This window comes from Amycolatopsis sp. cmx-4-54 (assembly GCF_046548895.1).
Lineage (GTDB): Bacteria > Actinomycetota > Actinomycetes > Mycobacteriales > Pseudonocardiaceae > Amycolatopsis.
Map to the genome: position 1 here is coordinate 56712 of NZ_JAEBEJ010000014.1, position 56196 is coordinate 112907.

General features: G+C 69.6%; 50 protein-coding genes, 1 pseudogene and 1 riboswitch. Of the genes and pseudogenes, 25 read left to right on the forward strand and 26 right to left on the reverse strand.

Annotated elements, in window-relative coordinates; genetic code table 11:
- Positions 1–290: 290 nt before the first annotated feature.
- Both ACLJQ7_RS35470 and ACLJQ7_RS35475 read right to left on the reverse strand, forming a co-directional pair.
- Positions 291–1073: an alpha/beta fold hydrolase gene (locus ACLJQ7_RS35470; RefSeq protein WP_410652686.1), complete on the reverse strand. Its 783-nt coding sequence runs from the start codon at positions 1071–1073 to the stop codon at positions 291–293.
- Between the two features lie 186 nt (positions 1074–1259).
- A pseudogene (locus ACLJQ7_RS35475) lies at positions 1260–1454 on the reverse strand (LysR substrate-binding domain-containing protein); the annotation flags it as partial.
- Positions 1455–1662: 208 nt separating this feature from the next.
- On the opposite strand from ACLJQ7_RS35475, the gene ACLJQ7_RS35480 reads away from it, so the two are divergent.
- Entirely contained in the window at positions 1663–2616 is a 954-nt protein-coding gene (locus ACLJQ7_RS35480) for a helix-turn-helix transcriptional regulator (protein ID WP_410652537.1), read from the forward strand.
- Positions 2617–2728: 112 nt separating this feature from the next.
- Here ACLJQ7_RS35480 and ACLJQ7_RS35485 read toward each other — a convergent pair whose 3' ends face one another.
- The gene (locus tag ACLJQ7_RS35485; protein ID WP_410652538.1) at positions 2729–3391 is read right to left on the reverse strand and encodes a TetR/AcrR family transcriptional regulator; all 663 of its coding nucleotides are present in this window, start codon (positions 3389–3391) and stop codon (positions 2729–2731) included.
- Between the two features lie 48 nt (positions 3392–3439).
- Here ACLJQ7_RS35485 and ACLJQ7_RS35490 point away from each other — a divergent pair, with 48 nt between their 5' ends.
- From ACLJQ7_RS35490 to ACLJQ7_RS35500, 3 genes are read left to right on the forward strand one after another with little or no spacing between them, the layout of a single operon-like run.
- Positions 3440–4375, forward strand: a complete 936-nt coding sequence (locus tag ACLJQ7_RS35490; RefSeq protein WP_410652539.1) for a patatin-like phospholipase family protein — start codon at positions 3440–3442, stop codon at positions 4373–4375.
- Positions 4372–5220 (forward strand): SDR family oxidoreductase, encoded by an 849-nt coding sequence (locus ACLJQ7_RS35495; RefSeq protein WP_410652540.1) that lies wholly within the window; start codon positions 4372–4374, stop codon positions 5218–5220. Before ACLJQ7_RS35490 ends, ACLJQ7_RS35495 begins: the two co-directional genes overlap by 4 nt.
- Entirely contained in the window at positions 5217–6698 is a 1482-nt protein-coding gene (locus tag ACLJQ7_RS35500) for a flavin-containing monooxygenase (protein WP_410652541.1), read from the forward strand. The genes ACLJQ7_RS35495 and ACLJQ7_RS35500 overlap by 4 nt, the downstream gene beginning before the upstream one ends.
- Before the next feature lie 46 nt (positions 6699–6744).
- On the opposite strand, the gene ACLJQ7_RS35505 is transcribed toward ACLJQ7_RS35500, so the two are convergent.
- Positions 6745–7497 (reverse strand): hypothetical protein, encoded by a 753-nt coding sequence (locus ACLJQ7_RS35505; protein WP_410652542.1) that lies wholly within the window; start codon positions 7495–7497, stop codon positions 6745–6747.
- A gap of 4 nt (positions 7498–7501) precedes the next feature.
- Positions 7502–8092: a papain-like cysteine protease family protein gene (locus ACLJQ7_RS35510; RefSeq protein ID WP_034316771.1), complete on the reverse strand. Its 591-nt coding sequence runs from the start codon at positions 8090–8092 to the stop codon at positions 7502–7504.
- A 384-nt stretch (positions 8093–8476) separates the two neighbouring features.
- Between ACLJQ7_RS35510 and ACLJQ7_RS35515 the strand changes: the two genes are divergently transcribed.
- Positions 8477–11311, forward strand: coding sequence for an ATP-binding protein (locus ACLJQ7_RS35515; protein ID WP_410652543.1), 2835 nt, complete (start codon positions 8477–8479; stop codon positions 11309–11311).
- A 228-nt stretch (positions 11312–11539) separates the two neighbouring features.
- Here the strand turns inward: ACLJQ7_RS35515 and ACLJQ7_RS35520 are convergent, their stop codons facing one another.
- Positions 11540–12466 (reverse strand): hypothetical protein, encoded by a 927-nt coding sequence (locus ACLJQ7_RS35520; RefSeq protein WP_410652544.1) that lies wholly within the window; start codon positions 12464–12466, stop codon positions 11540–11542.
- A gap of 238 nt (positions 12467–12704) precedes the next feature.
- Here ACLJQ7_RS35520 and ACLJQ7_RS35525 point away from each other — a divergent pair, with 238 nt between their 5' ends.
- The gene (locus tag ACLJQ7_RS35525) at positions 12705–17162 is read left to right on the forward strand and encodes an Ig-like domain-containing protein (RefSeq protein WP_410652545.1); all 4458 of its coding nucleotides are present in this window, start codon (positions 12705–12707) and stop codon (positions 17160–17162) included.
- A 123-nt stretch (positions 17163–17285) separates the two neighbouring features.
- Here the strand turns inward: ACLJQ7_RS35525 and ACLJQ7_RS35530 are convergent, their stop codons facing one another.
- Complete coding sequence (locus ACLJQ7_RS35530; RefSeq protein ID WP_410652546.1) at positions 17286–17699, reverse strand: RidA family protein; 414 nt, start codon at positions 17697–17699, stop codon at positions 17286–17288.
- A 105-nt stretch (positions 17700–17804) separates the two neighbouring features.
- On the opposite strand from ACLJQ7_RS35530, the gene ACLJQ7_RS35535 reads away from it, so the two are divergent.
- The 4 genes from ACLJQ7_RS35535 (at position 17805) to ACLJQ7_RS35550 (ending at position 22471) form a co-directional block, all read left to right on the forward strand.
- Entirely contained in the window at positions 17805–18452 is a 648-nt protein-coding gene (locus tag ACLJQ7_RS35535) for a maleylpyruvate isomerase family mycothiol-dependent enzyme (RefSeq protein WP_410652547.1), read from the forward strand.
- Positions 18453–18482: 30 nt separating this feature from the next.
- Positions 18483–18860 carry a hypothetical protein gene (locus ACLJQ7_RS35540; protein ID WP_410652548.1) on the forward strand — a complete coding sequence of 126 codons (378 nt, stop codon included), beginning with the start codon at positions 18483–18485 and terminating at the stop codon, positions 18858–18860.
- Between the two features lie 58 nt (positions 18861–18918).
- Positions 18919–21192, forward strand: a complete 2274-nt coding sequence (secD, locus tag ACLJQ7_RS35545) for a protein translocase subunit SecD (protein WP_410652549.1) — start codon at positions 18919–18921, stop codon at positions 21190–21192.
- Between the two features lie 91 nt (positions 21193–21283).
- On the forward strand, positions 21284–22471 hold the full coding sequence (locus ACLJQ7_RS35550; RefSeq protein WP_410652550.1) for a cation:proton antiporter: 1188 nt from the start codon (positions 21284–21286) through the stop codon (positions 22469–22471).
- A 9-nt stretch (positions 22472–22480) separates the two neighbouring features.
- Here the strand turns inward: ACLJQ7_RS35550 and ACLJQ7_RS35555 are convergent, their stop codons facing one another.
- Positions 22481–22795, reverse strand: a complete 315-nt coding sequence (locus ACLJQ7_RS35555; RefSeq protein ID WP_410652551.1) for a hypothetical protein — start codon at positions 22793–22795, stop codon at positions 22481–22483.
- A gap of 82 nt (positions 22796–22877) precedes the next feature.
- Entirely contained in the window at positions 22878–23396 is a 519-nt protein-coding gene (locus tag ACLJQ7_RS35560) for a hypothetical protein (RefSeq protein WP_410652552.1), read from the reverse strand.
- 198 nt (positions 23397–23594) lie between these two features.
- Between ACLJQ7_RS35560 and ACLJQ7_RS35565 the strand changes: the two genes are divergently transcribed.
- A complete protein-coding gene (locus ACLJQ7_RS35565) occupies positions 23595–24578 on the forward strand; it encodes a LysR family transcriptional regulator (protein ID WP_034316722.1) in 984 nt (327 codons plus the stop codon).
- A 134-nt stretch (positions 24579–24712) separates the two neighbouring features.
- On the forward strand, positions 24713–26038 hold the full coding sequence (locus ACLJQ7_RS35570) for an alpha-lytic protease prodomain-containing protein (RefSeq protein ID WP_410652553.1): 1326 nt from the start codon (positions 24713–24715) through the stop codon (positions 26036–26038).
- A gap of 153 nt (positions 26039–26191) precedes the next feature.
- On the opposite strand, the gene ACLJQ7_RS35575 is transcribed toward ACLJQ7_RS35570, so the two are convergent.
- Positions 26192–26506 carry a DMT family transporter gene (locus ACLJQ7_RS35575; protein ID WP_410652554.1) on the reverse strand — a complete coding sequence of 105 codons (315 nt, stop codon included), beginning with the start codon at positions 26504–26506 and terminating at the stop codon, positions 26192–26194.
- Between the two features lie 11 nt (positions 26507–26517).
- Positions 26518–26586, reverse strand: a riboswitch (guanidine-III (ykkC-III) riboswitch).
- Positions 26587–26651: 65 nt separating this feature from the next.
- Positions 26652–27863, reverse strand: a complete 1212-nt coding sequence (locus ACLJQ7_RS35580) for an MFS transporter (RefSeq protein WP_410652555.1) — start codon at positions 27861–27863, stop codon at positions 26652–26654.
- A gap of 82 nt (positions 27864–27945) precedes the next feature.
- Between ACLJQ7_RS35580 and ACLJQ7_RS35585 the strand changes: the two genes are divergently transcribed.
- Entirely contained in the window at positions 27946–28848 is a 903-nt protein-coding gene (locus tag ACLJQ7_RS35585; RefSeq protein WP_410652556.1) for a LysR family transcriptional regulator, read from the forward strand.
- A gap of 2 nt (positions 28849–28850) precedes the next feature.
- Here ACLJQ7_RS35585 and ACLJQ7_RS35590 read toward each other — a convergent pair whose 3' ends face one another.
- Positions 28851–29432 carry a TetR/AcrR family transcriptional regulator gene (locus ACLJQ7_RS35590; RefSeq protein WP_410652557.1) on the reverse strand — a complete coding sequence of 194 codons (582 nt, stop codon included), beginning with the start codon at positions 29430–29432 and terminating at the stop codon, positions 28851–28853.
- Between the two features lie 59 nt (positions 29433–29491).
- Here ACLJQ7_RS35590 and ACLJQ7_RS35595 point away from each other — a divergent pair, with 59 nt between their 5' ends.
- The gene (locus ACLJQ7_RS35595; protein ID WP_410652558.1) at positions 29492–30037 is read left to right on the forward strand and encodes an SRPBCC family protein; all 546 of its coding nucleotides are present in this window, start codon (positions 29492–29494) and stop codon (positions 30035–30037) included.
- Here the strand turns inward: ACLJQ7_RS35595 and mptB are convergent.
- Complete coding sequence (mptB, locus tag ACLJQ7_RS35600; protein ID WP_410652559.1) at positions 29941–31380, reverse strand: polyprenol phosphomannose-dependent alpha 1,6 mannosyltransferase MptB; 1440 nt, start codon at positions 31378–31380, stop codon at positions 29941–29943. The genes ACLJQ7_RS35595 and mptB overlap by 97 nt on opposite strands.
- A 111-nt stretch (positions 31381–31491) precedes the next feature.
- Here mptB and ACLJQ7_RS35605 point away from each other — a divergent pair, with 111 nt between their 5' ends.
- Together ACLJQ7_RS35605 and ACLJQ7_RS35610 are read left to right on the forward strand one after the other, a co-directional pair.
- A complete protein-coding gene (locus ACLJQ7_RS35605; RefSeq protein ID WP_410652687.1) occupies positions 31492–32124 on the forward strand; it encodes a DUF4230 domain-containing protein in 633 nt (210 codons plus the stop codon).
- Positions 32125–32220: 96 nt separating this feature from the next.
- On the forward strand, positions 32221–32739 hold the full coding sequence (locus ACLJQ7_RS35610) for an SRPBCC family protein (RefSeq protein WP_410652560.1): 519 nt from the start codon (positions 32221–32223) through the stop codon (positions 32737–32739).
- Positions 32740–32923: 184 nt separating this feature from the next.
- Here ACLJQ7_RS35610 and ACLJQ7_RS35615 read toward each other — a convergent pair whose 3' ends face one another.
- The 3 genes from ACLJQ7_RS35615 to ACLJQ7_RS35625 all read right to left on the reverse strand — a co-directional run bounded on the left by ACLJQ7_RS35615 (position 32924) and on the right by ACLJQ7_RS35625 (position 35766).
- The gene (locus tag ACLJQ7_RS35615; RefSeq protein ID WP_410652561.1) at positions 32924–34177 is read right to left on the reverse strand and encodes a cation:proton antiporter; all 1254 of its coding nucleotides are present in this window, start codon (positions 34175–34177) and stop codon (positions 32924–32926) included.
- A 43-nt stretch (positions 34178–34220) separates the two neighbouring features.
- Positions 34221–34715, reverse strand: coding sequence for a hypothetical protein (locus ACLJQ7_RS35620; protein WP_410652562.1), 495 nt, complete (start codon positions 34713–34715; stop codon positions 34221–34223).
- A 97-nt stretch (positions 34716–34812) separates the two neighbouring features.
- Entirely contained in the window at positions 34813–35766 is a 954-nt protein-coding gene (locus tag ACLJQ7_RS35625) for a helix-turn-helix transcriptional regulator (RefSeq protein ID WP_410652563.1), read from the reverse strand.
- Between the two features lie 92 nt (positions 35767–35858).
- On the opposite strand from ACLJQ7_RS35625, the gene ACLJQ7_RS35630 reads away from it, so the two are divergent.
- From ACLJQ7_RS35630 to ACLJQ7_RS35645, 4 genes are all read left to right on the forward strand, one after another.
- Entirely contained in the window at positions 35859–36422 is a 564-nt protein-coding gene (locus tag ACLJQ7_RS35630) for a DinB family protein (protein ID WP_410652564.1), read from the forward strand.
- A gap of 240 nt (positions 36423–36662) precedes the next feature.
- Entirely contained in the window at positions 36663–38699 is a 2037-nt protein-coding gene (locus tag ACLJQ7_RS35635; RefSeq protein WP_410652565.1) for an acyltransferase family protein, read from the forward strand.
- A 118-nt stretch (positions 38700–38817) separates the two neighbouring features.
- Positions 38818–39573, forward strand: coding sequence for a carbon-nitrogen hydrolase family protein (locus ACLJQ7_RS35640; protein WP_410652566.1), 756 nt, complete (start codon positions 38818–38820; stop codon positions 39571–39573).
- Positions 39570–41261 carry a flavin monoamine oxidase family protein gene (locus ACLJQ7_RS35645; protein ID WP_410652567.1) on the forward strand — a complete coding sequence of 564 codons (1692 nt, stop codon included), beginning with the start codon at positions 39570–39572 and terminating at the stop codon, positions 41259–41261. The genes ACLJQ7_RS35640 and ACLJQ7_RS35645 overlap by 4 nt, the downstream gene beginning before the upstream one ends.
- Here the strand turns inward: ACLJQ7_RS35645 and ACLJQ7_RS35650 are convergent.
- The 4 genes from ACLJQ7_RS35650 to ACLJQ7_RS35665 form a co-directional block, all read right to left on the reverse strand.
- Entirely contained in the window at positions 41225–41725 is a 501-nt protein-coding gene (locus ACLJQ7_RS35650) for a VanZ family protein (protein ID WP_410652568.1), read from the reverse strand. The genes ACLJQ7_RS35645 and ACLJQ7_RS35650 overlap by 37 nt on opposite strands.
- Before the next feature lie 12 nt (positions 41726–41737).
- Entirely contained in the window at positions 41738–42286 is a 549-nt protein-coding gene (locus tag ACLJQ7_RS35655) for an isochorismatase family cysteine hydrolase (protein WP_410652569.1), read from the reverse strand.
- 10 nt (positions 42287–42296) lie between these two features.
- The gene (locus ACLJQ7_RS35660; protein ID WP_410652570.1) at positions 42297–43286 is read right to left on the reverse strand and encodes a TolB family protein; all 990 of its coding nucleotides are present in this window, start codon (positions 43284–43286) and stop codon (positions 42297–42299) included.
- An 84-nt stretch (positions 43287–43370) separates the two neighbouring features.
- The gene (locus ACLJQ7_RS35665; RefSeq protein ID WP_410652571.1) at positions 43371–44234 is read right to left on the reverse strand and encodes an alkaline phosphatase family protein; all 864 of its coding nucleotides are present in this window, start codon (positions 44232–44234) and stop codon (positions 43371–43373) included.
- A 345-nt stretch (positions 44235–44579) separates the two neighbouring features.
- Here ACLJQ7_RS35665 and ACLJQ7_RS35670 point away from each other — a divergent pair, with 345 nt between their 5' ends.
- On the forward strand, positions 44580–45215 hold the full coding sequence (locus tag ACLJQ7_RS35670; RefSeq protein ID WP_410652572.1) for a MerR family transcriptional regulator: 636 nt from the start codon (positions 44580–44582) through the stop codon (positions 45213–45215).
- On the opposite strand, the gene ACLJQ7_RS35675 is transcribed toward ACLJQ7_RS35670, so the two are convergent.
- The 4 genes from ACLJQ7_RS35675 to ACLJQ7_RS35690 form a co-directional block, all read right to left on the reverse strand.
- Entirely contained in the window at positions 45172–45978 is an 807-nt protein-coding gene (locus ACLJQ7_RS35675; protein WP_410652573.1) for a serine hydrolase, read from the reverse strand. The genes ACLJQ7_RS35670 and ACLJQ7_RS35675 overlap by 44 nt on opposite strands.
- A gap of 107 nt (positions 45979–46085) precedes the next feature.
- Entirely contained in the window at positions 46086–46355 is a 270-nt protein-coding gene (locus ACLJQ7_RS35680; RefSeq protein ID WP_410652574.1) for a hypothetical protein, read from the reverse strand.
- 175 nt (positions 46356–46530) lie between these two features.
- Entirely contained in the window at positions 46531–48483 is a 1953-nt protein-coding gene (glpK, locus tag ACLJQ7_RS35685; protein WP_410652575.1) for a glycerol kinase GlpK, read from the reverse strand.
- A gap of 13 nt (positions 48484–48496) precedes the next feature.
- Entirely contained in the window at positions 48497–49264 is a 768-nt protein-coding gene (locus ACLJQ7_RS35690) for an IclR family transcriptional regulator (RefSeq protein ID WP_007033228.1), read from the reverse strand.
- 151 nt (positions 49265–49415) lie between these two features.
- On the opposite strand from ACLJQ7_RS35690, the gene ACLJQ7_RS35695 reads away from it, so the two are divergent.
- Genes ACLJQ7_RS35695 through glpD form a run of 3 tightly spaced genes read left to right on the forward strand, consistent with a single transcriptional unit; the run spans position 49416 to position 53487 of the window.
- Positions 49416–50237, forward strand: a complete 822-nt coding sequence (locus ACLJQ7_RS35695) for an MIP/aquaporin family protein (protein ID WP_034316663.1) — start codon at positions 49416–49418, stop codon at positions 50235–50237.
- Between the two features lie 14 nt (positions 50238–50251).
- Positions 50252–51769 (forward strand): glycerol kinase GlpK, encoded by a 1518-nt coding sequence (glpK, locus tag ACLJQ7_RS35700; RefSeq protein WP_410652576.1) that lies wholly within the window; start codon positions 50252–50254, stop codon positions 51767–51769.
- Positions 51770–51774: 5 nt separating this feature from the next.
- On the forward strand, positions 51775–53487 hold the full coding sequence (glpD, locus tag ACLJQ7_RS35705; RefSeq protein WP_410652577.1) for a glycerol-3-phosphate dehydrogenase: 1713 nt from the start codon (positions 51775–51777) through the stop codon (positions 53485–53487).
- A 94-nt stretch (positions 53488–53581) separates the two neighbouring features.
- Here glpD and ACLJQ7_RS35710 read toward each other — a convergent pair whose 3' ends face one another.
- On the reverse strand, positions 53582–54313 hold the full coding sequence (locus tag ACLJQ7_RS35710; RefSeq protein WP_410652578.1) for an SDR family oxidoreductase: 732 nt from the start codon (positions 54311–54313) through the stop codon (positions 53582–53584).
- Positions 54314–54421: 108 nt separating this feature from the next.
- On the opposite strand from ACLJQ7_RS35710, the gene ACLJQ7_RS35715 reads away from it, so the two are divergent.
- Positions 54422–54904 carry an RrF2 family transcriptional regulator gene (locus ACLJQ7_RS35715; RefSeq protein ID WP_410652579.1) on the forward strand — a complete coding sequence of 161 codons (483 nt, stop codon included), beginning with the start codon at positions 54422–54424 and terminating at the stop codon, positions 54902–54904.
- Here the strand turns inward: ACLJQ7_RS35715 and ACLJQ7_RS35720 are convergent.
- Positions 54885–56180 carry an MFS transporter gene (locus tag ACLJQ7_RS35720; RefSeq protein ID WP_410652580.1) on the reverse strand — a complete coding sequence of 432 codons (1296 nt, stop codon included), beginning with the start codon at positions 56178–56180 and terminating at the stop codon, positions 54885–54887. The two genes, ACLJQ7_RS35715 and ACLJQ7_RS35720, sit on opposite strands and share 20 nt — an antisense overlap.
- Positions 56181–56196 lie beyond the last annotated feature (16 nt).

Genomic DNA, 56196 nt, shown 5'->3' on the forward strand with positions numbered 1-56196 from the left:
GAGAGACCTCGCGCGAGCCTGGCGACCACGAGGATCACGGGCGCGAGGGTGCCGATCGAGGAATAACCGGGGTGAGGGCGATGGCCAGTGAGCCGAAGTCCCAGCAGCCAGCTCCCAACGGACGCATCAGGAAGCCCAGAAACAACTGGGCCGTCAGATTTCCTTCGGGGAAGAAGTCGGCCGCGAAGTAGATGCTGAACGAGGCGTAGACGAATCAGTCCTACCACTCGACCAGGTTGCCGAGGCAGCCGCGGACCACATTCGCGACGACGCGGCAAGGGAAGCTCCTTCTACCCGAGGAAGTCGCTCACCAACTCGCTCGATTCGGGACGGCACTCGTCGAAGTAGGCATGGCGCGCCCCGGCGAAGAGATGCATCCGCGCGTCGGGAATCCGGTCCGTCAACAACGGCGCGTTCGCCACGGGTGCGAGCAGATCGTCGTCACCGTGCAGGACCAGGGTGGACGCGGTGATCTCCGGAAGCACGTCCCAGGCGTCGTGCGTGTTGCTCGCGACCAGATGTCCGCGCACCGCGTGCGGCGGCATGCCGTGCGCGCCCAGCACCCGGTACGGACCGGGATTGGCCGCGCGCCAGGCGGGTGTGTACATCAGGTTTTCGAGCGTCTCCCGAGCTTCCACGGAGGACCGCCGTGCCAGGGCCAGCCGCACGTCGTTCGACCGCTCGACCCCGTGCGCGCCACCCGGCGACGTGCAGCCGAGCACGAGCCGCCGCACCCGATCGGGATACCGCGCGGCGACCCATTGGGCGACGCGCCCGCCCATCGAAGTGCCGTAGACGTCGGCCTCGGTGACGCCGAGTTCGTCGAGGACGGCGATCACGTCGTCCGCGAAACCTGGTGTGGAATAAGCGGAATCGGGTACGTCGCTGTCACCCGTACCGCGGTAGTCCATGGTGATCGTGCTCGGGAAATCCCCGCGCGTGCGATCCCACCACGTATGGTCGTTCGCCTGCCCGGCGAGCAGTACGAGCGGCTTGCCCGTGCCGTGCCACTGGTAGGCCAGCCTGGTGCCGTCGGCGGCGACGGCGTGGCCGGCGCGGGGGAGCGTGCTCATTCTTCTCCTGTTCGGTCTTCCCAGAACCGTGCCGAGGTCCATTCGCCCTCCCGCACGGTCCGGTGGATCTGCCGGACCAGCGCCCGCGCGACGGCGTCGACGGCGGGCGTGACGCGCCCGTCCTGAGCGTACGACGGTGCGCCAGACCTCCGGTTCGCACACCGGAGCCGCGCTCAGGACGCCGTCCGCGACGTCCGCCGCGAGGCCGATACCGGGCAGGACCGTCCAGCCGTGCCCGCCGAGCACGAGGCGTTTCTGCAGGGTCATGGCGTTGGTCTGCACGGCGACCTCCGCCTCGGCGCCCGCCTCGCGGGCCGCGCCGTCGATGAGGGTGCGCAGCGCGTGCCCCTCGGAGGGCATGACCAGCGGATGTGCGGCCACTTCGGCGAACGGGACGGGCCCGTGGCGGACGGCCGGATGATCGACAAGCCGGTCGAAGCACGGGCCAGGGCGATCCTCGATCGCGCGGATGGTCCGTTCCGGCCAGCCGGATGACGCCGATATGCCCCTGGTAGGGCCCGCCGAGTGACGGTAGCGTTCCGGCCGGCGGACTTTTCGTTACGGGCGAACGGAAAGAAGGCGTGGTCTGATGCACGAACCGGTACTGACGGAGTTCGCGACCACCGATCCGGGGCAGGCGTGTGCCCTGATCGCCGAGGCGTACCGCGACAACCGGTTGCGCGTCCGGGGCAGCGTCGAAAACTACCGATTCGAGCACAATCGCTGTGATCTCGGCGATGTGCATCTCGATTTCCTGTACAACACGCTGACCACGGAGGTCGCCGTCCAGCCACTCGGCAGGATGGTGCTGCTGCGGGTACTGGGCGGGGAAATCGAGATCGACGACGGCATCAACGATCGCAGGCTCGGCCCCGGGGACGTGTTCGCCGGTCCGCATCCCGGTCACGGCTATCGGACGTGTATGCACGGTACGCGACTGCAGGTCACCGGCATCGACCTGGCGTTGTTCACCGGGGCCGATCCGTCGCAGGACGGCGCCGCGGTCGAGCGGTTGTGGTACGAGCCGGTGAGCCCGGAGAAGGCGCGACGATGGTGCCGGACGGTCGAATACGTGACCGGGCTGTTCTCCGAACCGGGCGCCGAGAGCGGTCCGCTGGTGCTCGACGCGGTGGGGCGGTTGATGGCGGCCATGGCCTTGGACACCTTCACCACGGGCGCGGGCGATGGCCGCCCGTGCGACCGGCGGGACACCGCCCCGGGCACCGTGCGGCGCGGGATCGCTTTCCTGGAGACGAATCCGGATCTCGACCTCGACGTCGCCGACATCGCCCGCGCGTGCCGGGTTTCGGTGCGTGCCCTGCAGCTGGCGTTCCGGCGGCATCTGGACACCACCCCCATGGCGTACCTGCGCCGGGTCCGGCTGGACCAGGTGCGAGCGGAACTCCGCGCGGCCGGACCCGGCGACGGCACGACGGTCACCGGCGTCGCGGCGAAGTGGGGTTTCCTGGACGGCAGCCGGTTCAGCGCGCAGTACCGCGCCGCCTTCGGTGAATCGCCGAGCAGCACCCTGCGGAGACCCTGAGGTTCGTTTTCGTCGGTGCGAGTGTGCGTTTTGACCGGTAGCCCCGCGTGCCCGGACCCCTGTTCCATTAATCCTGGCCACCGGTGACGTCGAGCCCCCGCTCACCGGTGCGTCATGACCGGACCGGCCGGCCGGTCGCCTCAGCGGGCACCGCCGCGATCCCGTCGTACATGACCCGGCGGACCGCCCGGCTCATCGCGGCCTGCCGCTCCGGTGACGGGTCCCGCAGTTCGGACAGGATCGACGCGAGGATCATCCCGTTGATCGCGCGGGCGGTGGAGTCGATGTCCAGGTCCTCGTGCAGATAGCCGAGGCGGACGCCGTGACGCAGGTAGCCGGCGGTCAGTTCGGCGGCGGTCTCGTAGAAGTCCAGCACCCGCTCCCGCATCTCGGCGTCGATGCCCGCCGCTTCGAGCAGGAGGAACCGGGCCATCCGCGGGTCGCTGCCGAAGATCCGGGCGAGCGCGTCGCCGATCCGCGCGCTCTGCTTGCGGTACTCGGCGAGGCTGTTGACCGCGTCCGGCGCGTTGTCAGCGGCCAGTGCGCCGACCACCTTCTCGACCAGGTCCGTGATGACGTGGTCGACGATGTCGCGTTTGTTCTGGAAGTACCGGTAGAACGTGCCGTGCCCGATGCCCAGCCGGGCGGCGATGTCGGCGATCCCCGTCGCGTGGTAGCCGCGTTCGGCGAAGCAGTCGAACGCGGTCTCCACGATCTCGCGCCGTAGTTCCTGCTTCTTCCGTGCGGCCCTGCTGACCGGGGTCTCCGTCGTCATCCCGCCAGCTTATTGCCCGGCGCGTTCAAATGACATACCGTTCCGGAAATGACACGTCATTCCGCGAGGGCGCTGGTGGTCGGCTGCGGCGGGACCCTGGGGTTCGCCTGGACCGCCGCGGTCCTCGACGCGCTCGGCTGGGATCCCCGCGAGGCGGACGTCTTGGTCGGGACGTCGGCAGGAGCCGAGGCGGTGGCCATGCTCGGGGCGGGCATCCCGGCGAAGGCGATCCTCGACGCGGTCGCCGGTGCGCCCGGTGGAGACGCCGTGGTCGCCGCGCATGTCGCGCGAGTGCCGGACAGGTTTCCCCCGGTGCCGTATCCGCGCTGGCCGGCGGCGGGACTGGTCCGGGCAGCGCTGCGCCGGGACGTCGACCTCCTCGCCGGTCTCGCGGGTCTTCTCCCACGCGGCAGGGGAGACGCCGGTTGGCTGCGCGAACTCGGCGACGCGCTGGCCCCCGGCGGTTGGGTTCCGCATCCCGCGACCTGGCTGATGGCCGCGGATCCGACGGGGAAACGGATCGCGCTCGGCTCCCCGGGAGCGCCGCCCGCGCGCCTTGGCGAGGCGATCGCCGCGTCGTGGGCCATCCCCGGCTGGTTCCCACCGTCCGTTGTGGACGGACGGCCGCTAATCGACGGCGGCACGGTCTCCCCGACCTCGGCCGATCTCCTGCTCGGCCACGACGTCGGCGAAGTCGTGCTCATCGCGCCGATGAGCAGCGAGGGCGGAGCGTCGGCACGCGGTCCGGCCCGCCTTGAGCGGCTGCTGCGGACGGCGATGACCAGGCGTGTCGACGAGGAGACACGGCGGCTGCGCGCGGCAGGCGTCCGGGTGGTCCGGATCGAACCGGGGCCCGCCGATCTCGCCGCCATGGGCGCCAACTTCATGGACGCACGGCGGCGCGAGCACGTGCTCGCCACGGCGCTGAGGACGGCGCCGGGCCTGGTCGCCGACGCCTTCGAACGAGAGGGAGTGCGCGCATGAGCAAGTACCCGGATATCGATCTCGACGGCGCGCACGTCGCGATCACCGGTGCGGGGCAAGGTATCGGCCGCGCCACCGCGGAACGCCTGGCCGCGCTCGGCGCACGCGTGTCCATCGGCGATCTCGACCTCGAAGCCGCGAAACGGACCGCCGCCGACGTCGGTGGCACCGCGCACCCACTGGACGTCGCGGATCCGGCCTCATTCACCGCCTTCTTCGGTGACGCCGAGCAGGCGAACGGACCGCTCGCGATGCTCGTCAACAACGCCGGGATCATGCCGAACGGCGGTTTCCTCGACCTCTCCGACGCGCTGAACCGGGCGACCATGGAGGTCAACGTCTTCGGCGTCGTCCACGGTATGCGGCTGGCCCTGCCCGGCATGCTGGAACGCGGTCGCGGCCATATCGTCAACGTCGCTTCGCTGGCGGGGAAGTTCCCCGTCAAAGGGCTGGCGATCTACAACGCCAGCAAGTTCGCCGTCGTCGGGCTGACCGCGGCGACCCGGCTGGAGTACGCGCCGCACGGCGTGAGCGTCTCCGCCGTGCTGCCGTCGGCCGTCGACACCGCGCTGGCCTCGGGACTCGACATGCGGCCGATCCCCAAGGTGAAACCGGGCCGGATCGCCGACGCCGTCGTGGCTTCCGTGCGCAGCCGCGCGGCGGAGATCGCCGTGCCCGGCTACGTCGGCGCGCTCGCCACCCTCGCGGCCGTGACGCCCGAACCGGCGCTCAACGCGTTCCGGCGGCTGGTTCGCGACGACCGCGCACTGCGGCCCGATTCACCCGAGCGGGACGGCTACCGCGCCCGCCTCGACCAGGACACCCACCGGGAGGAAAACGCATGAAAGCGCAGTACGACGCCGTCGTCGTCGGGGCCGGTTTCGGCGGGATGGGCGCGGCGATCCAGCTCAACCGGCTCGGCTACGACAACCTGCTCATCCTCGAACGCGAGTCCGACCTCGGCGGCACCTGGCATGTGAACCGCTATCCCGGGCTGGCCGTCGACATCCCGTCGGCCACCTACTCGTATTCGTTCGAGCCGAATCCGCACTGGTCGCGGCTCTTCGCGCCGGGCGCGGAGCTCAAGCGGTACGCCGAGCACGTCGCGGACAAATACCGGCTGAGGCGCTACATGCGTTTCGGCTCGGTGGTCACCGGCGCGGTCTGGGACGAGGCGAACGCGCACTGGACGGTCTCGCTCGCCGAGGGCGGGCCGGTCACCGCCGAATATCTCCTCACCGCGACGGGTTTCCTTTCCCAGCCGAAGAAACCCGATATCGCCGGGATCGACACGTTCGGCGGCAAGGTCATCCACACCACCGCCTGGGACGACGACTACGACCTCGCGGGCAAGCGGGTCGCGGTGATCGGCACCGGCGCGACCGCGGTCCAGCTGATCCCCGAAATCGCGAAGATCGCCCGCGAGCTCACCGTGTACCAGCGGACGCCGATCTGGGTGAGCCCCAAACTGGACTTCCCGGTGCCCAAGGCGGTCCGGCGCGCGTTCGCCGCGGTCCCGCTCACCCAGCGGGCCGCCCGGCTGACCGGGACCGCGTTGCTGGAACTGATGATGGTGTCCGGCGTCCTGCACTACAAGCAACTGCCGATGGCGAACCGGCTCGGCAAGCTTTGGTGCCTGGCGCATCTGCGCCGTCAGGTGCGGGATCCGCGGCTGCGCGCGGAACTGACGCCTCGTTATTCGTTCGGCTGCAAGCGTCCGACGTTCTCCAACGAGTACTACCCGGCCTTCACCAAGGACCACGTGCACCTGGAGACGACCTCGATCGCGAAGATCGACGAAACCGGGATCGAGACCGCCGGCGGAGCGCGACGGGAGATCGACGTCCTGGTGCTGGCGACCGGATTCGACCTGTGGGAGGCGAACTTCCCGGCGATCGAGATCATCGGACGCGACGGCCGGAACCTCGGCAAATGGTGGCGGGAGAACCGTTTCCAGGCCTACGAGGGGGTGGCGATCCCCAAGTTCCCGAACTTCATCTCGCTCAACAGCCCGTATTCCTACTCGGGACTGTCCTATTTCACCACCATCGAGACGCAGATGCGGCATATGGACCGGCTCTTCGGCGCCATGCGGCGGCGCGGCGCGACGGAGTTCGAGGTCACGCAGGAGGCCAACGACGCGTTCCTCGACCGGATGACCGAACGCCTCGGCGACTCGATCTTCACCCTCGGGAACTGCGCCCCGGCGAACAGCTACTACTTCAACCCGCACGGGGAGGCGACACTGCTCCGCCCGTCCTCCACGCTGAACGCCATCAAGGAGGCGCAGAGCTTCCCCGTCGAGGACTACACCTTCGCCTAGCGGGCGAGGGTGCCGGGACCCCGCGCGGCCCCGGCACCCCTGGCGCTTACTGCTTGCGGAGCCGCAGGGTGACGGCCGTGCCCGTGGCGGCGAGGAAGAGCGCGCCGAGCGCGTACGGCCACCACGGCACCTCGGTGCCGCCCACCGGGGTGGCACCGTAACCGCCGGCGGCGCCTGTCCGGTCGTAGGTCGAGCCGGGCAGCTTGTCGCCGTAGCGGCTCTGCAGGGCCTCACGGTAGGCGGCGAGCGTCATCTTCTCGCCGGTCTTCGCGACCGAGGAGCCGTCGAGGACGGTCACGGTGTCCCCGTCGACGGCGTACCAGGCGCCCGCCTGAGGTTCGCTCAGGAGATAGCCCTTGCCGACCCGCGCCGCGAGGCGCTTTTCGACATCGCCCGTGGCCACGTTGTAGACCGACCAGCCCGAGCCCTCGCGCTGCGACCACACGGTCGCCGCGTCACCGTTGCCCAGCGTGGCGGGGGTGGCGACGTAGGCGAGCTCGGCCGGGACGGAGGAAGTACCGGCGATGAAGGCCGCGGTCGGCTGGTAGACCGCGACCGGTGTCCGCGGATCTGCTTTGGCGGTCCTGGCGGCGACGGCGGCGTCCGCCTTGGCGGCGCCGGGGAACTGCGCCTTGGCGAGCCGTTGGGTGGTCGCGTCACTGGTGACCACAGTGGACACCGCGGCGAGGTCGGCGGCGGTGGGCGCGCCGCTGGGGGCGTCGGCGGCGGAGGACTGGCCGCCGAGCGCCAGTGACAGTCCGAGGGCGAGGATCGTGGCGCCGAGGAAGGTTCGCTTCATGGTTTCAGTCCTTGATCCCGTAGACGGTGTGGGTCCAGGTGAACGAGTTGTTGGACCGGTAGGCGTTGTAGCTCATCTGGTTGTAGCGGGGGCTCGATCCCCACGGGTCGCCGTAGTACACCGTCGTCGCGCCGTTGGTGTTGTCGTAGCCGTAGAGCACGTGCATGTGGCCGCCGCCGTTGCGCCAGCCGATCCGGGTGCCGATCGGCTGCCGCGCGTCGACCTGGCTCTTGATGGAGGCGAAGCTCAGCGTCTGGCCGGACGAGCTGTAGGTGCCGACGTTGCTGAAGCCCAGCCAGCGGAACACCCGTTGCTGATCGCTCAGGTAACCCTGGTTGTTCGCGCAGTCCGTTCCGGACTCGTTGTGCGCGATCTGGCAGAACTTCGTCTGGGTGAGGGAATGCCCCCACCAGGCGGCGATCGTGTTGCCACTGGCGTCCCAGCACCAGTTGCTCTTCTCCTGTGCCTGCATCCTGATCGGGATCGTGGTGGCCGCCGTGACGGCGGGCGCCGCGGAAGCGGGCGCCTGCAAGGCGACCAACGCGGCGACACCGGCGAAGGCGGTGGCCAGCCCGCGCCTGAATGAGGTCTTCACCGTCGGAACACTCCTAACTGGATGGTCGAACGCGAAGCAAGCGCGGTGGTTACCCGTAAGGGACTGGTGGGGACTTCGGCTACCCGACTGGGTGACCGACCGGCGCGAGCAGGGGGTGTGCGCTGGGGAGAGGTGACAGAGGGGCATTGCGAATAGTCTGAGATTCACCCTCTGGTGGTCCCGTGGCAAGGTTCGCGGCAATACCTAAGGGTCCGTATTGCCGCTACGGGTGCCGGTGTCACCGCAGGTCGTCGTCGCCCGTTCGAGTTAACGGTGTGGAGACGTCGTGACTCCAGTGGTGTGGACCAGCGGAAAGCGTGCGGAGCGTGGTCACTGTTCGTGTTCCCGCCTTTCGGCGGGTGTCCGATCGGTAGGGTCCCGAGCATGCCGACGATCGGTGCGGCACCGGTGTTCGTGGCCCGCGACACCGAACTGGCCGAACTGGTGCGCGCCGCCTCGCGCCCGCCGTCGGTCGCCGTCGTCGAGGGCGAACCGGGTGTGGGCCGCAGCCGTCTGCTCGCGGAACTGGCCGCCCATCACGGGATCGCGTCGCGGGTGGTCTGGTCCGCCCGGTGCGGGTCCTTCGCGCGGCCGTGCCGGCTGGCGCCGTTGGTCGACGCGTTGCTTCCGAAGAGCGACGTCGCCGCCGCCCACGCGGCCGGTTTCTCACCGGTGACGGGTGTCCTGCGACGGCTGATCCCCGAATGGTCCCCGTGGTTGCCGCCCTTCCCGGAGAACGTGGACGCCGAGACCGTCCGGCGGCAGGAGTTCCGCGCCGTGCGCGAAGTACTGACCGGCTGCGGTCCGGCGGTACTGGTGCTCGACGACGTCCACGCCGCCGACGACGACACGTGGGAGTTCCTGCGCGGGCTCGCGGTGTCCCCGGCACCACCGTTGAGCGTGGTGGTGAGCGCGGCCGCGTGCGGACCGCGGAGATTCCCGCCGCTGGGCGAGACCACCGCGCATGTCTCGCTCGCCGCCTTCACCGCGGTCCAGGTGCGGACCCTGCTGAACGCGTCCTTCGGCCGCTGCGCACCGGATTTCGCCGTAGCCGCGCACCGGCGCACGTCCGGGATCGCCGTGGACCTGACGGCTCTGGTCCAGAGCGTCGGCGACACGGCCGAGACGCTTACGGCGGACAGGCTGGCGTCGGCGACCGTGCCGCCGCTCGTGCGAAGCCGGATCTCCGGACTGATGTCGGCGATCGGCCCGGCCGCGCAAGACGTCGTCCGCGCGGCGGCGGTGCTGGGATCGCCCGCCGGCGAACCGGATCTGGGCGCGGTCGCGGCACCGTCGCCCGGGGAGATCTCCGGCGCGATCACCGAAGCGGTGGAGGCGGGGCTGCTGCGGGATCTCGGCCGCGGCCGCTACGTCTCGGGGAGCCCGCTGATCGACGAAGCGGTCTACGCGTTGCTTCCCGGACCTCGGCGGTGCGCGATGCACGGACGCGCCGCCGCCCGGCTCGCCGCGAGCGCCGAACCCGTCGCGTCCCTCGTGGCCCGTCACGCGCGGCTGGCCGGCGACATCACCGCGTGGACACAGTGGACCGGTGTCGCGGTCGACAACGCCCTCGAAGACGGCCGGACGGAGGAAGCGAGCCGCCTGCTCGAAGCGGCCTTGCGGGACACGGAGCTCCCGCGGGCCGCGCGCGAATCGTTCGCCGTCCGGCTCGGCAGGGAACTGCCGCGAGGTATAGCGCACGCCGGTACGGTCCGGCTGCTGCGGGAGATCCTGCGCGAATGGCCGCTGAGCAAGGCCGCGCGGGGCGAGATCCGGGTCCATCTCGGACAGGTGCTGATCAATCAGGTCGGCAAGGTCGAAGCGGGCAGGCTCGAGATCGAGCTCGGCGCCGCCGACCTCGGCAGGCGGCAGGCACTGCTCGCCAGGGGCCTGGTCACCTTGGCGCTCCCGCAATTCGGCACCGTCCCGGTGGAGGAGAACTTCCGCTGGCTCGACGAGGCCGAACGGGTGAGCAAGGGGGAACACGATGCCGGGCTCCTCGCCGCGATCGCCGCGAACCGGCTTTCGGCGCGGATGCAGATCGCCGATCCGGAGGCCTGGGACGAGGTCGCCGACCTGCCGCGGGCCCCGGAGTCGGCCGAGGTCTGCCGCCAGGTCGCCCGCACCTACATCAACCTGGCTGACGCGGTGGCGTGGAACGGGCACTACCCGGTGGCCCGGGCCTATCTCACGACGGCGCGGCGACTGATCCGTGACGACCACCAGCCCTATCTCGACGCGCTGGCCGACGGCACGGAACTGCGGCTGGACCTCGCGATGGGGGAGTGGGCGAGCGTCGCGGAGAAGGCGCGAGCGATGCTGACGCGGGTCGACAAGGACGGTTCACTGGCGGCCGAGCCGCTGCTGGTGCTCGGCTGGTACGAGTACGGGCAGCACCGGCCGACGGCGGCACTGCGCAGTTTCGACGCGGCGTTCGCGCTTTCCGCGGGCAGCGTCCCGGTGCAGGCTTCGGCGTACGCGGGCCGCGTCGCGGTCCATCAGGCAGGCAAGGACCTGCAGGCGGCGCGGCGCCTCGCCGAGTTCGGCCTGGAAACCGTGCGCCGCAAGAACAATTGGGTCTGGGCGGCCGAGCTGATGCCGTTCGCCGTACGCACCATGCTCGGGCTGGGACAGCACGTCGAAGCGCGCGAACTCCTCGCGGAGTACCGGCAGGGTATCGACGGCAAGGACGCCCCGGTCGCGAACGCGTCGGCGCTGCTGTGCCGCGGCATGCTCACCCAGTCGCGTGGCGAAACACTCGCCGCCGGCGATCTGCTGCTCGGTGCCGCGCGGGCCTACAGCGCGCTGCCCCTCCCGTACTTCGCCGCCTACGCCGACGAACTCGCGGCCGGATGCTTCTCCGAAGCCGGGGAACAGGCACGTGCCGTCGCTTCCTTCACCACCGCGGAGACGACGTACGCGAAGCTTGGCGCCGCTGTGGACGCGCTCCGCTGTCGTCGTTCGCTGCGCCGGTGTGATCCGGAGATGCCGCGGCGCGGCCGCAAGGGATACGGCGAAGCGTTGTCGCCGAGGGAGCTCGAAGTCGCCCGGCTCGCCGCCCGCAACCTCACGAACCGGGAGATCGGTGAGCGGCTGTTCCTGTCCCCGAGGACGGTCGAGATCCATGTCGGGCGGGCGCTCCGAAAATTGGGCCTGCCTTCGCGCACCGTCCTGACCGAGGACCTGCTCAGCGACCTTCCCAAGGGCACGGTTCGCTGAGCGACGTGGAGGAAACCGCGACATGCTCACGCCGCGATCGACGTTCAGCCGGGAAGCTGCCCACCCCGGCGACGTTGCGAAAGCCACTTTCGCAACCTTCAACGTTGCGAAAGTGGCTTTCGCAACGTCGCGGCCGCCCCCGGGGTGACCCTGTCGCGCCCGGGGGCAGGCACGTGATCGCGGAGCGGTCCGGCCACTACGTTCCGTTGACCGAGCCGGGCGAAATCGTCAGGATGACGTGAGCGCCCGCCTGAGTTCTTCGTAGGTCGGCGCGAGCGCCCGGAGGGTCTCGGCGGCGCGTGTGTCGTCCTCGACGACGAGGTCGTACTGCAACGATCCGATCAGCCGGGCCTGCGTGGCGAGGACGGTGGCGGGCTCATCGCGGCCGACCCGGCGCAGGCACGCCGCGGCGTCGGCCGTGCGGCGAGCACCGAGGCGGACCACGAAATGGATGAGCAGCCCACGCAGTTCCGGGTCACAGCCGTCGCCAATCCGCACGGCGAGCGCGAGTGCCGCGTCGCCGTTGCCGAGCGTGCCGGGCGGGAGCCCACCGTCGTTCTCGCCGCTGAGCCGCCTGATCGCCCTGGGGAGCGACGCCACGATCGCGGCCTCGTCTCCGACGACGGTGTGCCGCACGAACTTCGTCCGCATCGTGTGCGGTTTGCCGTACGCGACCGTTTCGGCGCGCCAAGCGGCGGCGAAATCCGCTCGCGGGATCCGCGCGTACGGGTACCCCTGCGGGTCGTGGGCGGTGACGGACTCGTCGTCCGCGTCGAGCGCGACCAGGAAATGATCGGCGCCGATCGGGCCGGTCATCCCCGGCTGGTGGCGCAGGTGGCCCATTTCGACCGGGCCGAGCAGGACCGGCCCGTCGGCGAGGCTTTCGACGAGCCGGGCGAAGGCGACGTCCGGATCCGGCTCGCTCGCCGTTTCCGCGCGCCAGCCGAGGACGTCGAGGGCCTCGCCGATACCGAGATCGGGATCCCAGCCGAAGGCGTCGAAGAACGGCAGCGAACCGCCGATCAGCTGCATGCCGAAGGGGCTGCCGGTCACGGTTTCGAGCACGTCGGCGCCCGGCGCCCCGGAGCCGAGCATCATCGCGAGGGAATGGGTGTAGCAATACGGGCCGGAGCCGCGGTAAGGAAGATCGATCACGCGTTCGACGATGGCGGTTTTCGGGCGAAAACGCCAGTCCCTTTCGCGTCCGTTGTGGACAGTGTATTCATCACCCGTCCGGGGGTTTCGGGGCCACTCAACGGGTTTTATCCAGGCGTCACCGCCGGTCCCGGTTGCCGTCGATGATCTTGCCGAACCAGGATGGCCACCACTTGGGCTCGCTGTCTCCGCCGTCCTGACCTGGGCCGACGGAAGCGAGGGGTGAGGCGGAGGCGGCATGGCGGAACGTCGTGGGCGGAATCGGTGGCGCCGGGGCATCGCGGTGCTCACGGTGGCCGTCGTGGCCTTGCTGATGGGCGCCCCGCTGCCCGCGAACGCCCAGATCCAGCCGCGCGGAGCGGGCACCGAACGGCCGATCGGGCCGGAACCGGTGTACTCCGGGCTGGCACACGGCGGTATCACGATGGCCGCCAACTCCGTCGTGCAATGTGGCGTCGGCGTGGTCTGCAACGAGTCCACGAGCAACGCGAGCCCGGTGTCGTGGATCAAGACCGACCCGGCCGCGCCGGGGAACACCGCCTCCGCGGCGAGCTTGAACGTCCCGCCCGGCGCGAAGGTGCTCAACGCCCGGCTGTACTGGCAGTTCAACCCGGTCGCCAGCAACGGGACCTCCGGTGACGGGAGCCGGGGCAACCAGGTCTCGATGAAGACCCCTGGCTCGAACTCCTACCAGCGGATCACCGCCCAGACCTACGACTGGTTCCCCGCGACCACGACGGGTGGTTTCCCGACGCTGTACGCCTACGGTGGCGCCGCCGACGTCACGTCTCTCGTGGAGAACGCCGGCACCGGGCGGTACACGGTGGCTGACATCCAGGCCTGCCAGGGCCAGTCGATCAGCGGGACGAACCTCGGCTGCTGGGGTGGCTGGTCACTGGTGGTCGCCTACGAACTGCCCAGCGAGCCCCTGCGGTATCTGCAGGTGTGGGACGGTTTGCAGCGCGTCGCCGGCGGTAGCACGCCGAGTTCGGCGACCATCGCGCTGAGCGGCATCAAGGCGCCGACCTCGCGTCGGCCCAACGTCGAACTCGGCATCGTCGCGGGTGACGGCGACGCGCCCATCAGTGGCGACTACCTCCAGGTCGGCCCGGACGCGTCCAGCCTGCAGACCATCGCCATGCCCGCGCCGGGCGGGGTGGCGACCGACAACGCCTTCAGCAGCCGCATCGACCGGGTGACGGCCACCGGTTCGGGCGCGAACGTCACCTCGCGCGAGCCCAATCCGGTGAACAACGTCGGCTACGACGCCCGCAGCATCGACATCACCGGCAAGGTCCCCGCGGGGACCACCGCGCTCCAGGTGAAGATCGGCACCGTCGGCGACGCGCTGTACCCGCAGACGATCTGGCTCGTCACCGACGCGCTCGAACCCGACCTCCAGATCACCAAGGCCAACGATCCGGTCGGCAACACCGACGACAATCCGCCGGGGTACGTCACCAAGGGCGGCGAGATCGCCTACAGCTTCGACGTCGCCAACCGGCACGCCGACGGCAGTGTCACCGATCTCGACACCGCGACGAACGTGGTGCTCACCGACACCCTGCCCGATGGCGTCACGTTCGTGGCCGGGTCCAATCCGAACTGTTCGGCGGCCGGTCAGCTGGTCACCTGCAACCTGCGGAACCTGAGGCCGGGGCAAGCGCAGAAGGTGGACTTCAAGGTCACGGTCGGCGCCTCGGTGCCGGACGGCACCAAACTCGACAACACCGGCAAGCTGACCTTCCGCGGCGAGGACACCGGGCGGCCGCAGGAACGCACGTCGAACACGGTGCGGAACACGGTCACCTCGCCGGGATACCAGCTGACGAAGACGGTCGACCTCGCCGAGGCGATCCCGGGCGACACCCTGACCTATCGGGTGGCCGTGCGGAACACTGGGGTGATCCCCGTGCCCGCGTTCACGGTGCGAGACACCTTGCCACCGGGAACGACCTACGTTTCGTCCACTCCTTCGAAGGGCACCGCGTCCGGTACCGGGCCCCTCGATTGGGCCGTGAACGGCCTCGCCGTCGGAGAGACGGCCACGCTGACCGTGCGCGTGAAGGTGGAAGAGGCCGCCATCGGCAAGGAACTGGTGAACCGCGCGAACGTCCCGACCGGACCGCCGCCGGTCGTCCCGCCGGACAACCGCTGCCCGGACGATCCCACCGCCGCGTGCGCGAAGACCAAGGTGCCATCACCGTCGTACACGGTGACGAAGACCGCGGACAAGGAATCCGCGAATCCCGGTGACGTCGTGCGCTACAAGGTCACCGTCGCCAACACCGGAAGGGTCACCGCGGCGGACCTCAAGGTCGTCGACGACCTGACCGGTGTGCTGGACGACGCGGTCTACCGGAACGACGCCACCGCGTCGCCCGGTGCGGTGTCCTATGTGGAGCCGAAGCTGACTTGGACGGGCACGCTCGCGGCGGGGAAGAGCGCGGAGTTCACCTACACGGTCAAGGTGAAGAGCCCGAACACCGGCGACAACCGGCTGAAGAACGTGGTGACGTCGGAGACTCCGGGTGGGAATTGCCCGCCGGGCTCCACCGACCCGAAGTGTGGCACGACGACGCCGGTTTCGGGGTTGTTGATCGAAAAGTCGGTCGACAAGCAGTCGGCGAATCCAGGCGATGTCGTGAAGTACACGGTGACGGTCAAGAACACCGGTCAGACGAAGCTGACCGGCGCCACCTTCACCGACGACCTCACCCAGGTCCTCGACGACGCCGTCTACCGGAACGACGGAGCGGCGACGATCGGCGAGGTCACCTACGCGACGCCGAAGCTGACGTGGACCGGCTCGCTGGAGATCGGGCAGACCTCGACGGTCACCTACACGGTCCAGGTGAAGAAGCCGGGCGACGGAGACAAGAAACTGTCCAATGTGGTCACTTCGGAGACCCCGGGCGGGAACTGCCCGCCGGGCTCGACCGATCCGGACTGTGGCACGACCACCCCGATCTCCGGACTGCTCATCAAGAAGACCGCCGACAAGAAGTCGGTCGACCCGGGCGACACGGTGAAGTACACGATCACCGTCACCAACACCGGGCAGACCAAACAGGACGGTGCCACCTTCACCGACGACATGACCGAGGTCCTGGACGACGCCGACTACCAGAACGACGGCGCGGCGACCATCGGCGGCGTCACCTACGCGGCGCCGAAGCTGACGTGGACCGGCTCGCTGGAGATCGGCCAGACCTCGACCGTCACGTACACGGTCAAGATCAAGAACCCGAACCCCGGCGACCGGAAACTGTCCAATGTGGTCACTTCGGACACCCCCGGCAACAACTGCCCGCCGGATTCGACCGACCCGAACTGTGTCGCGGACGTGCCGTCCCGCGAACTGACGGTCAAGAAGACGTCGGACAAGCAGACCGCGAACCCGGGTGACGTCGTCACGTACACCGTCGTCGTCACGAACACCGGCAAGGTCGACCTGGTCGGCGAGGACGCCGCACGGGTCACGGACGATCTGTCCGAGGTGCTCGACGACGCCGACTACGCCGACGACGCCACGGCGGCCCCGGTCGCCGGGAGGTTCGCCTTCACCGCGCCGAACCTGGTGTGGACAGGCGATCTCCCGGTGGGTGCTTCGACCACGCTGAAGTACTCGGTGAAGGTGAAGAACCCCGTGACCGGCGACCACGAACTGCGGAACACCGTCAGCACCAACACCCCGGGTACTTGCCCGCCGCAGTCCGACGACCCGGCGTGCTCGACCGTCACCCCGGTGCCCGGCATCTCACTGGAGAAGAAGGCGGACAAGGCCACGGCGAACCCGGGCGACGTCGTGAAGTACACGGTGACCGTGCGCAACACCGGCAAGACGAAGCTGGCCGGTGCGACGTTCACCGACGACCTCACCGAGGTGCTCGACGACGCGGTGTTCCAGAAGGACGGTGCGGCGACGATCGGTTCGGTGACCTACGAGGAACCCAAGCTGACCTGGACCGGCGACCTGGAGATCGGGCAGACGGCGACGGTCACCTACAGCGTCAAGGTGACCAAGACCGACGGTGACGGCAAGCTGACCAACGTCGTCACATCCGGCACTCCGGGGGGCAATTGCCCGCCGGGCAGCAAGGATCCGAAGTGCGGGACGACGACGCCCCTGTCCAGTCTGAAGATCAAGAAGACCGTCGACAAGACGGAGGCGAAGCCGGGCGAGGCCGTGACGTACACCGTCACGGTGGAGAACACCGGGCAGACCGCCGTCGACGCGACCTTCACCGACGACCTCACCCAGGTGCTGGACGACGCCACCTTCGACGGCACGGCCAAGGCCAGTACGGGAGCGGTCACCTATTCCGCGCCGAAGCTCACGTGGAAGGGCGAGCTCAAGCCGGGGGAGAGGGCCACGGTCACCTACGTCGTCACCGTGCGGAAGCCGGCGACCGGTGACCACCGCCTCCGCAACGTCGTCACGTCGGACACCCCCGGCGGCAACTGCCCGCCGGGTTCGGCGAACCCCGACTGCGGCACCGACACCCGCGTGCCGCCGGAGCCTCCGACGCCGCAGCCGCCGGAGAAGCCGACCCCGCAGCCGCCGGCGACCCCGCGTCCGCCCGGGCTGGCCGTGACCGGCTCACCGGTGAAGACGATGACGGTGCTGGCGCTGGGCATGCTGGCCATCGGCGCGCTGCTGCTGCTCGCCGGACGGAGGCGCCGGGAGTCCTAGGAACGCGGGCGGGTCGCGCAGGGGTCGTGAGTGATAAAGAGCGTTAGAGCGACCATTACCACTCACGACCCCCGCGCCACCAAAACCCTGCCTGGACGAGCGACGGCATCGCACGGGGCTGTCCTAGCCGGTCTTCGGCACCGCGATCAGCGCTTCGACCTCGACGACCAGTTCCGGTTTCGCCAGTGCCGCCACCACGATGAGGGACTGGGCAGGCCAGTCCGCCTCGGGGTACCAGCGGGTGAAGGTTTCGCGCATCGCGGTGCGGAACCCGGCGAGGTGCTCGGTGCCGGAAAGCATGCTAAACACCTTGACCAGGTGTTCCGGTCCGGCGCCCGCGGCTTCGAGCAGCCGTTGGAGGTTGGCGAGCAACGCCCGGGTCTGGGACTCGGCGTCTGGCCCGGCGAGTTCGCCGTCGGGCCCGACGCCGATCTGGCCGGACACGACGACGAGTTCGTGATCGGCGGGAACGCGGACCAGATGGCTGTAGGGGCCGATAGGCGCCGCCACGGTCTCCGGATTCCAGCGCTGGATCATCGGGCCCCTCTCTCGTCCACCAAGGAAATCGCCTCCAAAGTACCGATGATTCCAGGGCGCGGCGGCGGTCTCACCTTCGGACAACGACGACTGGAGGGATTCCGGATGACGAATTCAGGAACGAAGACCGAGGTCTGGCCGCTGATCCACGCCGAGCGGGCGGCGCTGGCGGACGACCTGGCGGAGCTCACCGAAGAGCAATGGGGAACACCGTCGCTGTGCGCGGGGCTGACGGTGCGCGAGGTGCTCGCGCATCTCACCTCGGCCGCGACCCTCACCCCGCTGCGGTGGCTGGCCGGCGTGATCCGCTGCCGGTGGGACTTCGACAAGCAGGTCGCCATGCGGCTGGCCGAGCAGTTGGGGGACGACGGCGCCGAGACGCTGGAGCGGTTCCGCGGTGTCGTCACCAGCACGACGAAACCGCCTTTGCCGAAGCCGGCGATGCTCGGCGAGACGATCGTGCACGGCGAGGACATCCGTCGTCCGCTCGGCATCCGCCGCGATCACCCGATCGACGTCCTCACCGCGCTGGCCGAGTACTACCAGGGGTCGGACCTGGTGGTGACGGCGAAGGGGCGCATCGGCGGGATGCGGCTGCAAGCCATCGACGGCCCCTTCGCCACCGGGGCCGGTCCACTCGTCTCGGGCACGACCTTGGCGCTGATCATGGCCATGACCGGACGGGCGGCCTACCTCGGCGAACTCGGCGGCGACGGGGTCCCGATCCTCCGGCGGCGGGCCGGATCCCAGTAGGGTGTCGGCGAGGACCCCAGGAGTGTGTCGATGATGGTGCAGAGTCGGAGGACGGCCGGGCAGGCGCTGCTCGCCGCCGTGCTGACCGCGCTCGGCCTGGTCCTCGCGCTCCACCCGGGCGGTTCCGCTTCGGCGGACGAGCCGCGCGGGGCGGACGCGACGGTCGACTCCTCGGTCTCCAAGGCCGTCGCGCCGGTGCGCGCCGCGGGCAGGCTCGCCGCCGAACCCGCGCTCCTGGGTGTGCACGGTCACGGTGACCTGCCTCTCTTCGGCACCGTCCCGCACGGGCCGGCGTCGACGACGCTGCTCCGCCTCAGCGAACTCCACGAAGACGTCACCCCTCCCTCGCGCATGGCGAACCGCCTCGCGCTGGGGGATCGCGCTCCTCCCTTCCCGGCAGCCGTCTGACGCTGACGGGCGCGCGGTCCGCGTGCCCGAACCGGGAACCCATCGAGGAGAGAACTTCGTGCCGCGCGAAACCGCGCGGCGAGGCATGACCGGGCGAGCCGTCGTCTCGCTGGTCGTCCTCGCCGCGACCGTGTACCTGTTGCTGACCACCGCCCCGAGACTGGGGCTCGATCTGCGTGGTGGCACGCAGATCGTGCTGGAGACCAAGGATTCGCCCACCGTCACCGCCGACGCCCAGACCACCGACCGGACGCTCGAAGTGCTGCGCCGGCGGGTCGACGCACTGGGCGTCGCCGAGCCGATGCTCGCCCGCTCCGGTGACAAACGGATCATCGTCGAACTGCCCGGCGTGCGGGATCCGCGCGAGGCCGTCGAGGTGATCGGCCGCACCGCGCAGCTGTCCTTCCATCCCGTGCTCGCCGCCGCCTCTGGAGACTCCCGCGTCCTCAACGACGAGAGCGGGCAGCCGATCACCCTGGGCCCCGCCGCGCTGACCGGTGAAGGCGTCGACGAGGCACTCTCGTCGATCGATTCGCAGGGCGGCGGCGGATGGCTCGTTTCGGTCGACTTCAAAGGTGACGCCGGTCGTGCCTGGGAGCGGCTGACCGGGCAGGCCGCGTGCGCACCGCCGGGGGATCCCGCCCGCCGGGTGGCGATCGCGCTCGACGACAAGGTGATCTCGTCACCGCAGGTGAGCCCACAGGTCGCCTGCGGGGTCGGGATCGTCGGCGGGAGCACGCAGATCACCGGGCAGTTCTCGCCGGCCGAAGCCAAGGATCTGGCGCTGCTGATCAACGCGGGCGCGCTGCCGACGCCGGTCGAGATCATCGAGCAGCGCACCGTCGGGCCCACCCTCGGCGCGGCCGCCATCGACGCCAGCGCCCGTGCCGCCGTGATCGGCCTGGCGCTGACCGCGCTGTTCCTGCTCGCGGTGTATCGCCTGGCCGGACTGATCGCCGTCGGCGCGCTCGTGGCGTACGCCGCCGTTTCCTATGCCGCGCTGCTCGCCGTCGGCGCGACACTGACCTTGCCGGGCCTCGCCGGGTTCGTCCTGGCGATCGGCATGGCCGTCGACGCGACCGTGCTCGTCTTCGAACGGGCGAGAGAAGAACACTCCGTCAAACAGGGAGGTTCGCTGCCGCGGTCGGTCAGCCGCGGGTTCAGCGGGGCGCTGTCGGCGATCGTCGATTCCAACGTGACCACCCTGCTCGCCGCGGGGCTGCTGTTCTGGCTGGCGTCCGGCCCGGTGCGTGGATTCGGGGTGACCCTGTCCATCGGCGTCGTCGTGGCGTTGTTCATCTCGCTCGTGCTCACGCGTCTGCTGCTGCACCTCACGATGCGGGGCGTGGTCGCGCGCAGACCGCGGCTGTCAGGGCTCACCCACGAGGGCCGGGTCCGGCGATGGGTGAACCGCCGCGACCCCGGGTTCCTCGGGAAACCGAAACGCTGGCTGATGGTGGCCGGCGCGGTCGTCATCGCCGCGATCGCGGGACTGTTCGTGGCGGGCCCGAACCTCGGCGTCGAGTTCACCGGTGGCAGGGTCGTCGAATACAGCACCTCGGCGCCCGCCGACGTCGAGCGGGTCCGGGACGCGGTCTCCGACGCCGGATTCCCCCGCGCCGTCGTGCAGACGTCCGGGGAGAAGGACATCTCCGTCCGCACCGAGCCGATCGACGAGGACGCCACCGAACGGATCCGGGCCGCCGTCGCCGGGGTCGCGGGCGACGCCACCGAGATCCGCGACGAGCAGATCGGCCCGAGCCTCGGCGCCGAACTGCGCACCAAGGCGGTGCTCGCGCTCGGCCTCGCGGTGCTGGCGCAGCTGATCTATCTGGCGGTGCGGTTCGACTGGCGGCTCGGTGTGGCCACGGTGGCCGCGCTCGCGCAGGACGTCCTGATCATCCTCGGGATCTTCGCCTGGCTGGGCAAATCCATGGACGGTGTCTTCCTCGCCGCGCTGCTGACGGTGATCGGCTACTCGGTCAACGACTCGGTGGTGGTCTTCGACCGGGTGCGGGAGGTACGAGGGCTACGCCGCAAGGAGCCGTTCTCGCGGGTCGTCGGCACGGCGGTGTTGCAGACGTTGCCGCGGACGATCAACACCGGGATCGGGGTGCTGTTCGTCCTCGGGGCGCTGCTGTTCCTCGGAGACGGATCGCTGGCCGACTTCGCCCTCGCGCTCCTGCTCGGTCTCGTCGCGGGCACAGTGTCCACAGTGGCCACTGCCGGTCCCGTCGCGATCCTGCTCGACAAGCGGTGGCCCGGGGCCGGACGTCCCGTCCGGAAGGCGTCGCGGACACGACAGCGGGACGACAACGGCGCGGTGGTGTGATCGACGTTCCTTTGTGGACCGCCGCACTCGGTCCGGCCTCTAAGCTCGTTCCCGGTGGCAGGGGAGTCCACCGGGAACGAGGGGCGGGGAGATGATCCAGAGCGTGCTCGTCGGCGCGGTCGTCGTGCTGGCTTGGACGATGACGGCGGCCAGGCTGGAGCGGTGGCAGATCACCGCGCCGATGGCGATGGTCGCGGCGGGGCTGGCGATCGGGTTCACCACCCGCAACGATCTCGGCAACGGGCTCAACACCGAGATCGCGCTCAACGCGGCGGAACTGATCCTCGCGCTGCTGCTGTTCGTGGACGCCACCGCGGTCAAGGGCGGCTATCTCGGGCACGACGCCAAGACCGCGGTGCGGCTGCTGCTGATCGCGCTGCCGCTGACGATCCTGATCGTCATGGGTGTCGGCCTGCTGGCGCTGCCGGGTCTCGGCTGGGCGGCGGTCCTGCTGATCGCCTGCATCATCGCCCCGACGGACTTCGCCCCGGCAACGTCCGTGGTGCACGACGTCCGGGTGCCCGAACGCGTACGGCATCTGCTGAACGTCGAAAGCGGCTACAACGACGGCGTCGTCGCCCCGGTCTTCATCTTCGCGCTCACGCTCGCGGGGAGTCACCACCAGGCGAACACGCCGGGCGAAGCGTTGCAGACCGCGATCCCGGCGGCGTTGCTGGCCGTGCTGGCGGGCTCCGTCATCGGCGCGGTGGCCGCGGTGGTGATGAACGTGACGGCCAGGCACGGCTGGTCGACCTGGCATTCCGCGCGGGTCGCGGCCGTCGCCCTGCCGCTGCTGACCTACACCGCGGCCGTCGCGATCGGCGGCAACGGCTTCGTCGCCGCGTTCATCTGCGGGATCGCCTACAAGACCGCGCGGCACCCCGGCGAAGACGAGCTCGGGCTCGCCGACGACGTCAGTTCGCTGTGCGGGCTGCTGATGTGGTTCGTCTTCGGCAGTACCGCGGTGCTGGTGCTGACCTTCGGCCTCACGTGGGGCATCGTGCTCGTCAGCGTCGCCGCGCTGACCGTCGCGCGGCTGATCCCGGTGCTGCTCACCTTGCTGCGGACGGACTTCCGGTGGCGGGACCGGATGACCATCGGCCTGCTGGCCCCGCGCGGCGCGGCGTCGATCGTGTTCGGCCTGCTGGCCTTCAACTCGCTCGACGGGGACGCGGCGGACGTCGCGTTGAGCGTGATGGCGGTGACCGTGCTGCTGAGCGTCGCCGCGCACGGCGTCGGGGCCTCGGCGTTCCTGAACCGCAAGTCGAAGAGGCACTGACCCCGCTGGTCAGCCGCTCATCGCCTTCCTGATCGCCGCTTCCAGTTCCTTCACGTGCTTGGAATTCATGCCCCCGTAGGTGAAGGTGTTCATGTCGACCTTGTCGGCGTACATGGGCACGTCTTCGACGATCGTCTTGGACGCCCCGTTCACTTCGAAGATGAGCATTCCCGGTTTGAACGCCGTCGGCGGGATGTTCTTGATACCGCTGATCTTCTCGACGGTGAACGTGTGCTTCTTGTTTTTGAGTCCTTTGACGGCGGCCTTGATCGTGACCGTCCGGCCGCTGAAGCTGATGGAACGGCGTCTGGCGTGGATGTGCACGAACCCTCCCCTGGGCGCGAAAAAGGCACTCTATGAGAGGGGAATCGAGAGACGTGGGCGCTGTTCCCGAACCGTTATCGGCTCAGTTGCCCGCGGTCTCCACGTCGTCCACGGTCAGGTCGTGCGGTGTCGCGCTGTTCCACAACGCCTCCGCCTCGTCGAGGAAGGTCCGGTACGCCGCGCCGTCCGAGGGCTGCAGCACGAACTTCGGCTCACCCGCGGCCTGATAGGTGTAGTACTCGGCGAACAGGGCCGAGCCGGTGGCGATGACTCCCGTGGCGACGGGATGCGCGACGAGCCGGACCGTGAGGTCGCCGCCGGTCGAGCGGTGCAGTTCGGCCAGCACCAGCAGCGTGTGGAGGACCCGTTCCCGCGCGCTTTCCGGAGATCGCACGGCGTAGTAGCGGGAGGCCGCGGTGCCGATCGCGGGCGAACGCGGGTCGATCAGCACGAACCGGATCTTGGCGCCGGCTCGCAACCGTTCTTCCAGTCTGCCGTAACTGTTGTTCACCAGGGTGTTGCGGGCCATCCCGGTGACCAGGAGTTCGCTCGTGTCGTCGATCGCCTCGGCGAGCGCGGGGCCGAAGTCCTCGCTGAACACCGGACGGCGCGCCCGCGCGACCTGGTCCGCGGGGGAGAGCGGCCAGGGCGTCGTCGGTTCCGTGGTGACAGTATCGGCCGGAGCCGTGGCGTGTCCGGGATTCCTGACATCGATGGCATCGCCGAACCAAGCGATACGAAGCCATTTGGCTCAATCGTTTGTCTGGTCCAGTCCAGTTATGTCTACTAACGTAGAGGGATGGAGCTGGAACTGCGCCACCTGCGCATCATGTGCGCGATCGCCGAACTCGGGAGTATCACCAAGGCGGCGAACACGCTCGGAATGGCGCAGCCTGCACTGACAGCACAACTGAAGCGCATCGAACGGACCCTCGGCGGGAAGCTCTTCCTGCGCGACCACACGGGCACCCGGCCGACCGCGCTCGGTCTCCTCGTCCTCGACAGGGCGAAGATGGTGCTCCCCGCCGTGTCGTCGCTGCACGACGAGGCGGCCCGGCTCGCCCAGCACGCCGGTACCGGTGAGCCGGTGACCCTGCGGCTCGGCTCGGCGACGGGGCCGATGCTGGGCGCGCTCCTGCAGCGCCTCGGCACGACCCACCCCGACATCCATGTCGCCACGCATACGTCGTGGTCGGCCAACAAACTCGCGGACATGACCGCCGAGGGCGCGCTGGACTTCGCCTTCGTCGGCGTCTGCGGTGACGCCGCGCCACCGCCCGAGCCCGGCCTCCGCTGGCGGACGCTCGCGCATCATCCGGTGTTCGTGCTGATGTCGGCGCGGGACGAGCGCGCGCAGCGGCCCGAGGTCGAACTCGGCGCGCTCGCGAACGAACGGTGGTGCGCGACGCCGGGTGACGGATGTTTCGGCGACTGTTTCGCCTCAGCCTGCGCGAGATCGGGGTTCACGCCGCGTTCGTTGTACGAAACCGATGTGCTGACCTGCATCGAGATGGTCGAATCGGGCCACGCGGTGGTGCTGTGCCAGCCGCTGTTCCATGAGATCCCGGGCATCGTCGCGGTCCCGATCGCGGGCAATCCGCTGAGCTGGCGGAATCTCGTCGGCTGGTCGGAGCGGGGGGAGATGGGCCCCTTCGCCGCGGAGATGATCGCGCTGTCCCGCGCGGTGTACGGCGAGCTGATCGACCGGCGGCCGACCTACTCGAAGTACCTGGAGTTGAACCCGGGGTACGGCGTGGACTACACGGACGCGGGGATGCGCTGACCTGCGCGGAAGTGGCCGAAAGGTCCAGTCCACTGGGGTGGATATGACCTAAATGGTATGTACCATTCAGGGCAGGTGCCTCGTACGGTCTGGAACGAGATCTTCTTCCGGAACGCGGTGAGGAAACGCCTGAAATGAACCGAAAGATCGTAGCGGCCGCCGCGGCGGCCCTGACCGGCGCAGGCCTGGTCACGGCCATCGCGCTGACGCCGAGCGCCAGCGCCGGTCAGCACGTGCCGGCCGCCGACCAGGTCCGGTCGGAGATCGTCGCCGCCTTGGCGCGTGACCTGAAGATCAGCCCGGATCAGGCGAGGACCCGCCTCGACGGCGAGCAGAAGGCGACCCGCGCCGACAGCGACCTCAAGTCCCGGCTCGGCTCGTCCTACGCCGGATCCTGGCTGGACGCGGCCGGGAGCACGCTGACCGTCGCGGTCACCGACGCCGCTCTGGAGAGCGTCGTCCGTGCGGCGGGCGCGAACCCGAAGACGGTCGCGCGGAGCGCCGCGCAGCTCGACGCGGCGAAGCTGTCTTTGGACGCCAAGGGAACCAGCGCTCCGAAGACCGTGCCAGGCTGGTACGTCGACGCCATCACGAACTCGATCGTGGTCCTGGCCAACTCCGGTGCCGAGGCGGCCGCGAAATCGTGGGCGACCGCGGCCGGCGTGGGTGCCGACGCGGTGCGGGTCGAGACCAGCACCGAAAGCCCGGTTCCGCTGATCGACGTCATCGGCGGCAACGCCTACACCTTCGGCTCGGGCCGGTGCTCGATCGGGTTCTCGGTCGAGGGTGGTTTCGTGACGGCGGGACACTGCGGCACCACGGGAACGCGGACTTCGAACCCGAGCGGGAGCGTCGCGGGTTCCAGCTTCCCCGGCAACGACTACGGGTGGGTCCGCGTGGACGCGGGCAACACCCCGCGTCCGCTGGTGAACCGCTACCCGGGCACCGTGCCGGTGGCGGGTTCGCAGGAGGCCGCGATCGGCGCGTCGGTCTGCCGTTCCGGTTCCACGACGGGCTGGCACTGCGGCACCATCCAGCAGAAGAACGCGTCGGTGAATTACCCGCAGGGCACCGTTTCCGGTCTCACCCGGACCAACGCCTGCGCCGAGCCGGGTGACTCCGGCGGTTCGTGGCTCGCGGGCGACCAGGCGCAGGGCGTCACCTCCGGCGGCTCCGGGAACTGCAGCTCGGGCGGCACGTTCTACTTCCAGCCGATCTCGGAGATCCTGAGCGTCTACAACCTGCGCCTGGTGACCTCGGGTTCGAACCCGCCCTCCAGCACGACGCCGACCACCACGACGTCGAACAACCCGCCCGGCGGAACCTGGGCGGCGGGCACCACCTACGCCGTCGGCGCGACGGTCACCTATGGCGGTGCCACCTACCGGGCCCTGCAGGGCCACACCGCTCAGGCAGGTTGGGAGCCGCCGAACGTCCCAGCGCTCTGGGCGCGCGCCTGACCGCCTAGCCGTCCGGGCCACACGCAGGGGTGCGCCCGGACCGACCGCCCCCGACGTCGTCCGTGCGTCGGGGGCGGTTCCCCTCCACGGCGTAGCTCGCGTGATCAGATGCCGCACACCCGAGTTACGCGTCCGATCACGTGAGTTACGGGGTCAGTGCAGGATTTTCAGCCCCACCACGCAGGCCACGATCCCCACGATCAGCAGGATCCGGGCCACCGAAACGGTTTCCGCGCCCGACCACATGCCGTACGCGACGGTGAGCGAAGCCCCGATCCCGACCCAGATCGCGTAGGCGGTGCCGACGGGGAGATCCTTCATCGCGTACGCGAGACCCACCATGCTGGCGACCAGAGTCACGCCGAAGATCACCGACGGCACCGGCCGGGACAACCCTTCGGACCTGCCGAGGGCGGTGGCCCACACGGCTTCCAGCACACCCGAAACGATCAGGACAAGCCACGACATGACGCGCTCCCAGAGCGCCGTCTTGTCGCTGGCCGGGTACGGCACCCACTCGTCCGGGGACCTCGATCACGAGGTTCCACGACCAGGATCGCACACCGCCCGCGTGACCGCCCGCCGGTTGGACGAGGGTCACCATTGTGGACGGTCAGGTCAGCACCTTGGGTGCCGACCAGGCGAGCAAACCCAGCTCCAGTACCGAAAAGCCGATCAGCGCCCACGCGCTCGGCAGCCAGATCAGCGCGATGCCGACGAGGAGGACGGGCAGGACCAGCCCGGCATAGGCGGCCAGGAACAGGGCCGCGAGGACCTCGCCACGCACCGGTGGCTCGGCGAGGGCGGCGACGGTGGCCACCGAGGCGCGGAAGCCAAGGCCGACACCGGCGCCCGCCACGATCCCGCCCGCGAGGAAGAGCCACAGCTGGGACGACGTCACCGCGACCGGCAACGCCACCAGGCCGGCCACCATCAGCCCGAGGCCGAGCCGCAGCTGGGTTTTCCTTGCCAGTCCGGCGAAGACCACCTGCGCTCCGGCGGCCGCGACGAACACGGAGAACGACGCGACACCGGCGAGCATCCGTGAACTTTCGTGCATACCCTGCGCCAGCAATGTCGGTGTCAGCGCCATGAACAGCCCAGTGATCGCGAAGGCCGCGAAGGCGCCGATCGCCGCGCCGAAGAAGGCGGATCGCGCGCTGGACGGCAACGAGACGCGCTGCGGCCGGTACGCGGGCCGCTCTTCGGCTCGCTCCACCGTCTCCGGCACAAGCGCGACGGCGATGGCCGCGGCGAGCAGCAGAACCAGGAAGAACACGAACGGCGTGGTGAGCGGCTCGGCCGAATAGCTCGCGAACACACCGCCGAACAACGGCCCGAGCGACAGCCCGCCCATGTTGACCACGGTCGCGATCAGCCCCGCGCGGCCGTGGTCCTCGCGCGGGCGGGCGACGGCGCGCAGTTCGGACAGGTGCGCGGTGGCGGTCGCGGTCAGCGCGCCGATCCCCGCGCCACCGATGAGCCTGGCCAGGATCAGTCCGGGAACGTCCGGCCACACCAGGAAAAGCGTCGCGGACAGCGCCTGGATCAAGGTCGCGGCGAGGATCACCCGCCGCCGTCCCAGCCAGTCGCTGACATGGCCGGCGAGGTAGAGGCTGCCCATCACCCCGACCGCGTAGGCGGCGAAGACGATGGTCACGACGTAGGTCGGGAAGCCGTCACGTTGCTGGTAGAGCACGTAGAGCGGAGTCGGAACGGTGGAGAAGGCGAGTGACGCGGCATAGGCGGCCGCGATGACCCAGAAACCGCGGCCGTGACTGATCCGCCGGAGCGCGGGACGGGGGAGGGCGACACTGTTCAACATGTCTCCACTGTGAATCGTCCGATCATCCAAGTCCAACGAACAATACTGGTCACAGTTATCGGCTAATGTGATAATCGGCGACGTGGAGACCCGTCAGCTCGAGTGTTTCGTCGCCGTCGCCGAGGAACTGAGTTTCACGCGCGCCGCCCGGCGCCTGTACGCGGTGCAGTCCACCGTCTCGGCGACGATCCAGGCGCTCGAAAGCGAGCTGGGCGTCAAGCTGTTCGACCGTTCGACGCGGCGGGTCGCGCTCTCTCCTGCGGGCAAGGTGTTCCTTCCTGAGGCCAAGGCCGCGCTGGAGGCGGTCGAAAGGGCGCGCGAGGTGGTCGCCGACGCTTCCGCCGGCCTGCGTGGCAGTCTCCGTATCGGCACTCTGACCAGCGTCGGGGACCTCGACCTGCCCGATCTGCTCGGCGCGTTCCATCGGCGGTACCCGCTGGTCGACCTGCACGTTTCGGTGTCGATCACCGGGTCCACCGGACTGGCCGAGGACCTGCGCCATGGCAGGCTCGACATCGCGCTGCTCGGCCTGCCCGAATCCGATCTCGCCGGGCTCGACACCAAGCTGCTCGGGTCGGCGCCGTTCGTCGTCGTGCTGCCCGACGGCCACCGGCTGGGCGACCGGCGATCGCTGACCTTGGCGGACCTCGCGGACGAGTCGTTCGTGGACAATCCGCGCGGATTCGGCAACCGCGTCGCACTGGATCGCGCGTTCGAGGCGCTCGGGACGCCGAGGCGGGTCATCGTCGAGGTCGCCGACCTGCGCGCCGTGCCCGCCTATGTGGCGGCGGGACTCGGCGTCGCCGTCGTTCCCGATCTCCGCCTGCTGGCGGGGGTCCGGACGATCCCGCTCGACGCACCCGGCCTGGCCTGGCCGCTGACCCTCGCCACCAGGGGAGAGCGGCCGCCCGGCCGGGCGGCCCGGCTGTTGTTCGACCTGATCGACGAAGGGGAGTTCTCCCTCGTGCTTCCCACCCGGACCTGAGGTCAGCTCGCGAGCAGCGTGCGGGTCGTCCTGGCCACCAGGTCCACGGTGCGCGGCGGCGGCGCCTCCCCGCGGTCGAGGTACCGCCGGACCGCCGCGTAGGGAAGGTCGACGAGGGCCAGCATCAGCTCGTCGGTGCTCCGGCCGGTCAGCGGACGCAGTCGCCGCAGGACCTTGGTGATCGCGGCGTCGAGGCGGCGGTTGGCGGCGTCGACGCGGGCGCGGTCTTCGGCGCTCCAGTCGTCGACGCCGAGTGCGCTGTCGCCGCCGTAGAGCAGCTTCCCCTCGGCGGGATGGGCGCGACACCAGCGGACGACCTGTGCGGCCGCCTCGACGGCGGCTTCGGTGACCGGTTCCTGTTCGAGTGCTTCGAGGTAACCCTGCTGGAAGCGGGTCATCGTGCGGAGCCAGACGGCCGCTAGCAGCGCCGGACGTCCCGGGAAGCGGTGGTAGATCGACCCGCTCGGCGCGCCGACCTCGCGGGCGACGGCCGACATGGTCACCCCGGCGACCCCTTCGGCGGCGAAGATCCGCACGGCGGCGTCGAGGAAGTCGTCGGCGGTGTGCCGCGGTGGCCGTCCCATTTTCAGAGACTATCCTCTACTATGATTTTAGTGGAAGGTCTCTAGAACTGGGAGGCGCGATGCGCGTGTGGAACAGGCATCACCGGATCGTCGGCGTGACACAGGAGCGGGCCGGTGCGCTGATCGACACTCTGTCCACGGACGGGGACAGGCTCTGGCCCGTCGAGACGTGGCCGCCGCTGCGGTTCGACCGGCCACTCGGGGTGGGGGCGGACGGCGGGCACGGACCGGTGCGGTACCACGTGGAGTCCTACGAACCTGGGAGGTCCGTGCGGTTCAGGTTCAGCGCGCCCCGCGGCTTCGACGGGTTCCACGAGTTCACCCTGCGTGCGACGGAAACCGGGGAGACCGAACTCGCGCACCTCATGGTGCTGCGGCTCCGGCATCCGGCCTGGTTCACCTATCCGGTGTTGTGGCGGCCGATGCACGACGCGCTGCTGGAAGACTGCCTCGACCGTGCCGAGCGTGAACTCACCGGCACGGTCGAAAAGCCCGCGCGATGGAGCTTTTACGTCCGGCTCTTGCGGAGCCTGATCTCCGGCAAGAGGCCCTTTCGCTTGAGTGCGAACAAAGTGGCGCCGATCAGCACGACGGCGATCAAGTAACCGAGTGCCAAGGACACGGCGCCGCCGTTCGCGGGCGGGAGCAGCACGCCGAACACCGCGCTGACGACGGCGAGGATCCAGCGCGCGCGGTCGGTCGTCAGGCTCACGGCCAGCAGGGCGACCGTCCACAAGAGATACCAGGGCTGGACGACCGGCCCGAGGACCAGCATCGCGGCGAAGGTCAGCCCCGCGGCGTAGAGCGGGTGCAGCTTCTCGCGGTAGGTGAGCCACAGCAGCCTGGCGCCCACGGCGATGCCGAGGATCGCGCCGATCAAGGAGAACACCTCGATCGCGCCGTCGGTCAGGTCGGCGCCGAAGATCTTGCCCAGCCCGCCGACGAGGAAACCGAGTTCGTTGGTGGGCGCCATCCAGCTGTGGACCTGGCCGGAAACCCCGGAAAGCACCCGCACCCAGCCGAAACCGAGCCCGCTGCCGAGCGAGATCGCCACCGTGACGGCGGCGAATCCGGCGGGCAGCCCGAGCGCCACCGCCACCCGGCCGGCGGGAGTCGCCCGGCGGAACAGATCGACGCCGACGAAGAGCAGGCCGGCGACGGCCACGATCTTGATGTTGGCGGCGGCGCTCACCGCGATCACACCGGCCGCGATCAGCGCGGGCCGGGCCGCGCCGGTCTTCGCCGCGCCCATGAGGACGAGTTCCAGCCCGGCGACCATCAGCCCGACCATGAGCCCGTCGTTGTGCACGCCCGCCACGACGTGCCACAGCACGAGCGGGTTGAGCAGGGCCAGCCACAGCGCGATCGACGGCGAGACCCCGACGCGGCGGGCGAGCCGGGGGACCGCCCATGCCATGAGCACGATCCCGATCAGCCCGAGCAGCCGGTGCAGCAGCACCGTCGGCACGAAGGCGTCTCCCGCGAGGTGGGCGATCGTGCGGGCCAGCGCGACGAACGCGGGTCCGTACGGCGCGGGCGTGTCCCGCCAGTAGTGGCTGACCGCCATCGTCACCGGCGAGTCGGCGCCGAGCGCCTCGGCCGGCCCCACGAGATAGGTGTCGAACCCCTTGGCCGCGATCAGGCCCTGTGCCAGATAGCTGTTGATGTCGCCGCTGAACAGCGGGCGCGCGACCAGCAGCGGCGCGCACCACGACACCGCGATCCAGTACAGCCGCCGCTCCGGCGGCCCGGCGGCGAGCCGTCCGATGCCCAGCCAGGACAGCACGAGGGTGGCCATCCCGGCGACGCCCAGCGCCACCACCAGCACCGAAGGCAGGCCGATCCCGGACGTGACCAGCACCAGCACGGCGATTCCGAGGAAACCCGCCCAGTGCAACGCCGAGATGTTCAGCCCGACCTTCTCCGGCGCGGGCAAGACGTTTTGCATGCGGCCAAACTACTCCAACTGCGAAATCCGGTTCCGCCGAACGTACGGGAAACCGGTCGCGACGCTTCGGGGCCGCGTCCGCCGGGTACCCCACGCGCTGGAGAGGCGGTGGTGGGCGTGAAGCGCTGGGTGCGTGTCGGGGTGTTCGGCCTGGTCGGGCTCCTGATCGTAGCGGTGGGTCTGCAGGTGACCGGGCTGCTGCCGAAGCTCGACCCGTTCGGCACGTCCACTGTGGACCGTTCGCAACCCGCGGTGCTCCAGGCGGTCCGCGATCTGAGCCAGTATCACGCGGCGGTCGGTGACTACCAGGTCGTCGTCGACATCGAGAAGGACGTCCAGTGGGTGCCCGCGAGCATCGCCGGGGAACGCACCCTGTTCGTCGCGGCGGGCTCTGTCGACGCGTACGTCGACTTCGGGCCGCTGGTGGAGAATTCGCTGACCGTGTCCGAGGACCGGCGATCGGTCGAGGTCCGGTTGCCCGAGCCGAAGCTCGCGAAACCCAATTTGGACAACGCGCGCAGCTACGTCTTCGGACAGGAGCGCGGCCTGATCGATCGGCTCGGCGCCCTGGTTTCCGTTCAGGACCAGCGGCCGTTCTACCTCGCCGCGGAGAAACGCATCGGTGAGGCCGCGCAACACTCCGGCCTGCTCGAGCGCGCCAAGGCCAACACCAAGGCGATGCTCACGCAGCTGCTGCGAGGGCTGGGCTTCCAGGTCACCTTCCCGGGGGAACCGGCCACCTGACCTCGGCCGGATTCCGCGTCCGTGCGGTGCTCACCCCGCCGGTCTTGACCAGGTGGGCTCGTACTGGTGGGCTGGCGAAGTCGACTGGGAGGCGCGATGGTGACGAAGCCGAGGGACAGCCTGACCTACAGCGAACCGATCGCGACCGGGGAGGTCACGATCGACACCGCCCCCGAGCGGGTGTACCGGCTCGTCAGTGATCCGGTCGCGATGTCCGAGTGCACCGAAGAACTCCGCAAAGCACGATGGATCCGCGGCGCGACCGAGGCGCGCGTCGGGAACTGGTTCGCCGGGAGCAACCGCAACGGATGGCGGCGCTGGGTGACCCACGCCGAGATCACCGAGGCCGAACCCGCGCGCCGGTTCGCCTACCGGGTGCGTACGCCGTTCTTCGTGCCGATTTCCCGGTGGGAGTACGAAATCGCCCCCGAGGGCGAGGGCACCCGGCTCGTCGTCAAGAACTGGCTGCGGGTGCCGCCGTGGTTCATCCCGATCGCCATTTTCATCACCGGCGAGCCGGATCGAGCCGGGACCAACCGGGCCAACATCGCCGCCACGCTGGAGCGGGTGAAGGCCCGGCTCGAGGGCCGGGAATGGCGCCGCCAGCGGTCGTGAACGCCGGCCGTGGTCGTGTCGTCCGTCCAATCACGCGTGTCGTCCGCCGGATCACGCGTGTCGTCCGATCGGTCACGCTCGGCCGGAGGTTGCGAAAGCCACTTTCGCAACGCTGAGGGTTGCGAAAGTGGCTTTCGCAACGTCGGCCGTGGCCGGGAGCCAGTCGGCACCGCTGGCGGGGCCCTCACCCGTTCTCGAAGTTCTGCATCCCCCGGTTCTCCAGTTTCCGCATCACCGGACCGGACAGCAGTCCGTGCACGAGCACCGAAACCGCGATCGTCATGGCCGTGACCCGCCACAGCGAGTCGGCCATCGGGAAATCGCCGTGCCCCAGCGCGTAGGAAAGGTAGTAGAGGCTGCCGATCCCGCGGATACCGAAGAACGCGATCGCCGCCGCCGCCGGACGGGTGGTGGCGCCGCCGAGCAGGGCCAGTCCGCCGAACAACGGGCGGACGATGCCCACCGCCGCCACCGCCACCAGGACTTCGACGAGCCTCAGCCCGTCCAGTAGCCCGTCACCCATCGCGACGCCGAGACCGAGCAAGGCCAGCGCGACGAAAAGCCGTTCCAGCTGATCCCCGAATTCGTGCAGCACCCCGTGGTACTCGTGCGAGCGCTCGCTGGCGCGGATCGTCGCGGCCGCGGTGAACACCGCGACGAAGCCGATGCCGCCCAGCCATTCGCAGAGCGCGAAGGGGAGGAACGCGATGGCCAGCACCACCAGGCCGTCGGAGTACTCGCCGAGGCGCAGCCTGTCGTGCCGCACCCGGAACATCAGCCAGGACATCAGCCGGCCACACGCGAGGCCGACCAGTACGGCGACCGCGAGCGGGACCAGGACCTCGGTCAGCAGCCACGGCACGGGGGAGGTGCTCGCCGTTCCGGCCAGTACGAGGGCCAGGAGCACGAACGGCATCGCCAGACCGTCGTTGAGCCCGGCTTCAGAGGTCAGCGTGAACCTGATCTCGTTGTCCGAGCCCCGGCCGTCGTCGGAATGCGGCGCGGGCACCTGGACGTCGCTCGCCAGCACCGGGTCGGTCGGCGACAGCACCGCTCCCAGCAGCAGCGCGGCGGCGGGGGACAGGGCGAGCGCCCACCAGCCGAGCAACGCGACCGCGCAGACCGACAGCGGCAGCGTGATCGCCAGCAGCCGCCACGTCGAATTCCACGACCGCCAGCCGAAGAGCCGGTCGGATTTCAGCCCCGCCCCGACCAGCGACACCAGCACGCCGAGTTCGGTGATCACTTCGACGGCGCCCACATGCGACCGCGGGTCGAGGACACCTTGACCATAGGGGTGTCCGAAGGGGAGCAGTCCGAAAACGAGCCCACCGAGCAAGAGGACCAACGGCATCGAAAGCGCGCGTTCGTGCAACAGGTTCGGCAGCACGGCGGCACACAGCGCCAGAACGCCTGCCCCGGCGAGCAAGATCTCCATTCGCGTGGAGTACCCGGGCCGCTCCTCCGGCAACCGGTGGGGTTCAGCCGCCCACTTCAAGTCCTTTATGGACCGTCAGGGTGACGCCGGCGGCCAGCCGGTACGGCCGCGTGTTCACAATGGCTCCGAGCAGCCGCCGCAGCCGGGAGACCTCGGCGCGGACCGTGACCAGATGCTCGGCGTCGCCGTAGAGCGCCCGGCTGAGCGCCTCGGCCGAAAGCCCGGCCGGACCCGCCGTGTCGAGGTGCACGAGGATCTCCGCGTGCCGGGGGGTCACCGTGCGGACCCAGCCGACGTCGCCCGACGCCATCCGCAGCATCGGGGCGTGGCCGAGTTCGAGATCCAGCCGGACCCGGCGCGCGGTGTCGGCAGGGCGGACGAGCCAGCCTTCGGCCAGCCGTTCGGGCAGGCAGGCGCCGAGTCCCGGTACGGCGAGGATCTGTTCTTCCGCGGGCGCGGCGATCCGCGCGCCGGAGGCGACCCCGGCGGAGTGGGCCACCCAGCCGTCGTCGTCCACCAGCAGTACCGGGCCGCCCACGCCGGTCACCACCGGTTCGGTGACCGGGATTCCGGGCGGTCGGCGACGTCGGGCACCGTCCCCGGACCCTGGGTGGTTCCCGGCGTCGTATCCGTGTTCAGCCGATCCGGGCCGCCTTCGCGTAACGGCGGGCCAGGACGGCGAAGGCCTCCTGGAGTTCGGGCGGCCCGACGACCTCGATGTCGGCGTCGAACCGGCCGATACTCGCCGCGAGCCCGGCCCACGACCACGACCCCAGCGTCAGACGGCACCGATCCGGCCCGAGTTCTTCCACGACACCGTCGCGGACGTAGTGGGACACCGTGGCCGCGGGAAGGTCGAGGACGACTTCCCCGCGGCACGGCCATTCGCCGGACTCGGACGCACCACGGAAGCGGCTCGCGACGAAGGTGGCGACATCGATGGCCGGCACTTCGCGGGGCGTGAACCGCGGGCCGGTCGGGGTGCGCGGGGAGATCCGGTCGGCCCGGAAGGTGCGCCAGTCCGCGCGATCGACGTCCCACGCGACGAGATACCAGCGGCCGTGCCAGGTGACGAGGTGATGCGGTTCCGCCCGGCGCGGCGCGTCCGCGTAGTCGAACCGCAGGATCTCGCGGGCGTGCACCGCCGCGCCGAGCGCGAGCAGGACGTCGCCGTCGACGCGGGGTTCCGACCGGCTCGCAGGCGATTCGACCGCGGTGACCCGCAGAGTGTCGATCCGGCGCCGTAACCGGGACGGCATCACCTGCCGGACGGTGTGCAGTGCCCGCAACGCCGCTTCCTCGATCCCCGCGCCGCTCGTGGTGGCGATCTGGAGCGCGACGGCCAGCGCGACCGCCTGGTCGTCGTCGAACAGCAAGGGCGGCAGTTCGGACCCGGCGTCGAGCCGGTACCCGCCGTCGGGGCCCTTGATGGTCGCGATGGGGTAGCCGAGCTCGCGCAGCCTGTCGACGTCGCGCCGTACGGTGCGCGGGCTGATGTCCAGGCGCTCGGCCAGCAGCGCTCCCGGCCAGTCGCGGCGGGCCTGCAGCAACGAGAGCATCGACAGCAGGCGCGCGGAGGTCTTCGGCATGGTTCCCATGATGCCTCGAGAAGCGGCCACAACCTGTCCTCTACCCCTGCGAGAGTCGTCGTGTGCCAGAAAACGACAACCCGGAGGGCCCGATGACCACCACCATCCTCGACGCCGAGCGCGCCGACCTGATCGAAGCCCTCGACACCGTCCGCGCCGCGCTGACCACCACCGTCCAGGGGCTCACGGACGAGCAGCTCGACGCGCATCCGACGGTCAGCGAACTGAGCCTCGGCGGCCTGATCAAACACGTCGCCTCGATCGAGGAGATGTGGCTGCGCTTCGCGGCCGAAGGCCCGTCCGCGATGACCTACGACCTGCCGGAAGGCGTCACCTGGGCCGACCTCGGCGCCGGGACCGCCCGCGAATTCCCACAGTGGGCGATCGATCACCAGAACAACTTCAGGATGCTGGCCGGCGACACGCTCGCGGGGATCCTCGCGCGCTACGAGCAGGTTGCCGCGCGGACGAAGGAGATCGTCTCGTCGATCCCCGACCTTTCCGCGACGCACCCGCTGCCGGAGGCGCCCTGGAACCCGCCGGGCGCGGTGCGGAGCGTGCGCCGCGTGCTGACGCACGTCATCGCCGAGACCGCGCAGCACGCCGGCCACGCCGACATCCTGCGGGAGAGCATCGACGGCCAGAAGTCGACCTGACCGTCGTGAAGGCCTCCTTCCCTTCCTTCAGCGCAGGGAAGGAGGCCTTCTGTCCCCAGCCCAGGGACGTTGTTGAAAGCCACTTTCGCAACGTTGAAGGTTGCGAAAGTGGCTTTCACAACCTGCCGCCTCTGCGAAGCGCCCTCAAGATCGCCGGCCGTACAGGGGGCATAGCTCGCTCACAGCTTCCTGCCGTAGGGTCCCCGCCCGTCGGCGACCGGTGATCATGGTGGTGGTTGTGTGCGGGAGACGGAGCGGCGGTTCCGCCCGGAAATCCAGGGACTGCGGGCACTCGCGTGCGTTCTGGTGGTCGTCTATCACGTGTGGCTCGGCCGGATCTCCGGCGGCGTGGACGCGTTCTTCCTGATCTCCGGGTTCCTCGTCACCGGCCAGCTCTACCGCGCGGCGGTGCGCGGGAGGATCGAGTACCGGCCGATATGGGGCCGGATGATCAAGCGGCTGTTCCCGGCCGCGCTCACCGTGCTGCTGCTGGTCGTCGCGGTGAGCACGGTGCTGCTGCCGCAGAACCGCTGGTTCCAGACGATCAAGGAGGTCGTCGCCTCCGCGCTCTATGTCGAGAACTGGCGGCTGGCGGCGGATTCCGCCGACTACTTCGCGCAGCACAACTCGGCCAGCGTCGTCCAGCATTTCTGGTCGCTGTCGATCCAGGGGCAGTTCTACGTGGTCTGGCCGCTGCTGGTCGGCCTGGTACTGCTGGTCGCCAGGCGAACACGGCGCGACGTCCGGCCGATGCTCCTCGGCGTTCTCGGCACGGTGTTCGCGGCTTCGCTGGCGTGTTCGGTGTGGCTGACCGCGGTCGACCAGCCGCTGGCGTACTTCGATTCGCTGACGCGGGTTTGGGAATTCGCGCTCGGCGGTCTGCTCGCGCTGGTGCTCGACCGGGTTTCGGTGCCCCGGCCGGCGCGTGTCGTGTTCGGCTGGGCCGGGGTCGCCGGGCTCGTTTCCTGCGGACTGGTGCTCCAGGTCGGGACGGTCTTCCCCGGCTATCTCGCGCTCTGGCCGACCCTTTCCGCCGCGCTGGTGATCCTCGCGGGCGACACCGCGTTCAACGGGGGCGCCGATCGTTTCCTCAGCAGCCGCCCGCTGAAGTACCTGGGCGACCTGAGTTACGCGCTCTACCTCTGGCATTGGCCGGTCCTGGTGTTCTACCTCGTCGCCCGTGACCGTGAGGAGGTGGGCCTGCGCGGCGGCGCGGTGATCATCGCGCTGGCCTTCGTCCTCGCCGTGCTCACCCATCACCTGGTCGAAAAACCGGTCCGTGTGTCCGCGATCGGGAGCGCGAACCGTTGGGGTGCTTACCGATTCGGCGCCGCGACACTCGCCGCCGTGCTCGCCGCGGCAGGCGCTTGGCAGTGGGTGAGCATGAACCAGGCGGAGGGCTACTCGATCGCGGTCGACGACCCCGACCACCCCGGCGCGCTCGCGCACACCGAAGGGTTCAGCTATTGGGGTGCCGCCGACGCGGCGCTCGTCCCGTCGTTCGTCGCGGTCTCCGAAGACTGGGCGGGAATCGACCCCGCTCGCTGCGGCACCTCGCCGCGCAACCCCGATCTCGAAGTCTGCGTCTCGCAGACCTCCGGGCATCCCGCTCGCCGGATCGTGGTCACCGGTGATTCCCACGCCGGGCAGTTCCTCGGCGCCCTTCTCCCGGTCGCCGAAAAGAAGAACTGGGAGGTCACGTCGATCCTCCGCGGCGGCTGCCCGTTCTCCACCGACTCGGACACGGTGCCGGGCGATCGGTCCTGCATCGACTGGAACACCGCCGTGGCGGACGAGATCGTCACGACCCGCCCCGACGCGGTGTTGACGATCGGCACCAGGGACGTGAAGATCGGCGTCGAGGAACGGGTTCCCGCCGGCTACGTCGCCCAGTGGCGCAAGGTCGACGAGGTGGGCATCCCCGTGCTGGCGGTGCGGGACAACCCGCGTTTCGGCCAGGCGCCGTCGGCGTGTGTCGAGAGCCGTGGCGCGGGCGCGCCCGAGTGCGCCACGCCGCGTTACGACCTCTATGCGGCGGAGCCGCCGTACGAGGCATTGCCGGATCTGCCGCCTAACGTGCGGTTCCTCGACTTCAGCGACTATTTCTGCACGGCCGAGGTCTGCCCGCCGGTGATCGGCAACGTGCTCGTCTACCTCGACGACAACCACGTCAGCGGTACCTACATGTCGACGATGTCGGCGATCGCGGAGAAGGCGATCATCGAGGCCCTCGGCTGGGCGGACGACCACGCGGAGGAGCCGCCGCCGGGCGGGTGACCCAGACAACAGATCGCCGCTGAATTTCGTAATGTTGCACTGATTCGATGGTCTGCCATTGGTTCACGCAACGATCAGGCCTTATCGGTGCATCGGAACGGCAGATATCGTCGTCGATATGAAGGTCGCCGTCCATCAGGGCTCGTACGCCGAGCTGCCGTCCACTGTCGCGGCGTCGGGCGCGGATCTCGTGATCGCCGCCGAGATGATCACCACCGGCTACCACATCGGTGCCCGTTCCCACGAGCTCGCGGAACCGGCCGACGGTCCGACAGCCGAGCGGATGTCCGCGCTGGCCAGGGAAACCGGCGTCGCGCTGGGCTACGGGTACCCCGAATCCGCCGACGGCCGCGTGTACAACAGCGTCCAGCTGATCGGCCCCCGCGGACAGCGCCTGGCGAACTACCGCAAGACGCATCTGTTCGGCGACATCGACCGTGACCGGTTCGAGCCGGGCACCGAGGCGGTCGTGCAGGCGGACCTCGGTGGCCTTCGGATCGGCCTGCTGATCTGCTACGACGTCGAGTTCCCCGAACTGGTGCGGGCGCACGCGCTGGCGGGGACCGAACTGCTCGTGGTGCCGACCGCGCTGATGAGCCCCTACGAACTGGTCGCCGACACGCTGGTGCCCGCCCGCGCCTACGAGAGCCAGCTGTTCGTCGCCTACGCGAACCGTTGCGACACGGAGCGGGAATTGACCTACTGCGGCCGCTCCTGCGTCGTCGCCCCGACCGGCGAAGTGCTCGCCCGCGCGGGCGCCGGTCCGGAGCTGATCAGCGCCGAAGTCACCCGTGACGCGCTCGTCGCGTCGCGTCTGGAGAACACCCACCTGGCCGACCGACGGCCCGATCTGTACCGAGGACTGTCCGCATGACCTCCGCCCTCCCGACCGCGATCCACCACGATGAAGCGGCCGGCCGCCCGATCACCATGTTCGGCCCCGACTTCCCGTTCGCCTACGACGATTTCCTCGCCCACCCCGCCGGACTCGGCTCGCTCCCGGCCGAACGCCACGGCACCGAGGTGGCGGTGATCGGCGGCGGCCTCTCGGGCATCGTCACCGCGTACGAGCTGATGAAACTCGGCCTGCGCCCGGTCGTGTACGAGATCGCCGAGATCGGCGGCCGCCTGCGCACGGTGAATTTCCCCGGCTGCCCGGACGACGTCGTCGCGGAGATGGGCGCGATGCGCTTCCCGCCGTCGTCGACCGCGCTCTTCCACTACATCGACAAGGTCGGCCTGGAGACGACACCGTTCCCGAACCCGCTCGCGGAGGGCACGCCGAGCACCGTCGTCGACCTCAAGGGAGAGAGCCACTACGCGCGCACGGCGGACGACCTTCCCGCCGTCTTCGGCAAGGTCGCGGCCGCCTGGGACAGCACGCTGTCCGAGCAGGCCGCGTTTACCGAGATGCAGAAGGCGATCCGCGAACGCGACGTGAAGACGATCAAGCGGCTGTGGAACGAACTCGTGCCGAAACTGGACGATCAGACCTTCTACGGCTTCCTCTGCGACTCGCCCGCGTTCGCGTCCTTCCGCGACCGGGAGATCTTCGGGCAGGTCGGCTTCGGCACCGGCGGCTGGGACACCGACTTCCCGAACTCGATCCTGGAGATCCTGCGGGTGGTCTACACCGGCGCCGACGACGAGCACCGCAGCATCGTCGGCGGGAGCAGGCAGCTTCCGTTGCGGCTGTGGGAACACGCGCCCGAGGACCTCGCGTTCTGGCCCGCCGGAACGAGTTTGAGCTCGCTCCACGGCGGAAGCCCGAACCCGGGCGTCGCCAGGCTGCACCGCACCGCGCCGAACAACATCACCGTGACCGACACCGAGGGCCGCATCCGCACCTACCCGGTGGCGGTGTTCACCGCGCAGAGCTGGATGCTGCTGTCGAAGATCGCCTGCGACGAGGCGCTGTTCCCGATCGACCACTGGACGGCGATCGAGCGCACGCACTACATGGAGTCCTCGAAGGTCTTCGTCCCGGTCGACCGGCCCTTCTGGTTGGACAAGGATCCGGCGACGGGCCGCGACACGATGAGCATGACGCTCACCGACCGGATGCCGCGCGGCACGTACCTGCTCGGCGACGACCCGGACGCGCCCGCGGTGATCTGCCTGTCCTACACCTGGGCCGACGATTCGCTGAAATGGCTGCCGCTCTCGGTTTCCGAGCGGGTCGAGGTGATGCTGCAGTCGCTTCGGGAGATCTACCCTGGCGTCGACGTCCGGCGGCACATCATCGGCGACCCGGTGACCGTGTCGTGGGAGGCCGAGCCGCATTTCATGGGCGCGTTCAAGGCCAACCTGCCCGGCCACTACCGCTACCAGCACCGGCTGTTCACCCACTTCAAGCAGGACCGGCTGGAGGAGCGCCACCGCGGCCTCTTCCTGGCGGGCGACGACGTCTCGTGGACCGCGGGCTGGGCCGAAGGCGCCGTCCAGACCGCGCTCAACGCGGTGTGGGGCGTCCTGCACCACTTCGGTGGCGAGACCGACCCGGCGAATCCGGGACCGGGTGACGTCTACGACGAGATCGCGCCCGTCGAACTTCCCGACTGAGCGCGGCGGCCCACCAGCCGAGCGGTGCCCGCCGCGAGGAGCGCGCCGATGGTGTTCATCAGCCAGTCGTTGGTGTCGCAGGCACGGCCGATCGCGGGCACGAGCGCCTGAAGCGTCTCGATCACCGCGGACAGCGCCGAACCCGCCGCGAGCATCGTGACCGGCCGCCGGGACGCCAGCGCGGCGAAACAGACCGGCGGGAGGAACAGCGCGACGTTGGCCAGGAGTTCGACCGCGCCCAGCGTGGGCAGGGAGAACTGGACGGTGCACAGGATCCCGTCGATCGAGTGCGCCGTCGGTACCAAGGTCAGCGCGACGACCGGGAGCGAAGACACCCCGGCGAGCGCCCACAGGATCCGCGGCCTGCCCGCGAACAGGCGGCCCAGGACGGCGCAGACGAGCGCGACCAGGACGATCGCCACCGGCACGAGGGCGGAGTGGTCGAGCAGGAAGTTCGTGATCATGGCGGGCCGATCCTACGAGCCGGTGAACCCGACCTCCGCCGAGGCCACCACACGCACCCGTCCGCCGGGGTGGATCGCCGTGCTCAGGAGCAGGTTGTGCCGGGCGATGAGCTGTTCGGCCGTCAGGCCCGTGGTGGGGTCGCCGTCGGCGGACGGCGCGTGGCCGTCGGCGACCAGCACGACGTCCAGCCCGTGGCTCTGCGCGGACCGGGCGGTCGCGTCGACGCAGTAGTCGGTGGCCAGCCCGGTCAGCACCACGGTGTCGACGCCCCGGTCGGCCAGCAGCCCCGCCAGGCCGGTGCGGTAGAAGGAGTCGGTCGCCGTCTTGTCGACCACCACGTCGATCGGTTCGAGACCGAGCAGCGCGCTGACCCGCGTGCCCGGCGACACGGGATCGAAGTCGGTGCCGGGAGCGCCGATCTGCCGCAGCGCGATCACCGGAACGCCGTCCGCGCGGGCTCGCCGGGCGAGCGCGGCGATCCGGGCCGCCAGTTCTTCGCCGCGCCAGACCAGGGGAACGAGCATTTCCTGCATGTCGACGATCAGCAGCGCGGCCCTCATGGACGGCAGCCTAGGGCAGCGCGGCGGGCGACTCGGCCTCCGGGATGAGCAGCCATGGCGTTTCGGTGCCGTCGGCGGGGACGGCCCAGACGTCGGAGTGCCCTTGCGTGCGCGAGAGGGCGTAGGCGACGGTGCGGCCGTCGAGCCAGGCGGGCTGGTCGTCGACGCTCCGGGTTTCGGCCAGCGGGGTCACCGCGCCGCTCGCGAGGTCGAGCACCGAGACCCGCCAGCCTTTCGCGGGATCGCCGTCGATGGCGGCCTTGTAGGCGATGCGGGTCTCGTCGGGGGAGAGGGACGGGCATTCGACGTTGTCCCTCAGCGTCCGCACGGTCCGGGCCTTCGAATCGCCTTCGACGAGGTACCGGTGGGACCCGGTCGACATGGTGGCGTAGAACCGGTTCGGCTGCCGGGTGAAGGTGACGCCCCAGAAGTTGACGTCGGCCGCCTTGTACGGTTCGCCGTCCACGGTCACGGCGAAGTCCTCGAGCGTGCCCTCGACGTCGTCGGTGGTGAGGTCGAGGGTGCCGGCGCGGGTGGAGAACCGGCCGCCGTTGTAGGAGTCGCCGGTGACGAACACCGTCCACGCCAGCCGTTTCCCGTCCGCCGAGACCCGTGCCCGGTTGGGCACGCCGACCAGCGGGATCTCCTGCGTCACCGCGAGACGGCGGTCGAGCACGGCCAGCTGGTAGGTGGTCAGCCCGGTCTCCGGCCGCAGGCAGATCCCGGTGCCGCCCGCCGCGTGGACCCGGCTGCACGACAGGGTCGACACCGCGCGTGCCCCGCCAGGGTCGGCCGCGCTGACACTGGACACGTGCCCGCGGTCGGCGTCGGCGGTGCTGCGGAACAGCAACCGCGGGCCTTCGAGGGTGACGGCGTCGCTGGTGCCCGCGGACGCGGTGTCCTGGTTGCGCGCGCCCGCCATCCCGACGTAGATCACGGCGGCCGCGGCCAGCGTGAGGGTTCCGGTGACGGCGATCAGAACGCGGGTGCGGGTGTTCACGGTCGTGCCTTCCTGCGGGGGAGCCGAGAGCGAGGGTTGCCCGCGGGCGCGTCCACAGCGGACACGCCCGCGGCGTTCACCCGATCACCGCCAGACGTTCGTGATCGGCGGCTTGTTCGCCGCGTTGCCGATACCCGGCAGCCCGAACGCCGCCTCGATCGTGCGGAGGATCGAGTAGTGGTTGACGGATTCGCTGTAGCTGCCCGGCTTCACATGGGCGCCGACGAACGTGGTGAAGATCTGGTTCACCGACGTCCCGCTGTCCTCGTCGAAATTGACGATCAGCAGGCTGTTGTGCGTCTTGGCCCACTGCGCGTAGGCGTCGAGGTTCTTCTTCAGCCATTTGTCGCCGGTGTCGACCGGGCAATCGTGCATGTCGCTGCACAGGTCCGGGGTCACGAAAGCGACGTGCGGCAGCTTGGTGAAGTCGCTCGGGAACGACGAGAACCTTTTGTTCGCCGACGCGGGGACATTGCTGAAGCTGACCCAGCTGTTGTGCTTGCGCGCGTATTTTCCCTTCGTGCAGCCGGTGTAGCCGTCGGAGGGCATGCTCTCCGCATAGCCGACGAACTTCTTGCCGATCCCCGCCAGCTGGGAAGCGATGTTCTCCTTGTTCCCCAGATCCTGGCATTTGTTGCTGTCGACGCCGTGGGTGGAGCCCGCGAACTGGGCGATGTAGTTGGGCTGGCTCGGGTGCGTCGTCCCGTACGCCTTGGTGAACTTGGCCCCCTGCGAGGCGAGCTGGTTGAAGTACGGCGCCTTCGAGCTGCCGCTGATCTCCTTGTAGTCCTTGTTTTCGAACATCACGAGGACGATGTGGTCGAACGCGGGCACCGCCGCCGCGGCGGGCTCCACCGCGGCGGCGGGAGTGTCCTGATGGGACACCACCAGCGCCGTGGCCAGACCGGTCGCGGCCACGGCCGCGACCGCGATCCGTTTCCAGAACATTGAAACCTCCTGGGAAAAAGGTTGAAACTTTGACGACCGACCGTCGGGTTCAGCGGCGCTCCGCAGGCGTCGACAGAGTCGAGACATCAGATGTCTCAGGTGCATTTAAACGGCAGGGAGGGCCACGGCCCATCAAGATCGCCTGACTGGAGCAATCAGCGGGCGCGGAACGCCCCAAAACCGGCATTGCTTGGCACGAAACCGTGTAAACCTGGCGATCACCTTGTGTTCAGGGCCCGCCAACCGCTGAACTTAGGGCAATCCGCTGATTCAGCCGGTTGACAGTCGCGTGCGAGTGCCCGGCTTCATGGTGTACTCATCCGACCAATGGTTAAGCTGGTTGGCGTGAAGCCCTTTTCGTCGAGGCCGGCCGGATATACGATCGAAGAACTTTCCGCGATCGTCGGCATGTCGGCGCGCAATATCCGGGCCCATCAGACGAGGGGCCTGCTGGCCCCGCCGGTGCGGTACGGCAGGTCCGCCTTCTACGGCCCCGCCCATCTGCGGCGCCTGCGGCGGATCACGATGCTGCAGAAGCAGGGTTTCAACCTGGTGTCCATCGCCGTGATGCTCGGAACGGCCACAGTGGACGGCGCCGAACGGCTGGACGCGGTGATGGCCGACATCGCCCGTGACCAGCCCGCCGTCGTCCGATGCCTGGAGCGGCACGGCGTGCTCGGGCGGGACGACACGGGAGCGCCGGCCGTCGTGCGCCCGTCGGTTTCGCGCGCGGTGGCGGAACTCGCCGGTGCCGGGGTGCCGCCCGCCGCGGCCCTGCGGTTCGTCGGTCAGTTCATGGATCGGGTCGCGCCGCTGGCGGGCGAGCAACTGGCCGCGCTCAAAGCTCAGACCGGCGGTGTCCCGGGGGCTGCCTGGGCCTGTTTCGCCGAGCTGCTGGTAAGCGCTTTCAGAACGACCGTGGAGAACGCCGCCGAAGTCACTCTCGCAGACGGGGAGCCAAGATCACGGCCGCCGAGGTGACCGCCGCCGTCGCCACGTCGAGGCCGGTGCCGTCGGCGAAGGCGGACAGCATGACGACGATGTAACGGTCGCCTTCACCGACGAGCCCGGTCGTGTGCGCGTCCACCGAGCCTCGCCCGGCCGCCCAGCCCTGCTTCACGGCCCGTGGCCGGTCGGGGAAGGCCGAGGGAATGCCGAAATGCTGGTCGAACCCGTCCGCGGCGATCCGCGTCGCCTCCCGGAGCGGTCTGAGCACCACGTTCCTCTTGGCCTTCGGCAGGGCGAGGATGTGGCGGTAGACCGCGACGACATCATCCGCTGTGGACAGTGTGTCGCCCCAGCGGCCCGGGTCGGCTGGCGGTGTGGTGTTCTTCAGGCCCGCGGCGGCCACCGTCCTGGTGACGATCGCGGGCCCGCCGTTCCTGGTCCAGAGCGTGTTGGCGACCGCGTCGTCGCTTTTCGCCAGCATCCGGTGGAGCTGGGCTTCATCGGTTCTGCTCGCCTTGCGGGTGACGGCGTCCAGCGCGATGAACAGTTTCACCACCGACGCCGTGCGGAATCTTTCCGAGCCCCGGTCGCGGATCACCTGGTCGCCCGACGTGCGGTCGAAGACCACGGTGGCGTCGCGTCGTTCGGGAGCCGGAGGGCTTTCCGTGCCGGCGCGCAAGATCACGTAGCCGAGGATCGCGGCGAGCACCAGGACGACGATCAAGATCGTCGTGCGAAGGCGCGGTCGCCGGTTCGTACCCGGCACTGCGATGGGCCTGGTTCGTTGGTCGAGCATGCCGTCGATGCTCAGAGACGATCATCGTGGCCCCGTCTCGTTCACGTCATGACTCTGTAACGGCGGCGGACTACAGCGAAAATCGCGCGAGTAACGACTTCCGGGCCTCAGACCAGTTCCGAGGAGACGACCGAGGCCAGCCCGCGCAGCCTCTCCAGCAGCGGCTCGACCTCATCGGCGTCGATCAGGACCGCGCAGGTCATGGTGCTTTCGCGGACCCCGTCCCGGACGTCGACGGACAGGTCGTGGACCAGGCAGCCGAGCGCCTCGACCAGGCCGGGGATCTGCTCGACGCCGCCGACGAAATAGGTCGCGATCCGGCGGCGGACCAGCATGGACGTACGAGGGGCGGGGATCTGGAACGAAACAGCGGACATCGTGGACTCCAAGGGCGGGAAACGTACAGGCCATGGAGGGCCAGGTCCCGGGAGATGCCCCGTGTCGAGGGGTCGCCGGAATGCGCGCCGGCGACCTGGTTTCAGCCGGCGCGCTTGACTACGAGTCGGGTAAAGCGGAGTCGAGTCCAGCGGCGCACGGCGACAGGCTAGCACGTCACGAGAGCCGCAGCCTGGCCCCTTGTTCCCGGAGGTGCGCGGCGGAGCCGCAGTCGAGGTCCAGTTGCCGCTGCCGTTCGGCCACGAACGCCCGGCCGAGGCCGGTACGGTCCGAAGTGGACAGTGTGCGCCGGAGGCCGTTCAGCAACCCGCGTTCCTCCGTACGGATATGCGCGTCCACCGAATTCTCCAGTGCCGCCAAGGCTTTTTCGGGGTCGGCGGCTTCCAGTACGGCCAGCAGCTCGTCCGCGAGCCCGCGCTCCGTCGCATCGGGACGGACGATCCGCTCGGTCGCGGTCGCGTGGGCGACGAGCGCCGCCGAGAGTTCCGCGATCAGTGCCGGCCGATCGGCCTCGTCGTTACGGAGGTCGCGGAACAGCTGTTCGATCCGGCGGTGATCGGCAAGGACGACCTCGACCAGGTCGGAGCCAGGGGGAGCGGCGGTCGGACCAGGGCGCATCCAGCCGAACGTCAGTTCCACGGCCTGGCGCCAGTGCGAGTATTCGCTGTCGCGGCGGGCGGGGTCCATCGTCGGGAGCCACTGCCCGGCACGGTGCCAGTTCCGGCGCAGACCCTCCAGATCCGGCCAGTACCCGACCGACAACCCGGCCGCGTACGCCGCGCCCAGCGAAACCGTCTCGGCGACCATCGGGCGCACCACCGGCACGTCGAGGACGTCGGCGACGAACTGCATGAGCAGGTTGTCGGCGGTCATCCCGCCGTCCACCTTGAGCGTCGACAGCGCGAGCCCCGAATCGGCGTTCATCGCGTCGACGACCTCACGCGTCTGCCAGCCCGTCGCCTCCAGCACGGCCCTGGCCAGGTGTCCCTTGGTGATGTACGACGTCAGCCCGGCGATCACGCCGCGCGCCTCGCTGTGCCAGTGCGGCGCGAACAGACCCGAGAACGCGGGCACGATGTAGCAGCCGCCGTTGTCCTCGACCGTCCGCGCCAGCGTCTCGATCTCGGGCGCGCTGCCGATCAGTTCGAGCCCGTCGCGAAACCACTGCACCAGCGATCCGGTGACGGCGATCGACCCTTCGAGGGCGTACACGGCGGGCTCGTCGCCGATCTTGAAGCCGACCGTGGTCAGCATGCCGTGGGTCGAAAGCACGGGCGTCGGACCGGTGTTGAGCAGCAGGAAGCTGCCCGTGCCGTACGTGCACTTCGCCTCGCCGGGCGCGAAGCAGGTCTGGCCGAACAACGCCGCCTGCTGGTCACCGAGCGCCGCCGCGATCCGGATCCCCGGCACCACCCGTGACGTCGTCCCGTACACCTCGGCCGACGGGCGGATCTCCGGCAGCATCGCGCGCGGGACGTCGAAGAACTCCAGCAGCTCGTCGTCCCACGACAGCGTCCGCAGGTTCATCAGCATGGTGCGCGAGGCGTTGGTGACGTCGGTGATGTGGACACCGCCCTCGGGACCGCCGGTCAGGTTCCAGATCAGCCAGCTCTCGACCGTTCCGAACAGCACGTCGCCGCGCTCGGCGCGTTCCCGCAGGCCAGGGGTCCTTTCCAGCATCCACCGGATACGCGGGGCGGAGAAGTACGTCGCCAGCGGAAGCCCGCACAGCCGCCGGACGCGGTCCGCGCCGGGCTCGCGGGCGAGTTGTTCGAGGATCGCGTCGGTGCGGGTGTCCTGCCAGACGATCGCCCGCCCGACCGGGTTCCCGGTATGCCTGTCCCACAGCACTGTCGTCTCGCGCTGGTTCGCGATGCCGAGGCCGGCCACCTGCGCCGGTTCGACGCCGGCGTCGGCGAGCGCCTGCGGCACGATCCGGCCGACGTTGCGCCAGATCTCCGTCGCGTCGTGCTCGACCCAGCCCGGACGGGGGAAGTGCTGCTGGTGTTCGCGCTGCGCGACCGACACCAGCCTGCCGCGCGCGTCGAACAGGATGCACCGCGTCGAGGTGGTGCCCTGGTCGATCGACATCACGTAGCGCTGGACCACGCGAGCACCTCCATCACCATCGGGACGCGCCGAGATCGCGGGAGACCGCCCGTGCCGCGTCGCGCACGTGGCCGAGCAGCCGCGGGATCGGGCTGCCGTCGGCTTCACAGATCCGTTCCGTCGCGCCGGACACCCCGATCGCGCCGACCACGATGCCGCCGTGACCGCGGATCGGCGCCGCGATCCCGGCCTCGCCGGTGATCATCTCGCCGTTCTCGCTCGCCCACCCCGCCTCGCGCACCTTGCCGCAGGCGCGTTTGATCGCGGTCTGGGTAACCAGGGTCCGGCGGGTGTAGGCCTCCGGCTCGCCGGTGCGCAACGATGCCACGAGACCGGTGTCGTAGGCCAGAAGCACTTTTCCGAGCGCGGTCGCGTGCAGCGGCAGAAGTGTGCCGACGTCGAGGGTCTGCAGGCTGTCGTCGGGGCGGAAAACGTGGTGCACCACCAGGACCCGGCCTTCCAGCGGCGCGCCGATCCGTACGGCTTCGCCGCTGCGCGCGGCCAGCGCGTCGGCCCAGTTGATCGCGCGCGAGCGGAGTTCGTTGACGTCGAGGTAGCTCGTGCCGAGGTGCAGGAGTGCGGCGCCCAGTTGGTATTTCCCGGTGTCACGGTCTTGTTCGACAAAGCCGACCCCTTGCAGGGTGCGCAGGATCCCGTGCGCGGTTCCCTTGGCGAGTTCGAGGGAATCGGCGATCTCACCGACGCCCAGCCGTCCTGAACCGCGCGCCAGCAACCGCAGGATCGCGGCGGCGCGCTCGATGGACTGGATCGGACCGGGCACGGCTCAACCGTAGCCCGACCGGCCCTGATTCGACAATGTCGAACATCGTCTTCGAGTGTTCGACAATGCCGACCGGCGTCCGTTGACCCCGGGTTTCCGCGAACTTAACTTCGGCCTCAACAGGGCAACGGTGTCCTTTGTGGAGGAAGCAATGGTGCGAAACCTCAAAGCTCGCGGACTGGCGGGCGAACTGGCGGCGGAGTTCGTCGGGACGATGATCCTCATCCTGTTCGGCTGCGGGGTGGTGGCTCAAGTCGTCGCCGCGGGCATCGGGGACCACGACAGCATCGCGTGGGCGTGGGGTATCGGTGTCACGCTCGGTATCTACGTGGCTTCACGGATCAGTGGCGCGCACCTGAACCCCGCCGTCACCGTGGCGCTCGCGGTGTTCAAGGGCTTCTCGTGGCGCAAGGTCGCCCCGTACGCCCTGGCGCAGACCGCCGGCGCGTTCCTGGGCGCGCTGCTGGTGCGCTGGAACTACACCGAGGTGCTCAACGCCGCCGACCCCGGCCTCACGATCAAGACCCAGGGTGTCTTCTCCACCCTTCCGGGTAACGGAACCCTGCCGGTGGGTGACTGGGGCGCGTTCCGCGACCAGATCATCGGCACCGCGATCCTGGCACTGGTGATCTTCGCCATCACCGACCTCCGCAACACCGCGCCCGCCGCGAACCTCGCCCCGGTCGTCGTCGGCTTCCTGGTGGTCGCGATCGGCATGGCCTGGGGCACCAACGCCGGCTACGCGATCAACCCCGCCCGCGACTTCGGCCCGCGGCTGATGTCCTGGCTCACCGGTTACGACACCGCGTTCACCGACCAATACGGCTATCCGTACTGGTGGATCCCGATCGTGGCGCCGGTGATCGGCGCGGTCATCGGCGGTGCGATCTACAAGTTCTTCATCGAACGTTACCTGCCCGCCGACCCGGCACCGGAAGCCTTGCCCGCCAAGGACATCGAGCGCGTTTCCTAAGGAGAGAGGGAATCATGCCTGACTACATCGGCGCCGTCGACCAGGGCACCACCAGCACGCGCTTCATGATCTTCGACCACGGCGGCAACGAGATCGCCCGCCACCAGCTCGAACACGAGCAGATCCTCCCCAAGCCGGGCTGGGTCGAACACGACGCCACCGAGATCTGGGAGCGGACCCGTTCGGTCATCGCCACGGCGCTCAACAAGGCGAAACTGACCGCCGCCGACCTCGCGTCGCTCGGCATCACCAACCAGCGTGAGACCACCGTCGTGTGGAACCGCCGGACCGGGCGCCCGTACTGCAACGCCATCGTGTGGCAGGACACCCGCACCGACCGGATCGCCTCGGCGCTCGAACGCGAGGGCAAGGGCGACGTCATCCGGCGGAAGGCCGGTCTGCCGCCCGCCACCTACTTCTCCGGCGGCAAGCTGCAGTGGATCCTGGAGAACGTCGACGGCGTCCGCGAAGACGCCGAAAAGGGTGACGCGCTCTTCGGCACCACCGATTCCTGGCTGATCTGGAACCTCACCGGCGGGCCCGACGGCGGCGTGCACGTGACCGACCCGACCAACGCGTCGCGCACCATGCTCATGGACCTGGAAACGCTGGAGTGGGACGACGAACTGCTGTCGTTCTTCGACATCCCCAAGCAGATGCTGCCGTCGATCGCGCCGTCGTCGAACGACGGCCGGTTCGGCGTCACCCGCGCGGACGGCCCGCTCGGCGGCGAGGTCGCCATCACCGGCGTGCTCGGTGACCAGCAGGCGGCGACCGTCGGCCAGGTGTGCTTCCGCCCCGGCGAGGCCAAGAACACCTACGGCACGGGCAACTTCCTGTTGCTCAACACCGGGCACGAGGTCGTGCGCTCGAAGCACGGCCTGCTCACGACGCTGGCCTACCAGTTCGGCGACGAGAAGCCGGTGTACGCGCTGGAAGGTTCGATCGCCGTCACGGGTTCCGCCGTGCAGTGGCTGCGCGATCAGCTGGGCATCATCAGCGGCGCGTCCCAGAGCGAGAGCCTCGCCCGCCAGGTCGAGGACAACGGCGGTGTCTACTTCGTCCCCGCGTTCTCCGGGCTTTTCGCGCCGTACTGGCGATCCGACGCGCGCGGGGCGATCGTCGGCCTCACCAGGGCCACCACCAACGCTCACTTGGCGCGGGCGACCCTCGAAGCGATCTGCTACCAGACCCGCGACGTCGTCGAGGCCATGCAGAACGACTCGGGCGTCCCGCTCGACGTGTTGCGTGTGGACGGTGGCGTGACCGCGAACGAACTCTGCATGCAGCTACAGGCGGACATCCTCGGTGTGCCGGTGTCGAAGCCGGTCGTCGCGGAGACCACCGCGCTCGGTGCCGCCTACGCGGCCGGGCTCGCCGTCGGATTCTGGAAGAGCACCGACGAGCTGGAACAGAACTGGAACGAGGACAAGCGCTGGGAGCCGTCGTGGACGGACGAACAGCGCGCCGAGGGCTACGCGGGCTGGCAGAAGGCCGTCGGCCGCACGCTCGACTGGGTCGAGGTCGAGTGAGCCCGATGAACAGGAGGAACAGAGTGACACCCGTACCGCTTTCCCCGGTCTACCGTGCCGAGACGCTGCGCAAGCTCGCTCGCGAGGAGATCGACGTCCTCGTCGTCGGCGGGGGAGTGACCGGTGCCGGCGTCGCGCTCGACGCGGCGTCGCGCGGGCTCTCCGTCGCACTCGTCGAGGCCCGTGACTTCGCCGCGGGCACCTCCAGCCGGTCGTCGAAGCTGATCCACGGCGGGTTGCGTTACCTGGAGAACCTGGACTTCAAGCTGGTCCGTGAGGCGTTGAAGGAACGGAGCCTGCTGCTGCAGACGCTGGCGCCGCATCTGGTCCGGCCGGTGAAGTTCCTCGTGCCGCTCAAGCACCGCGTCTGGGAACGCGGCTACATCGGCGCGGGTGTCACGCTCTACGACACCCTCGGCGGCGCGCGGGCCCTGCCGCGGCACCGGCACCTGTCCAAGCGCGGCGCGGGCAAGGTCGCCCCCGGCCTCGCGGACGACGCCCTGATCGGCGCCATCCAGTACTACGACGCGCAGGTCGACGACGCGCGCCACACGATGACGATCGCGCGGACCGCGGCGGAGCAAGGCGCCTCCGTGCTCACCCGTGCCCGCGTGACGTCGTTGATCCGTGACGGCGAACGCGTCGTCGGTGCCAAGGTCGTCGACCGCGAAAGCGGCGCGGAGATCGAGGTCCGGGCGAAGACGGTCGTCGCGGCGACCGGCGTGTGGAGCGACGACATGGCCGAAGCGGCGGGTATCCCCGCGCCGTTCACCGTGCGCGCTTCGAAGGGTATCCACCTGGTGGTGCCGCGCGAGAAGATCGACCTGGACACCGGGCTGATCCTCCGCACCGAGAAGAGTGTCCTGTTCGTCATCCCGTGGGGGCGGCACTGGATCGTCGGCACCACCGACACCGAATGGGACCTCGACCGCGAACACCCCGCGGCCAGCCAGGCGGACGTCGACTACGTGCTCGATCACCTCAACGCGGTCCTGCGCACGCCGCTCACCGCCGACGACATCGAAGGCGTGTACGCGGGGCTTCGGCCGCTGCTGGCCGCGAAGGCGACGTCGACGACGAAGCTCTCGCGTGAGCACGCCGTGGCGCATCCGGTGCCGGGTCTGGTGATCGTGGCCGGCGGCAAGTACACCACGTACCGCGTGATGGCCGCCGACGCCGTCGACGTCGCGGTCGAGGACCTCGGCCGTCCCGCGCCGTCGTCATGGACCGAGCGGCTGCCGATCGTCGGCGCGACGGGCTACCACGAGCTGTGGGGCGCGCGGCACTCGCTCGTGCAGCGCGCGGGGCTGCCCATCGCCCGCATCGAGCACCTGCTCCAGCGCTACGGCACCGCGATCGAGGACATCCTGGAGTCGATCTCAGAACGTCCCGAACTGGGCGAAGCGATTCCGGGGACGGCTGAGTACCTGAAGGCGGAGGTCGTCTACGCGGTCTCGCACGAAGGCGCGCTGCACCTGGAGGACGTCCTGACGCGGCGCACCCGCATCTCCATCGAGGAGCGGGACCGCGGTGTGACGGCGGCGCCGGTGGTGGCGGAGCTGATGGCGCCGCTGCTGGGCTGGGACTCGCACAAGCAGGAGCGCGAGGTCGCCAATTACCTCGCGCGGGTCGAGGCGGAGCGCTCCGCCCAGGCCCAGCCGGACGACGAAGCGGCCAACGCCAGCCGTCTCGCGGCACCGGCTCTGCTGCCGAGCTGACCTCCGCTCGTGGTTCCGGTCCGTGAAGGCCTCCTTGAGGGACCCAGAGTCCCTCAAGGAGGCCTTCACGGACTTCGCAGTAGCGAGCGGATCGCTACTTCAGCCAGTCCAGGTAGCGGGTCTCGGCGATACGGGCGCCGTCCTTCGTGGTGAGGACGTCGCCCTTGACGGCGGCGAACATGCCCGCCGTCTCGTCGACGGTCACCGGACGTGTGTCTCCCTTGGGGGACAACGTGATCCGGCCCAGCTCGTCGAGCGGGTAGACGTCGGGGCCGCCCACGTCGAGCGTTCCGTTCAGCGGCTTCCCGGCCGACACCTCGGAAACGGCGGCGGCGACGTCCGCCGCGGCGATCGGCTGGATCGGCGTACTGGGCAGGCGGACCGCGGTCTCGTCGGAGGTCCAGGACAGAACCGCGTCGACGAATTCCATGAACTGGGTGGCTCGGACGATCGAGTAGGGGAGGCCGCTCTCCTTGAGAATGTCCTCCTGCAGCGTCTTCGCCCGGTAGTAGTCGAGCTCGGGCACCTGGTCCACGCCGACGATCGACAAGATCACGAAGTGCCCGGTGCCCGCCTTCTTCGCGGCCGCGACGAGGTTGTCCATCGATGTCCGGAAGAACGCGGGGGAGGCGTCGTCGAAGGTCGGCGAGTTCGTGAGGTTGACGACCACGTCGGCGCCGTCGAGGGCGCTGTCCAGCCCCTGGCCGGTGAGCAGGTCGACCCCGGTGGACGGCGAATGCGGCACCGCCTCGTGCCCCGCCTCGTTCAGGTTGCGCACGACCTGCGAACCGATCAGCCCGGTCCCGCCGATGATCGCGAATTTCATGACCCAGTGCCCTTCGTCGGTGCCGCCCGGTTAACCCGGACAACTCATGTCCGAGATAATACTCGGACAGATTGTGTCCGAGTCAAGAGGCGGGTTAGAGTCGTCCGGGTGAAGATGTCCGGTGGGGTGGAATGGGCCCTGCACTGCTGTGTCGTACTGACCTCGGTCGACGAACCCGCGCCCGCCGCGCGCCTGGCGCAGTTGCACGACGTCTCGCCGAGTTACCTCGCGAAGCAGCTCCAGGCGCTTTCCCGGGCCGGCCTCATCCGGTCGGTGCAGGGGAAGGCCGGGGGCTACGTCCTCACTCGGCCGCCTTCGGAGATCACGGTGCTCGACGTCGTCGAGGCCATCGACGGGCCCGGCCCGGCCTTCATCTGCACCGAGATCCGGCAGCGCGGCCCGATGGCGACGCCGCCCGAGGCGTGCACCGCGCCGTGCGCCATCAGTCGCGCGATGGCGAACGCCGAAGCCCAGTGGCGGGCGGCGTTGCGTGCCGTCACCATCGCGGATCTGGCCGACGACGTCAGGGGCGACTACGGCCCGGGCGCGCTCGCCGGGATCGGCGCTTGGTTCAAGGCCGCCGAGGGGTAGCGGACATCAGCGCGGTCGCGACCATGGTCGCCACCACCAGCACCGCCGCGAGCGAGAACGCCCGAACCACGGAGTGACCGTGCAGGAAGACGGTGCCGAGCACCGCGACGCCCAGCGTCGCGCCCACCTGCTGCACCGCGTTCAGCAGCCCCGCCGCCGACCCGGTCTCATGTGGACGGACGACGGACAGTGCCGCGGTGAAGAACGGCACCGTGAACAGTCCCAGACCGAGTCCGCCGATCCCGAGCGCGACCGGCAGCGGGCCCGCGATCGCCAGCAGGATCCCCGCGAGCAGCAGTGTCAGACCGGCGAAGGCGACACGCGATCCGTACCGGGGCACGAGCCATTTGCCCGCCACCCAAGAAGAAATCGTCAGCCCGCCCGACCACGGCAGCAGCGTCGACCCGGACGCGAGTACGCCGCGACCCTCGTCGAGCTGCTGGTGCAGGACGACCACGAGCATCACCCCGTTCATCACGGCGAAGAACAGGGTCGACGCCGCCAGCGCCGCGGGGAAACCGCGGTGCGCGAACAGGCTCGGCTCGACCAGGGGATGACGGCGGTTGCGCTGGTGGAATCCGAACAGCACCAGCACTGCGGCGCCGGTGGCGAAGAGACTCCAGCTCCACCTGTCGATCAGCGGATACACCACCAGCCCGATGCCGAGCGAGGCGAGCACGGTGCCGGGCACGTCCAGCCGGACCCGATGTCCGGCGCGGTTTTCCGGCAGCAGCCGTCCGGCCACGAGCACCACGATCGAGATCGGCACGTTCACCAGGAACGCCGCCCGCCATGAGACCAGATCCGTCAGCAGGGCGCCGAGCAGCGGCCCGCTCACGGCGGACAGCCCGACCACCGGCCCGTTCCAGCCCAGCGCCGCCGCCAGCGCCGGACCCGAGAACAGGACCTTGATCAAGCCGAAGGTCTGCGGGATCACCACTGCCGCCGCCATGCCCTGCAGAACTCGCGCGCCGATCAGTACGCCGGTGACCGGTGCGAGCGCACAGCACAACGAGGCCAGGGCGAACACGGCGACGCCGCACAGGAACACGCGTCGGCGGCCCAGCAGGTCGCCGAGCCTTCCGCCGGTGATCAGGAGTACCGCGAAAGGGAGGGTGTACGCGGCGCCGAACCATTGGATGGCGGAAGCGGGTCCGCCGAGGTTCGCGTGGATCGCCGGGCCGGCGACCTGGGTGATCGTCGCGTCCAGCACGTTCATCGCCTCCGCCGCGAGCAGCGCGGCGAGTGGAACCGATCGGGTCTTCGTCAGTTGCATGATCAAGAGCGTGGTG

Excerpts from the sequence above, each read along its gene's own strand:
- ACLJQ7_RS35470 (WP_410652686.1), bottom strand. The coding sequence starts at position 1,073 with ATGAGCACGCTCCCCCGCGCCGGCCACGCCGTCGCCGCCGACGGCACC.
- ACLJQ7_RS35480 (WP_410652537.1), top strand. The coding sequence starts at position 1,663 with ATGCACGAACCGGTACTGACGGAGTTCGCGACCACCGATCCGGGGCAG.
- ACLJQ7_RS35485 (WP_410652538.1), bottom strand. The coding sequence starts at position 3,391 with ATGACGACGGAGACCCCGGTCAGCAGGGCCGCACGGAAGAAGCAGGAA.
- ACLJQ7_RS35490 (WP_410652539.1), top strand. The coding sequence starts at position 3,440 with ATGACACGTCATTCCGCGAGGGCGCTGGTGGTCGGCTGCGGCGGGACC.
- ACLJQ7_RS35495 (WP_410652540.1), top strand. The coding sequence starts at position 4,372 with ATGAGCAAGTACCCGGATATCGATCTCGACGGCGCGCACGTCGCGATC.
- ACLJQ7_RS35500 (WP_410652541.1), top strand. The coding sequence starts at position 5,217 with ATGAAAGCGCAGTACGACGCCGTCGTCGTCGGGGCCGGTTTCGGCGGG.
- ACLJQ7_RS35505 (WP_410652542.1), bottom strand. The coding sequence starts at position 7,497 with ATGAAGCGAACCTTCCTCGGCGCCACGATCCTCGCCCTCGGACTGTCA.
- ACLJQ7_RS35515 (WP_410652543.1), top strand. The coding sequence starts at position 8,477 with ATGCCGACGATCGGTGCGGCACCGGTGTTCGTGGCCCGCGACACCGAA.
- ACLJQ7_RS35525 (WP_410652545.1), top strand. The coding sequence starts at position 12,705 with ATGGCGGAACGTCGTGGGCGGAATCGGTGGCGCCGGGGCATCGCGGTG.
- ACLJQ7_RS35530 (WP_410652546.1), bottom strand. The coding sequence starts at position 17,699 with ATGATCCAGCGCTGGAATCCGGAGACCGTGGCGGCGCCTATCGGCCCC.
- ACLJQ7_RS35535 (WP_410652547.1), top strand. The coding sequence starts at position 17,805 with ATGACGAATTCAGGAACGAAGACCGAGGTCTGGCCGCTGATCCACGCC.
- ACLJQ7_RS35540 (WP_410652548.1), top strand. The coding sequence starts at position 18,483 with ATGATGGTGCAGAGTCGGAGGACGGCCGGGCAGGCGCTGCTCGCCGCC.
- ACLJQ7_RS35550 (WP_410652550.1), top strand. The coding sequence starts at position 21,284 with ATGATCCAGAGCGTGCTCGTCGGCGCGGTCGTCGTGCTGGCTTGGACG.
- ACLJQ7_RS35565 (WP_034316722.1), top strand. The coding sequence starts at position 23,595 with ATGGAGCTGGAACTGCGCCACCTGCGCATCATGTGCGCGATCGCCGAA.
- ACLJQ7_RS35570 (WP_410652553.1), top strand. The coding sequence starts at position 24,713 with ATGAACCGAAAGATCGTAGCGGCCGCCGCGGCGGCCCTGACCGGCGCA.
- ACLJQ7_RS35575 (WP_410652554.1), bottom strand. The coding sequence starts at position 26,506 with ATGTCGTGGCTTGTCCTGATCGTTTCGGGTGTGCTGGAAGCCGTGTGG.
- ACLJQ7_RS35580 (WP_410652555.1), bottom strand. The coding sequence starts at position 27,863 with ATGTTGAACAGTGTCGCCCTCCCCCGTCCCGCGCTCCGGCGGATCAGT.
- ACLJQ7_RS35590 (WP_410652557.1), bottom strand. The coding sequence starts at position 29,432 with ATGGGACGGCCACCGCGGCACACCGCCGACGACTTCCTCGACGCCGCC.
- ACLJQ7_RS35595 (WP_410652558.1), top strand. The coding sequence starts at position 29,492 with ATGCGCGTGTGGAACAGGCATCACCGGATCGTCGGCGTGACACAGGAG.
- mptB (WP_410652559.1), bottom strand. The coding sequence starts at position 31,380 with ATGCAAAACGTCTTGCCCGCGCCGGAGAAGGTCGGGCTGAACATCTCG.
- ACLJQ7_RS35610 (WP_410652560.1), top strand. The coding sequence starts at position 32,221 with ATGGTGACGAAGCCGAGGGACAGCCTGACCTACAGCGAACCGATCGCG.
- ACLJQ7_RS35615 (WP_410652561.1), bottom strand. The coding sequence starts at position 34,177 with ATGGAGATCTTGCTCGCCGGGGCAGGCGTTCTGGCGCTGTGTGCCGCC.
- ACLJQ7_RS35625 (WP_410652563.1), bottom strand. The coding sequence starts at position 35,766 with ATGCCGAAGACCTCCGCGCGCCTGCTGTCGATGCTCTCGTTGCTGCAG.
- ACLJQ7_RS35630 (WP_410652564.1), top strand. The coding sequence starts at position 35,859 with ATGACCACCACCATCCTCGACGCCGAGCGCGCCGACCTGATCGAAGCC.
- ACLJQ7_RS35640 (WP_410652566.1), top strand. The coding sequence starts at position 38,818 with ATGAAGGTCGCCGTCCATCAGGGCTCGTACGCCGAGCTGCCGTCCACT.
- ACLJQ7_RS35645 (WP_410652567.1), top strand. The coding sequence starts at position 39,570 with ATGACCTCCGCCCTCCCGACCGCGATCCACCACGATGAAGCGGCCGGC.
- ACLJQ7_RS35650 (WP_410652568.1), bottom strand. The coding sequence starts at position 41,725 with ATGATCACGAACTTCCTGCTCGACCACTCCGCCCTCGTGCCGGTGGCG.
- ACLJQ7_RS35655 (WP_410652569.1), bottom strand. The coding sequence starts at position 42,286 with ATGAGGGCCGCGCTGCTGATCGTCGACATGCAGGAAATGCTCGTTCCC.
- ACLJQ7_RS35665 (WP_410652571.1), bottom strand. The coding sequence starts at position 44,234 with ATGTTCTGGAAACGGATCGCGGTCGCGGCCGTGGCCGCGACCGGTCTG.
- ACLJQ7_RS35675 (WP_410652573.1), bottom strand. The coding sequence starts at position 45,978 with ATGCTCGACCAACGAACCAGGCCCATCGCAGTGCCGGGTACGAACCGG.
- ACLJQ7_RS35680 (WP_410652574.1), bottom strand. The coding sequence starts at position 46,355 with ATGTCCGCTGTTTCGTTCCAGATCCCCGCCCCTCGTACGTCCATGCTG.
- ACLJQ7_RS35695 (WP_034316663.1), top strand. The coding sequence starts at position 49,416 with ATGGTGCGAAACCTCAAAGCTCGCGGACTGGCGGGCGAACTGGCGGCG.
- glpK (WP_410652576.1), top strand. The coding sequence starts at position 50,252 with ATGCCTGACTACATCGGCGCCGTCGACCAGGGCACCACCAGCACGCGC.
- glpD (WP_410652577.1), top strand. The coding sequence starts at position 51,775 with ATGAACAGGAGGAACAGAGTGACACCCGTACCGCTTTCCCCGGTCTAC.
- ACLJQ7_RS35710 (WP_410652578.1), bottom strand. The coding sequence starts at position 54,313 with ATGAAATTCGCGATCATCGGCGGGACCGGGCTGATCGGTTCGCAGGTC.
- ACLJQ7_RS35720 (WP_410652580.1), bottom strand. The coding sequence starts at position 56,180 with ATGCAACTGACGAAGACCCGATCGGTTCCACTCGCCGCGCTGCTCGCG.